Annotated in this window: 49 protein-coding genes (2 of these 49 running past the window's edge); 10 read left to right on the top strand and 39 right to left on the bottom strand. The window is 37.7% G+C overall.

Annotation, left to right across the window (positions count from 1 at the left end):
• From JOC34_RS07705 to JOC34_RS07605, 21 genes are all read right to left on the bottom strand, one after another.
• On the bottom strand, positions 1–987 hold the 5' portion of the coding sequence (locus JOC34_RS07705; RefSeq protein WP_205136175.1) for an NAD(P)/FAD-dependent oxidoreductase. It extends 69 nt beyond the left edge of the window; the window shows 987 of its 1056 coding nt (coding positions 1–987); its start codon is at positions 985–987; the stop codon falls past the left edge of the window.
• 71 nt (positions 988–1058) lie between these two features.
• Positions 1059–2066 (bottom strand): TRAP transporter substrate-binding protein DctP, encoded by a 1008-nt coding sequence (gene dctP, locus JOC34_RS07700; RefSeq protein ID WP_205136174.1) that lies wholly within the window; start codon positions 2064–2066, stop codon positions 1059–1061.
• 191 nt (positions 2067–2257) lie between these two features.
• The gene (locus JOC34_RS07695; RefSeq protein ID WP_205136173.1) at positions 2258–3571 is read right to left on the bottom strand and encodes a TRAP transporter large permease; all 1314 of its coding nucleotides are present in this window, start codon (positions 3569–3571) and stop codon (positions 2258–2260) included.
• Between the two features lie 53 nt (positions 3572–3624).
• Entirely contained in the window at positions 3625–4122 is a 498-nt protein-coding gene (locus JOC34_RS07690; RefSeq protein WP_205136172.1) for a TRAP transporter small permease subunit, read from the bottom strand.
• A gap of 52 nt (positions 4123–4174) precedes the next feature.
• A complete protein-coding gene (locus JOC34_RS07685) occupies positions 4175–5575 on the bottom strand; it encodes an amidase (RefSeq protein ID WP_205136171.1) in 1401 nt (466 codons plus the stop codon).
• A 304-nt stretch (positions 5576–5879) separates the two neighbouring features.
• On the bottom strand, positions 5880–6242 hold the full coding sequence (locus JOC34_RS07680) for a hypothetical protein (RefSeq protein ID WP_205136170.1): 363 nt from the start codon (positions 6240–6242) through the stop codon (positions 5880–5882).
• A gap of 23 nt (positions 6243–6265) precedes the next feature.
• Complete coding sequence (locus JOC34_RS07675; RefSeq protein ID WP_205136169.1) at positions 6266–7006, bottom strand: SDR family NAD(P)-dependent oxidoreductase; 741 nt, start codon at positions 7004–7006, stop codon at positions 6266–6268.
• A 20-nt stretch (positions 7007–7026) separates the two neighbouring features.
• A complete protein-coding gene (locus JOC34_RS07670; RefSeq protein ID WP_205136168.1) occupies positions 7027–8217 on the bottom strand; it encodes a dipeptidase in 1191 nt (396 codons plus the stop codon).
• Positions 8214–9494: a Rieske 2Fe-2S domain-containing protein gene (locus tag JOC34_RS07665; protein WP_205136167.1), complete on the bottom strand. Its 1281-nt coding sequence runs from the start codon at positions 9492–9494 to the stop codon at positions 8214–8216. Before JOC34_RS07665 ends, JOC34_RS07670 begins: the two co-directional genes overlap by 4 nt.
• Before the next feature lie 68 nt (positions 9495–9562).
• Positions 9563–10054 (bottom strand): flavin reductase family protein, encoded by a 492-nt coding sequence (locus JOC34_RS07660; RefSeq protein WP_205136166.1) that lies wholly within the window; start codon positions 10052–10054, stop codon positions 9563–9565.
• Between the two features lie 57 nt (positions 10055–10111).
• Complete coding sequence (locus tag JOC34_RS07655) at positions 10112–11977, bottom strand: XylR N-terminal domain-containing protein (RefSeq protein WP_205136165.1); 1866 nt, start codon at positions 11975–11977, stop codon at positions 10112–10114.
• Positions 11978–12012: 35 nt separating this feature from the next.
• Complete coding sequence (locus tag JOC34_RS07650; RefSeq protein ID WP_205136164.1) at positions 12013–12312, bottom strand: hypothetical protein; 300 nt, start codon at positions 12310–12312, stop codon at positions 12013–12015.
• Between the two features lie 184 nt (positions 12313–12496).
• Positions 12497–13576: an LLM class flavin-dependent oxidoreductase gene (locus JOC34_RS07645; RefSeq protein ID WP_205136163.1), complete on the bottom strand. Its 1080-nt coding sequence runs from the start codon at positions 13574–13576 to the stop codon at positions 12497–12499.
• 471 nt (positions 13577–14047) lie between these two features.
• Positions 14048–15031 carry a catechol 2,3-dioxygenase gene (locus tag JOC34_RS07640; protein ID WP_205136162.1) on the bottom strand — a complete coding sequence of 328 codons (984 nt, stop codon included), beginning with the start codon at positions 15029–15031 and terminating at the stop codon, positions 14048–14050.
• Positions 15032–15303: 272 nt separating this feature from the next.
• On the bottom strand, positions 15304–16647 hold the full coding sequence (locus tag JOC34_RS07635; RefSeq protein ID WP_205136161.1) for an MFS transporter: 1344 nt from the start codon (positions 16645–16647) through the stop codon (positions 15304–15306).
• A gap of 313 nt (positions 16648–16960) precedes the next feature.
• Positions 16961–17152, bottom strand: coding sequence for a 4-oxalocrotonate tautomerase (locus JOC34_RS07630; protein ID WP_205136160.1), 192 nt, complete (start codon positions 17150–17152; stop codon positions 16961–16963).
• Positions 17153–17178: 26 nt separating this feature from the next.
• Positions 17179–17967 carry a 2-keto-4-pentenoate hydratase gene (locus JOC34_RS07625; RefSeq protein WP_205136159.1) on the bottom strand — a complete coding sequence of 263 codons (789 nt, stop codon included), beginning with the start codon at positions 17965–17967 and terminating at the stop codon, positions 17179–17181.
• Between the two features lie 37 nt (positions 17968–18004).
• Positions 18005–19027: a 4-hydroxy-2-oxovalerate aldolase gene (gene dmpG / locus JOC34_RS07620; RefSeq protein WP_205136158.1), complete on the bottom strand. Its 1023-nt coding sequence runs from the start codon at positions 19025–19027 to the stop codon at positions 18005–18007.
• 21 nt (positions 19028–19048) lie between these two features.
• Positions 19049–19933, bottom strand: coding sequence for an acetaldehyde dehydrogenase (acetylating) (locus JOC34_RS07615; RefSeq protein ID WP_205136157.1), 885 nt, complete (start codon positions 19931–19933; stop codon positions 19049–19051).
• 23 nt (positions 19934–19956) lie between these two features.
• Entirely contained in the window at positions 19957–20751 is a 795-nt protein-coding gene (locus tag JOC34_RS07610; RefSeq protein WP_205136156.1) for a 2-keto-4-pentenoate hydratase, read from the bottom strand.
• 10 nt (positions 20752–20761) lie between these two features.
• On the bottom strand, positions 20762–22228 hold the full coding sequence (locus JOC34_RS07605) for an aldehyde dehydrogenase (protein ID WP_205136155.1): 1467 nt from the start codon (positions 22226–22228) through the stop codon (positions 20762–20764).
• A gap of 289 nt (positions 22229–22517) precedes the next feature.
• Between JOC34_RS07605 and JOC34_RS07600 the strand changes: the two genes are divergently transcribed.
• On the top strand, positions 22518–23315 hold the full coding sequence (locus tag JOC34_RS07600) for an IclR family transcriptional regulator (protein ID WP_205136154.1): 798 nt from the start codon (positions 22518–22520) through the stop codon (positions 23313–23315).
• Positions 23316–23561: 246 nt separating this feature from the next.
• Here JOC34_RS07600 and JOC34_RS07595 read toward each other — a convergent pair whose 3' ends face one another.
• From JOC34_RS07595 to JOC34_RS07565, 7 genes are all read right to left on the bottom strand, one after another.
• Positions 23562–24524, bottom strand: coding sequence for a 3-hydroxyacyl-CoA dehydrogenase family protein (locus JOC34_RS07595; RefSeq protein WP_205136153.1), 963 nt, complete (start codon positions 24522–24524; stop codon positions 23562–23564).
• 109 nt (positions 24525–24633) lie between these two features.
• Positions 24634–24867 carry an indolepyruvate ferredoxin oxidoreductase subunit alpha gene (locus JOC34_RS07590; protein WP_205136152.1) on the bottom strand — a complete coding sequence of 78 codons (234 nt, stop codon included), beginning with the start codon at positions 24865–24867 and terminating at the stop codon, positions 24634–24636.
• 80 nt (positions 24868–24947) lie between these two features.
• Positions 24948–25988, bottom strand: coding sequence for an amidohydrolase family protein (locus JOC34_RS07585; protein ID WP_205136151.1), 1041 nt, complete (start codon positions 25986–25988; stop codon positions 24948–24950).
• A gap of 47 nt (positions 25989–26035) precedes the next feature.
• Positions 26036–27043, bottom strand: coding sequence for a VOC family protein (locus tag JOC34_RS07580; protein WP_205136150.1), 1008 nt, complete (start codon positions 27041–27043; stop codon positions 26036–26038).
• A gap of 44 nt (positions 27044–27087) precedes the next feature.
• The gene (locus JOC34_RS07575) at positions 27088–28116 is read right to left on the bottom strand and encodes an NAD(P)/FAD-dependent oxidoreductase (protein WP_205136149.1); all 1029 of its coding nucleotides are present in this window, start codon (positions 28114–28116) and stop codon (positions 27088–27090) included.
• Positions 28117–28143: 27 nt separating this feature from the next.
• Entirely contained in the window at positions 28144–28623 is a 480-nt protein-coding gene (locus JOC34_RS07570; protein WP_205136148.1) for an aromatic-ring-hydroxylating dioxygenase subunit beta, read from the bottom strand.
• Positions 28620–29891, bottom strand: coding sequence for an aromatic ring-hydroxylating oxygenase subunit alpha (locus tag JOC34_RS07565; RefSeq protein ID WP_205136147.1), 1272 nt, complete (start codon positions 29889–29891; stop codon positions 28620–28622). Before JOC34_RS07565 ends, JOC34_RS07570 begins: the two co-directional genes overlap by 4 nt.
• Before the next feature lie 718 nt (positions 29892–30609).
• Between JOC34_RS07565 and JOC34_RS07560 the strand changes: the two genes are divergently transcribed.
• The 4 genes from JOC34_RS07560 to JOC34_RS07545 all read left to right on the top strand — a co-directional run bounded on the left by JOC34_RS07560 (position 30610) and on the right by JOC34_RS07545 (position 34975).
• Positions 30610–31497, top strand: a complete 888-nt coding sequence (locus JOC34_RS07560; RefSeq protein ID WP_205136146.1) for a LysR family transcriptional regulator — start codon at positions 30610–30612, stop codon at positions 31495–31497.
• A 299-nt stretch (positions 31498–31796) separates the two neighbouring features.
• Positions 31797–32378: a biotin transporter BioY gene (locus tag JOC34_RS07555; RefSeq protein WP_205136145.1), complete on the top strand. Its 582-nt coding sequence runs from the start codon at positions 31797–31799 to the stop codon at positions 32376–32378.
• Entirely contained in the window at positions 32379–33830 is a 1452-nt protein-coding gene (locus JOC34_RS07550; protein ID WP_205136144.1) for an AMP-binding protein, read from the top strand.
• Positions 33827–34975, top strand: coding sequence for a thiolase family protein (locus JOC34_RS07545; protein ID WP_205136143.1), 1149 nt, complete (start codon positions 33827–33829; stop codon positions 34973–34975). The genes JOC34_RS07550 and JOC34_RS07545 overlap by 4 nt, the downstream gene beginning before the upstream one ends.
• Positions 34976–35167: 192 nt before the next feature.
• Here JOC34_RS07545 and JOC34_RS07540 read toward each other — a convergent pair whose 3' ends face one another.
• Together JOC34_RS07540 and proP are read right to left on the bottom strand one after the other, a co-directional pair.
• The gene (locus JOC34_RS07540) at positions 35168–36217 is read right to left on the bottom strand and encodes a 2,3-butanediol dehydrogenase (protein ID WP_205136142.1); all 1050 of its coding nucleotides are present in this window, start codon (positions 36215–36217) and stop codon (positions 35168–35170) included.
• Positions 36218–36439: 222 nt separating this feature from the next.
• Positions 36440–37909, bottom strand: coding sequence for a glycine betaine/L-proline transporter ProP (gene proP / locus JOC34_RS07535; protein ID WP_338062649.1), 1470 nt, complete (start codon positions 37907–37909; stop codon positions 36440–36442).
• Between the two features lie 645 nt (positions 37910–38554).
• Between proP and JOC34_RS07530 the strand changes: the two genes are divergently transcribed.
• Both JOC34_RS07530 and JOC34_RS07525 read left to right on the top strand, forming a co-directional pair.
• A complete protein-coding gene (locus JOC34_RS07530) occupies positions 38555–39937 on the top strand; it encodes a GntT/GntP/DsdX family permease (protein ID WP_205136140.1) in 1383 nt (460 codons plus the stop codon).
• Positions 39938–40238: 301 nt separating this feature from the next.
• Positions 40239–40982, top strand: a complete 744-nt coding sequence (locus tag JOC34_RS07525) for an N-acetylmuramoyl-L-alanine amidase (RefSeq protein WP_205136139.1) — start codon at positions 40239–40241, stop codon at positions 40980–40982.
• 102 nt (positions 40983–41084) lie between these two features.
• Here JOC34_RS07525 and JOC34_RS07520 read toward each other — a convergent pair whose 3' ends face one another.
• From JOC34_RS07520 to JOC34_RS07500, 5 genes are all read right to left on the bottom strand, one after another.
• Positions 41085–41861 (bottom strand): response regulator transcription factor, encoded by a 777-nt coding sequence (locus JOC34_RS07520; RefSeq protein WP_205136138.1) that lies wholly within the window; start codon positions 41859–41861, stop codon positions 41085–41087.
• Position 41862: 1 nt separating this feature from the next.
• Entirely contained in the window at positions 41863–43548 is a 1686-nt protein-coding gene (locus JOC34_RS07515) for a sensor histidine kinase (protein WP_205136137.1), read from the bottom strand.
• A gap of 144 nt (positions 43549–43692) precedes the next feature.
• Complete coding sequence (locus tag JOC34_RS07510) at positions 43693–45357, bottom strand: ABC transporter permease (RefSeq protein ID WP_205136136.1); 1665 nt, start codon at positions 45355–45357, stop codon at positions 43693–43695.
• Positions 45344–46453, bottom strand: coding sequence for an ABC transporter ATP-binding protein (locus tag JOC34_RS07505; protein ID WP_205136135.1), 1110 nt, complete (start codon positions 46451–46453; stop codon positions 45344–45346). Before JOC34_RS07505 ends, JOC34_RS07510 begins: the two co-directional genes overlap by 14 nt.
• An 85-nt stretch (positions 46454–46538) precedes the next feature.
• Positions 46539–47567, bottom strand: coding sequence for an extracellular solute-binding protein (locus tag JOC34_RS07500; protein WP_205136134.1), 1029 nt, complete (start codon positions 47565–47567; stop codon positions 46539–46541).
• 490 nt (positions 47568–48057) lie between these two features.
• Here JOC34_RS07500 and JOC34_RS22215 point away from each other — a divergent pair, with 490 nt between their 5' ends.
• Positions 48058–49773 carry a YHYH domain-containing protein gene (locus JOC34_RS22215; RefSeq protein ID WP_205136133.1) on the top strand — a complete coding sequence of 572 codons (1716 nt, stop codon included), beginning with the start codon at positions 48058–48060 and terminating at the stop codon, positions 49771–49773.
• Complete coding sequence (locus tag JOC34_RS07490; protein WP_205136132.1) at positions 49763–50395, top strand: hypothetical protein; 633 nt, start codon at positions 49763–49765, stop codon at positions 50393–50395. Before JOC34_RS22215 ends, JOC34_RS07490 begins: the two co-directional genes overlap by 11 nt.
• Before the next feature lie 377 nt (positions 50396–50772).
• On the opposite strand, the gene JOC34_RS07485 is transcribed toward JOC34_RS07490, so the two are convergent.
• From JOC34_RS07485 to JOC34_RS07470, 4 genes are all read right to left on the bottom strand, one after another.
• Positions 50773–52353 carry a hydantoinase/oxoprolinase N-terminal domain-containing protein gene (locus JOC34_RS07485; RefSeq protein ID WP_205136131.1) on the bottom strand — a complete coding sequence of 527 codons (1581 nt, stop codon included), beginning with the start codon at positions 52351–52353 and terminating at the stop codon, positions 50773–50775.
• Entirely contained in the window at positions 52353–53447 is a 1095-nt protein-coding gene (locus tag JOC34_RS07480) for a DUF917 domain-containing protein (RefSeq protein WP_205136130.1), read from the bottom strand. The genes JOC34_RS07485 and JOC34_RS07480 overlap by 1 nt, the downstream gene beginning before the upstream one ends.
• A gap of 33 nt (positions 53448–53480) precedes the next feature.
• On the bottom strand, positions 53481–54788 hold the full coding sequence (locus JOC34_RS07475; RefSeq protein WP_205136129.1) for a purine-cytosine permease family protein: 1308 nt from the start codon (positions 54786–54788) through the stop codon (positions 53481–53483).
• A gap of 132 nt (positions 54789–54920) precedes the next feature.
• Positions 54921–55514 carry a TetR/AcrR family transcriptional regulator gene (locus tag JOC34_RS07470; RefSeq protein ID WP_205136128.1) on the bottom strand — a complete coding sequence of 198 codons (594 nt, stop codon included), beginning with the start codon at positions 55512–55514 and terminating at the stop codon, positions 54921–54923.
• A 706-nt stretch (positions 55515–56220) separates the two neighbouring features.
• On the opposite strand from JOC34_RS07470, the gene JOC34_RS07465 reads away from it, so the two are divergent.
• Positions 56221–57671, top strand: partial view of a glycoside hydrolase family 84 protein gene (locus tag JOC34_RS07465; protein ID WP_205136127.1) — the 5' portion only. 739 nt of this gene lie beyond the right edge of the window; only the first 1451 of its 2190 coding nucleotides appear in the window; the start codon lies at positions 56221–56223; its stop codon lies beyond the right edge, outside the window.

Genomic DNA, 57671 nt, shown 5'->3' with positions numbered 1-57671 from the left:
TCTTGCTTTTGGATCAATATACACTTTTGCATTATTAACTGCTGTTGGCCCTTCACCGAATCCTGTAACAATTAATTTCACTTTTCCAGGATAGGTGGTTATATCCCCTGCGGCATATATCCCTGGTATATTGGTTTCCATTTTCGTATTGACAACGATGCTATTTTTCTCTATCTCTAACCCCCAATTTTTGATTGGTCCCAATGAAGAAACAAATCCATAATTACAAAGTATCGCATCAATTTCCAAGTCAATTTCCTTATCACCCTGCACCTCTTGTAATTTCACCTTATCTATTTTATTATCACCAGTGATTTCTATTGGAGAAAAGGGTGTTAAAATATCTACATTAGATTTCTGTAACATCTCGACACTGTGTTCTAACGCCCTAAAATTATTCCGTCGGTGGACTAATGTAACTTTCTTTGCAATCGGCTCCAGCATCAGTGACCAATCAACTGCAGAGTCTCCACCACCTAAGATCATCACATGTTTATCCTTAAATTGTTTCATATCTTTTACATGATAATGCAGGTTAATATTTTCAAATTGATCACATTCCCCAACATTTAAGCGACGTGGTTGAAATGCTCCATTACCAGCTGTTATAATAATGGTCTTTGTATAATGAATTTCTTTATTGGTAGTCAATTTAAATGTATTGTCCTCTAGCCTTTCCACCTTTTCTATTGATTGATCTAAAATAATCGATGGATCAAACATCTTCGCTTGTTCTTCTAAATTATCTACTAACGCTTGAGCTCGAACTTTTGGGAACCCTGCAACATCATATATATATTTCTCTGGATATAAGGCGGTTAATTGCCCACCTGTATGCGGTAAACTTTCAATCACTTTAACACTTGCCTGTCGTATCCCGCAGTAAAAAGCAGTAAACAACCCGGTAGGACCTGCGCCAATTATTGTAATATCAACCGGATCAGTACTAGCTGGATTCTTTAATTCTTCATTTTCACTCGTTATCATAAAACACTCTCCTCTTCAGCTGATATTTTAGAAAAGCACAAAATATAAAACACCAAAACTTAATATATTCTTCACTCTTTTGTAGTTAAGGCTTTTAGTTCTTCTAATAGTTCAGGGACATCCTTTTGTAAACCCTTCCATTCAGTCTCATAAGCTACTTTTAAAAATTTTTCTTCCTCTCTATTGGAAAGTTTTATAAAGCTGACTCCTTCCTTTTCCAATTCTTTTCTTTCCTTTTTATATAGATTTTCATAATACGCAACCATATATTTTTCATAGTCTGCTGAAGCTCTTATTATCGCTCTCTGGTCTTCAACTGAAATTTCTTCCCATTTATCATTATTCATTAATATTACACAGTTTTGTGTCCAGAAAGGTTCATCTAATACATATTTAGATGAATCAGTCCAACCATCTCTTCTAGGTCCGCTAAGACCTCCATATACAAATCCTTCTACAACTCCAGTTTGTAATGAAGTGTAAACTTCTGAAGGATCAATCATAGCCGAAGATATACCTAACTTATCAAAAAAGCGGGAATAATTAGGTGCTGATCTAATGGACATATTTCTCAGATCATCCATATTCTTTATTGGTTTATTTAGCCACAACCTTGGCGAACCTGTTAACCATCGTCCTAAATACATCGCATTTATATTTTTATGTTGTTCGACCATCAATTCATAAAAACCATTTTCTCTTTCCTCCCATGGTTCTATTTGTGAGATTGGTATACTTCGGGATTCCGGGAGCATTGATTGATACTGCCCTACATAAGTAAAATTGATGTCCACGACTCCGGAATTCATAGCCTCATATTGCTCGCTAATTGGAATTACTTCGCCCCCACCCCTCCAGTTCACCTTCACCCTTCCCTCAGTTGCTTCATCAATCCTATCGATCCACTCTTGAAGCGTTGCTGTTAACTCATTGTTTTTCGGTAAAAAGCTAACCGCATTTAAAGTTATCTCATTGGAATTGTTGCTTCCATTTTCGGCTTTTCCCTCATAGTTACAGGCTGCTAAAAGAACGATTACTAATAAAAAAATGATAGGTTTTAATACATTGAAATATCTCATATTTCCCCTCCCTTAATTATATTTTTTTGCATTCATTCAATTAAATAAGCCCGCAACAGAGTAATAATCATCTATAACATAATTCAATTTTACAGTATTCGAAAGATATTTTTAACAACCTAATAGGTCTGAATATGAGTAATATTGGGACTTGTTAGGTTAAAGATATAAAGGTAATCATTTAAAACACATTATTTAGTCAAACTTGGTAGCCAAAGTGTTAACTCAGGGAAAACGATCATGATTACCATTAATATTACATTTATAAATAAAAATGGTATTACCGATTTGTATATCTCAACCATAGTGACAGTATCCTTAGTCACACCTTTCATAGCAAATAGATCCATTCCAAACGGCGGTGTAATTGTTGCCATTTGCATATTAAGGAGCATAATTGCACCAAACCACAATGGATCAAATCCTAAACTGTTTGAAATCGGCATTAACATTGGAAGTGTAATCATCATAATTGATAGAGGTTCCATAAAACAGCCGAGTATAAGTAATATGATCTGGATCAATATTAATATAAAAATAGGACGGACATTTATATCAGAAATCAGTCCGACAAAACCTTGTGTAACTCCTGTATAACTTAAAATTTGACCAAATGTGGTAGATCCAATCATTATCATAAAAATCATAACACTTGATTTCATTGTCCCAGTCAATGAATCCCAAATTGTTGTCCATGTTAATCCACCATAAAAGTAAGATAATATTATTGTTCCCAGAGCACCTAAAACAGCGCTTTGAGTTGGGGTTGCTAATCCCAATATAATGACACCCAATAATAGGAATATGATAATGCCCAAAGGTAAAATGTATTTAACAGTATCAATTAGCTTTTCAGTTAACGATATTTTCTCGACATGATAGACTGGGGCAAGATTTGGCTGTAAATAACTTCTGACAATGACGTATATAAGAAATAAAAAAGCTAATATAATACCTGGAATTGTTATCGCCAGTAAAAAATGTCCAACAGGTATTGAAGCGAGAGAAGCCAACAAAATGCCTAATGCCGTTGGCGGAATCATAGTGGCAAGTCCAGCACTTCCCAAAATTGGTCCTACTGACATTTCGTTCTTATAACCCTTTTTTTGCATATCCGGTACTAGTAACGACCCGAGTAATGCTGTACTAGCAACACTGGAGCCACTCAGCACTGAAAATAATGTTCCACTACCGACAGCTATAATACTTAAACGACCTGGTAGTTTACCTAACCATTTGCCAACCGCATCAAAAACTTTTCCTCCTAATCCGGTTCTGAACATAATTTCCCCCATTAGTATGAACATTGGTATAGGTAATAAAGAAAACTTAGATGTGGCGGAAAACATATTTAATATCAATTGATTTAATCCCGATTCACCATTCCATAATATAATTACACTGATAATATTAATAGTTATAAATGAAAATGCTACTGGTAATCCAATAATTAAAAGGAAAAATACTCCTCCGAAAACCAGGATTAAAATACCCCACCATTCCATGATAGACCCTCCCATTCAGTATATTTAAGTGTTTACTCACGTTTTCAACCAATTTAGGAGGTTCCACGAATTTTTTTAAATACGTGCAAAAGTTTTTTTGAAAATTGTATAGATAAGAACATAAAGCTTATTGGGATTATTACGATGAGTAAAAAACGAGGTACTTCTAATATAGACTCTGTCCGAACCCCTCTCTCATAAAGACCCCATGTTGTAAAAAATCCACTCACTGTTATTATTAAAGAAATGATTAATCCGATACATGAGTTAATGGTTTCTAAAAAAAACCTTTTTCTTTCCCTTAATTTATTCAAAAATAAATCAAGCTTAATGTGCCCATCCTGCTTTAATAAGTAAGCAGCACCAAGAAGCGGAAACGCCGCTAGTAGATACTCTGTAACTTCCAATATCCAGGGATATGAGTAATTAAAAAAGTTGATGGTAATGATATCAATAACGATCAATAATGCAATGAACGCGATTATCAATCTAGCAAAGAAAGCCATTATGTCTATTACATGATCAAAAAATCTACTAATTACCTTTAACACGCCCGTTTCACCCCCATAAAACTACCAATAGCTGTTACGATTTCTCTTTTCATTAAAGTTGATTCGTATAGATGTAGTTCTTATTTTTTTTCAACGCCATCGACCATTTCTCTGAACGCTCATAACAATCACCAATTTCGAGAATTCTTTGATCAGAAAATGGCTTTCCTATAAGCTGTAATCCTACAGGTAAAATCTCGGTTGTAAATCCGCATGCAATAGATAAAGAAGGAAATCCCAGTATATTTGCTAATGGTGTTTTCCCAAGTGTAAACATATTACTGATCGCTTGCTCTGGCACCATGGTTCCAATATCAAGTGGTGGCTGAACATTTGTTGGTCCGATTAATGCATCTATCCCTATCATCTGTTCCATTGTATATTCGATAAACTTTTTCCTTATCCGGTGTGCTCTAATATAATCAGTTGCTGAAATGTCCTTTCCAAACTGAAAGCGGTATTTTAAATCCTCTCCATATAAATCTCCATAGTCTCTCAAAAGGGGCTCATGAAATGAAAGGGCCTCTGATTGAGCAATTGTTTTCAATCCTTCTAATGCATCTTCTAATTTAGGTAAATCAATTGGAACAATCTCGGCACCCAATGCCTCGAATTGCTTAAATGCCTGCATAATTACTGATTTCATTTCCTTATCAATCTGCGTGAACATATATGTCTCGTGAAAACCAAGTTTTACTCCTTGTAAATTTTGAAGCGAATTTTCAATTAAGACCGAATGGTTCTTTTCATTATTTCCCTTCATAACTTCAAGCATGATTGAGGCATCCTTTACTGTTCTTGTCATTGGTCCAATATGATCAAGAGACCAGCTAAATGGCAAACTTCCCTCACGACTTACCAAATCATATGTAGGCTTCATTCCGACAGTCCCACACATTGCAGCTGGAAGGCGTATCGATCCAGCTGTATCTGTACCTACTGCCCCAAATGCCATCCCAGTCGCTACAGCAATTGCCGAACCTCCACTTGAACCACCCGGAGTTTTTTGCGAATTCCAAGGGTTTTTTGCATTCCCAAAATGTGGATTCTCTGTCGTTGCTCCCATTGCAAATTCATGTAAATTTGTCTTACCAATAATAATAGCACCTGCATTTTTAAGTTTTTTGATCACTGTTGCATCTTCATCGGGAACCCATTCTTGAAAAACTTTTGATCCAGCTGTTGTTCGAGTGCCTTTTGTTTGAATAATATCTTTCACGGCTATTGGAATACCGTGTAAAAACCCCCTATTTTTTCCTTTACGCAGATCATCTTCTAATTGATTTGCTTGTGCAATCGCTTCTTTTTCCATTACAGTTATAAACGCACAAAGTGAAGGGGAATTTTCTTTAATTCTTTCAAGTGTAAGCTCAGTTAACTCTACCGGAGACACTTCTCTATTATCTATTAATGTGGTCACTGCTTCAATATCCTTGAAAAATATGTCATTCATTCAATAGCCTCCTCAAATTTATCCAACTCCAGTTGAAAAGCTGGTTCCGATTCAATGAGCCAATTTTCCTCAATCCTTAAAAAATTAATTAAGTAATCAGTTAAGTCCACATCCATCCTCCCCAATCGTTCCTATCCTCCAGGTAGAAATTCCAAATGCAAATAGGCGTAGGCTTAAACATTTTATATTTTAACCCTATATAGAAAATTGGGATCGAATATTAGAAAAAAACCAAATGTATCTATAATCGATCCCACAATCTGACTGTATTAAACCATTGTTTTTTAGAGTCTTAATTAAGAAGTTAGTTTTCCAGTAGAAAAAATGGTCGACCAATGGAAGCCTCTATACGAAAATATCGATCAATACCTGCATCTCTAAAGGCATGCGTCATATTGGTAATCGTTTGTAAATCTGGAACATCATATAGAAAACAAGCATGCCAGTTAACTGGCCCCGATGATCCAGCTGTCATAATATCCCTATCAAAAGTTCCTAGTAATTTTGATCCATTTTCCTCCCATTCGTTTAATATCTTCTTTAAATTAGGTAATAATTCTTGTTCCTTTTGTTTCTGTGTTGTTTCAAACCAACCTGTCGACTCAAACGTCATAAAGACTCTAAGCGGAGTTGGTATTTCCGGTGCTCCGTGCTTAATATCTGACATATGCACACATCCCCTTTCAAATTTTAACGCATTAATAACCCGCCATTGATATCAAAAGTTGCTCCCGTAATATATCCAGTCGAATCGGATGCGAGATAAGAAACCATTTTCGCAACTTCCTCTGACTTACCAAACCGTTGAACTGGAATTGACCTTTTCATTACTTTTAATTTGCCAGAATCCATTTTTTCCATTTCTGGAGACTCAATTGCCGCTGGAGATACTGTATTCACAGTAATACCACTATCTGCTAAATAACGAGCAAATGTCTTTGTTAATGCAAATTGTCCAGCCTTCGATGCACAATAGTGGGCTCCTGACGTTAAAGGACCCGCTTGACCACCGTATGAAGATACATTAATTATCCGCCCCCACTTTTGACTTTTCATCTGTTCAATAACGGCTTGTGAAAAGAAGAATGTCCCACCTAAATTAATTGAAACGATATTGTTCCACTCTTCTTCATCGATCTCTTCAATACCTGTTTCCTTTCGAACTGCAGCATTATTGACTAATACATCAATTCGTCCCCACTTTTCTATAACAGTGTTCACGGTTTTTTTAACTGCAGAAACGTCCGACACGTCCATCTGGATAGTGTCAATCTCTCCATTTTCATGTGCGATCTCTTTTTTTGCTGCTGTCAAGCTATCCTCGTTTCTTCCTGTGATCACAACTTTAGCGCCATTTTCAACGAAATCTTTTGCCATGTATTTACCAAGACCTTTTGATCCCCCGGTAACAATAACAACTTTATCCCTCATTTTTAACCCTCGCTATCCTACTATTTAAGAATATTTTTTATTACACGCATCACATTTTGACCAGCTGCTTTTTCAATCTCTATTTCTTTATATTCATGCTTCACAAGCCATCTAACCATATTTTTCATTGCTTCTGAAGGATTTTCCGCTCCTTGCACATATTTCGCTTCCTTAACCATCTCGCCTTTATGTGATGCTGAAATACCTAATCGATCATCAAATGCATGTTGCAGAGCAACATGGTCACCAAAAAATGTATCAGGACCAAAGCCTACATGATCTATTCCAACAAGACTGGCTATATATTCAAAGTGCTCCATTACTGATTCGATTGAATGAACAGGGCGCTCATGCGTTACCGTCGTATTTGGAGCTGCGCAAATACCGATTACTCCTCCCTTTTCAGCACACGATTGAAGCACTTTATCTGATTTCATCCGTGCTGTATTCCATAAGGATTTAGCTCCTGCATGTGTGATTAAGACCGGCATTTCGCTATAATGAATGACATCAAGGCTTGTGCTTTCATTACAATGGGAAATATCGATAATCATTCCTAGGTGATTCATTCGTTCTATAACACGACGTCCAAAATTAGTTAATCCCCCGTTATTTTCAATTAAACCAGCACCTAATGTATTCGCTTCGTTATACGTGATCCCCATACATCGAATCCCAAGTCCGTAAAGTATATCAACCCTGTCCACTTCATTTTCTAATACATTTGCAGCCTCAAGAGAAGGAAGCAGCGCCGTTTGCTTGTTCTTTTTGGCGCTTGTTAAATCTTTATATGTTTTAGCAATGTACACACTTTCTTGGTGGGCAATATCTGCATATCGCATCCCTAATAAATAAATCACTTCATCCCATTTCAGACCATTTTTTGAAGTGGTAATAGCTATCCCGTCCATAAAGTTTTCAAATATAACATCGATACCCGATTTAGCTATTCCTTCATAATGAAAAGAAGTATGCAAGTCCTGGCAATAAGGAATGATATCCTCAAAATGTTTAGGGACAATAAATCCATGATCACGCATAGATACAATCATTTTTTCTGATAATATAGTTGATACTTCTTCTTCATCTTCTTCATTAAGTTTAGTTATATAAGAATGATTTAAATCATCTGATAATTCATACAACCTATAGTCAATACCTGCTTTCAAATAACCGAAGGAGCGATAATCATCATAATATTTTTCATTCAACTTTTTACTTCCTTCTTTTTCTCAAATCGTTCTTTTAATGGAAATGCTTCTTGCCATGTTTTTTGATTATCATCATACAAGCCTTCACTCAACAGTGTCCTTAAAGACGCATTTTCTAATTGCATAGGTTCTTGATCTTTTTGAAATGCTTTTACCTGTCTAAGTAGCAAACGGCGCATTTGAATAACTGGTAGATCACTTGTACCCAGTCTTTCTATAGATCGATCAACAATTGGACCCATTGTCTCAGTTGCTGCGTGATCTTGGTTTGCTATTCCACGAATACCCGTAAAGTTCCCTTCTTTCTGTAACAAACGGTCCTGGTCATATTCGTTCTCTAGATTTTTGTATTTTCGTAAATCTTCATCCAATGTTAGTCCACGACGATCATGCTGCGCTTGAACATCAATCTCCCTATCATGTGAAAATTGCACATCCCAGACCCATGTGCTATTATCATCGCGCGGAATAAACGCATGCCACATTCCATCTTCACCAGCAAATCTAGGTGGATAGGTATAAAAAGGGAAAATGTAATGGATTTCCATGAAGGCATTTTCCGTCTCATTCCCAATTCCTACGGCAACACAACGTTTCCCATAGTTTGTATCTTGCACAGCTTGTTTAACAGGTGGATTTTTTACTAGTGGGTGATCTGGATCGATCCCCAAATCACTACTTAATACACCTTCGGAAGTTAGTTCCTGTTCACCATGTGCCCTATGCAGAAATGCCGCGTGGACAAAGTCTAGATCGTTCTCCATAGCTTGTGCATAATTACATTCCTGCCAAACACGCTCAATCAACTTATTCTCTCTGGATAACCCTAACCAATGAAAATCAGGTAAAGGTGGTTCCGCTTCGGCTGGTCCCATATAAGTCCATATCACACCACCGGCTTCCTGAATTGGATAGTTTTTTAATTTAATAGACTTCCTGAATTTACCATCCTCTTCCTCGGAAGGGATTTCAACACAGTCACCATTTGTATCAAATTTCCACCCATGATACATACAACGAAGTCCACATCCATCATTAATACCGTAATAAAGGGATGTGCCCCTATGAGGACAGCGTTCATCTACGAGACCAACATCACCTTTTGTATCCCGAAAAGCCACCAAATCTTCACCTAAAAGTCGTATTCGTTGTGGTTTACCGTCCGCTATTAATTCTTCGGAATTTGCAACTGGAATCCAATATCTTCGAAATAAGTCTCCCATAGGTGTTCCTGAATCAGTTTGTGTCAGCAATTGATTATCTGCTTTTGATAACATTTTACTTCCTCCTATTACTATTTTAATAATTATTTTTCTAATTTAGATAACCCTTTAAGCCCAGATTATTATTTCGCTGCTATCGTAATATCCTCAAAAATCGATCCGAATTTCCCCCGAAAAAACAACAATGGCTTCTTCTCATTGTTATAAGAGACATTTTGGACATAACCAGTAATGATATAATGATCTCCGCCTTCTAAAATATCGTAAACTGTACATTCAATCGTCGCCATATTATTTTCTAAAACCGGCACACCAGTTTCAGATAAATAGTAAGATGCGCGTTCAAACTTATTTCCTCCTTTTTTAGCGAAACCACTACAAGCCTCTTCCTGTTCCTCTTGTAAAATGTTCACGGCAAAAGGATGATCACGAGAAAATGCTCTCATGCTTGTTGATTTTTTATCGATACACACTAGAATTAAGGGTGGGTCAACCGACAAGGAAGAAAACGAATTCGCGGTCATGCCAATAAGTTCTTCTCCTTTCGATGTTGTAATCACAGTTACACCTGTTGCAAAGTTACCCATCGTATTTCTAAATTCTTTTGGATTCATTTTTATCCTCCTATACAATTTTTGATTATAACTTCCTGACAATATAATCCGTAAATTTTATTTGGAGGTTATTCCACCAAATAAGAATAAAACTTGTAATGAAAGTTGTATCTCAAATCTACTATTGGAATTAGTTAATGTTAGGTCCAACAACTCTTCTATTTTCTGGATCCGGTACCTCATACCACTTATAGATACGTGCATTAACCTTGCAGTTTTATGGAGATTAAATTCATTTTGCGAATAACTAAATAAAGTCTGCAATAATGCTGAATTCTTCCTTTCATCATATTCTATTAGTGAAGCCAATTCCCTTTCAGCAAACGCTTTCAATTCATTTGGATCACGTGCATTCAATAACAATGTAAGATGACCTAATTCGCTTGACAGTATCACAGTGGATGTTTTGCCCTTCATTTTTGCAAGCTCTACCGCCTTTTTAGCTTCTTTTGCTTGCCTACTAAAATGATATACATTCTGTGTTTCTTCACTAATTCCTACATATATATGCTGTTTACCAATGTGCTTTAGAATTTGTTCTCCGTACTTCTTTACCGTTATCTGTTTATCTTCAATAAGACTTTTGGCGACAATAACCTGTATATAATTTGCACCCGAAGTAAAAAGAAGTGATCGGCTACCATAAACTTCCATATCACGTTTAAAAACTGCTGTGAATTTTTCACGGATTTTCAGATAATCTTTGTGATCCCGATTATCTATTTCTATATGAAAGATATAATAAGTATTTTTCAAATCGTAACCAAGTAAACTCAAACGGTTATTAACTTCGTATTCATCTATATCCCCTTCGTTCAATAATTGCTTAGCCAAATCTCCCCTTAACCTTTCCTCCGTTTCAATCGCAATTCGTTTGTTTTTCAAATATATTGCAGCTATTGTAGCTACTCTCTCTAATAAGTCGAAACTGAAGTCATCATTTCCATTCTTATCCACTATCGTTATAAACCCTAAAATATTTTGCCCAGCAATAATAGGTACAGATAGTAACCTAAATGTTTTTTCTTTTAATTCAGTAATAAGCCTTCTATTACTTCCAACCATCTCGTCTACCTGATTTACTGCATGTTTTGCAGTGACTTCATGAGCGATTCCAGGTATCTCACCACATCTCGCAAACGCTTCAAATTGCCTATTTTCAATTACAATCGGGCAATGAACACTTTGCCAGAGAATGTCGGCAAATGTTTTTAATCCTTTCCCTTCAAGCATAGCATCCGTCAACTGACGGCTTAATATGTTGGCAACTTTCAATTTCTCTCTTTGTTGTTCTACATATTGATACATTTGATCCCGTTCATCTGCCATATCAATATCCTTGTAATATATCAAATCATCGGAAATATCATTCCCCCATGATTCTAGAGTCTTTCCTTCATAAGAACAGTGATTGTCGCCCTTCCCCTTACATTGTGTTTCCTTGAAAATAATTGTCTTCCCCATGCACTCACTTGTATAACCACCTGCATAACCAACGAGATAAAAACAAATAGGTTCATGATAATGGGAAAAATGATGAAGATGTTGTTCTGCTTCATAAGAATCAATCCAGTAACCATCGACATCAAATTCCCCATTTTCCATATCTGCATGAAATGTTTCTGGGTAGGACAGGGTCCGTCCGTTGAGGTAATGCATTTTTGATCCTGCAATCAACCATTCATACTTATCTTTCCAGCGTATTGAGTCTTTTAACATTCTTGCTTCACGTTTGCCATTATTCCAACCACTACGAATTAAGAACCTTTTAGCACGCTCAATTCCAAGGGCATTAATTAAATCCTTTCTCGAATCGCCCCATGCATCCAAACTGGAAATGGACATATGGTGGCTTTTTAAAAGCATTTTAGATTGCTGTGATACTTCTAGCAAGTCATTTAAGGATAGTTCACTAGCTTTCATCACATAGATTCACCTCATTATTCAGTTTACCTAATTTAGCACTCGTTAACAAAATAATGAAGACTTTTTTTCACGCCGCCCTTTCCGAACTGAATATAAGTTTTTCCTTTACTGACATGTAAATTTGCATGTAAGAGAAAACTTATAATTGCTTTGCGCCGTACAATAATATTTTCCAAGCCGTAATCGAAAAACCACTGGTCAATTACATTGAAAATACCCTGATTAACTGAGTATTCTTCAATACACCAATCTATAAATTTCCTATCTGGCAAATGGATGAACCTTTCAAATGGAAATAACGATGAATGCATTGGTAAATCATCAATGACCATTTTTTACATCCTCTCTTTATTTGCTCCAACAGCCGCTAATTAAACTGCTTTTATATTTCATAATTTATATAAGAGATATATTTTAAAAGAAAGGAGATTTAAAGAAATAATCATTTCTTTAATCACCGGCTCCCTCTATATTTTTGTGTAATTTATCAAATACCAATCAATAGAATTTTAACGATTACACAGTGGTTGCCTTAACTTTATTTTCTTTTTGAAAATGGGGCATAATTTGTTGACTGAAAAGATCCTGTGTGCGAATGGTTTTCCAATGCTCCATTCCAGCATAGGTACAAAGCATTGATATTTCCGATATATCAGGACATGCTTCAATAACCTTCGCAACTCTCTCTTTGATTTCCTCTGGTGATCCAACCCATACATAGTCATCATCTAATAGTTTTTGATATGGAATTTCTGCAGTAGCTTCCAAAGCCCCACTAGCGTAAAATCCAAAGTCCTTTTCCAATAGTACCTCTTTTGGTGGAAGCTCTTTCGTAGGCGCCACATTTCCCTTCAAAAATTGTCTGATATACGGTTCGGCTTCTTTTCTTGCTTTATCCCCGTTTTCATCTAAATAGAGGGCTTGAACAAAAACAATATCTGGCGTATTTCCATTCTTTTCACAAGATTCTCTATAAATATCCAGCTGTGGTAAAACTTTTTCAAGGGGAAGCATTGGTGTAATCAGTACACCCCAACCTTTTTTTCCTGCCAATTCATAATTATGGTTGCTTGCCCCACCAGTAAGTATCCTTGGTTTTTTGGTTGGTCTCGGTACGACTTTTACATTTTCAACGTCATAATATTTACCATGGTACGAGAATGTATCTTCTGAAAATGCTTTCTCGAGGATTTCTAACGATTCTGTAAAACGCCCTCTTGATTCCTCTAATGGAATGGAAGCTTTTGGGAATACCCAAGCATGACCACGACCTACTGCAAATTCAAATCGTCCACCTGTTAAGATATCTGTTGCCCCTACCTGACCTGCAAATACCATTGGATTATGCAGTGGGAGAACATGGGAACAGGTTCTAAATCGAATATTCTTTGTTCGTTGTGCCGCAGCCGCAAAAAATGCCATTGGATTTGCGGAAATAGAAAATTCCTCGAACCAATGATGTTCTAAAGTGTTAAATGTTGTAAATCCTCGTTTATCTGCATGCTCTATTTGTTCCAATATTTCCCGGTATACTTGCTCATGTGACTTTTTATTTTGTTCCGGATTTTGAAATTCTACATAAATACCAAATCTCATTATCATTACCTCCAAATTTTTTTGAGCTATAAAGCAACGCAGATAGCGCTTTCATAACAATGTAACTGGCTGCTTCTAAGCTCTATGATTATAATTATATATATAGGTGAATCTTATAACAATCTACTTTTGAGTCTAAGTAAATGAAAAATTAGACCTATTCGTACAGTTTGTTTGAAGACGATTTGATTAAAACGCTAAAATATAACCTTCATCTCTCTTTCGCCTGCATTATAATATGAAATAAAATTACTTCATTTTATTAATTTTCTTTTGAATTGGCACATCTTACATAATAAGGTTAGAATTTAAATCTTTAATTGCTTAAAAAAATAGTCCCTTACTTCATTACGCCCTTATAAGTAACACAAAATAAAAGGAAGACAGTCCCCCCCTTCAAGTGGATAACTGCCTTCCTTTTATTTAAATTCCTGCATGTGTAACCTATGAAACATACACCCGCTACAATATCTATCCCACTACTGGGGCTTTTACATTTGGTGTGCCATATTTAAAGTACGAATCCGGTAGTGGTGCACCATAGAAAATAATCGCCTGTTCCACTTCCTCTTCTGTCCATCTTACTGGCTTCCAATCCGGGTCGAAGATAAGATATCCAGAATCACCGAATAATTCTACGCGGTTACCGCCCGGTTCAATGGCATATAGACATTTCGCTTGGGATACACCATGCTTTAAAGGACCTGCCTCAATTTCAATACCGTTTTCCGTAAACAGTTCAGACAAATCATCCAAGTGTTGCGGGTATCCGTACCAGAAGGCAACATGGTGCAGTCTTCCTAATCCCTTTTCAGAAGTTCCTTGGTCACCCATCAATGCCAGTTCATGGACTAACGGACTAACACTTAACCATGCGCCAATTTCAGATCCATCATTCTTGACCACATGTTCCCTTAAATTAAATCCAAGCTCATCCATCATATAGTTTCTATTCAACGTAACATCACTGGACAACAAATTAACATGATCAAGACGACGAACCGGAACGCCTTTATTCGGGCGTTTTTGCGGACGGTTTTTCAATAATGTTATTTCGCTTTCTGGTGCCTGATAATATTCCACATCCCACAGTATTTCCATGGCATGATTATCAGGCGTTGTAAATTGGTATGCTGCCCCATGTCCAAGATCGCCATCTATCCAGCCTTTCCCTGCACCTGATTTCTCCAGATCCTTTACTCGTCGTTCCAATGCATTCTTTGAACTTGCCCTCCAACTTACATGTCCTAGGCCTGGTTCATTTCTTTCCGTTACTTTCAATGAATGATGATAAAAGTCTTCATAGGAACGAAGATAAACCGATTGCCCTTCTCTCTCTACTTCTGTCATGCCTAATAATTCTTTAAAAAACCATAGTGTTTTATCTGGAACCGGTGTGAAGATTTCCACATGGGCTAACTGCGCAACATCAAATCTTTTTAATTCATTTTCCATTTGTAATTCCCCCCGTTTTTTAATCCCCCACCGTTAGCGCTTTCATACTTACGAAAGCTGAATGGTTTATAATCCTAATTATATATTGATTTATCTAAAAACAAAGATACTAATTCCGCTATACGCAACATTTAGCATTTATTTTTTACATGTTGACCTGTCACTATCCTAAAACCCCTTGCATTTAGTGCCGGGGGTGGAATGAAAAAGACGCTGAATTCGCAAAAGAACTTTTACGGAATCAGCGTCTCATTGAAGGTAGTCAAACTTTTTTAATTAGCAACCTTTTTCAGTTTCTGGTCGTCCTCTATTACTTTTCGACCTTGTTGATTGGCTAAGAATACAGCAAATGCCGCAATGACTCCTGGTATGGCAAATACTAAAAAGTTTAGCTGTAAAGTTAAATGTGAAGCAAGTAAAATACCGCCAATAACCGGCCCAAGGATTCCTCCAATCCGTCCAACTGCTAATGCCCATCCTAATGCTGTTGATCTTATTGTGATTGGATAGAATTGGGAAGTATAGGAGTGTGCAAGATTTTGCGTCCCTACGGTAGCTGCCCCTGCGATTGCTACCATTACATACAATAGAATCATATTTGTTGCATATCCCAAACTTGTAATCGAAATGGTGGCAATCAAAAAGAACAAGATAAGGGATCTACCAACGCCCCAACGGTCTGCTACCCATCCCATTAGAATGGCACCGATTGTTGCTCCCACATTTAGCGCTAAAAGGAAACTTAAACTTGATCCAAGTGGGAATCCAGCTTCGGTCATGAGTTTAGGCAGCCAAGTATTCAATCCATAGATCATCAATAGTGACATAAAGTATGTTAACCAGATCATCACCGTTAAAAGTCCTCTTTTTCCAGTAAATAAATTGCTAACTGGAGAAGAAGTTTCTTTGGGCTTATTTAACACAAATATTTCATTTTCAGAAGGTTTATAAGTTGGATTAACCTTCACAAGGATTTTTTGTATCCCTTTATAATCATTTATATCAACCAACGTTCCAACTGAGTCTGGTAATGCTTTCGCTAAGAAAGGCAAGAACAATAATGGAATGGCACCAAAGAAGAATACGGACTCCCAACCAAAATTAGAGATAAGAATCATACCTAGAAAGGCTGCGATAACACCTCCGATGGAATATCCAGCCATAATCGTAGCGATCATACGACTGCGCATTCCTTCTGGAGAATACTCGCTAATCAACCCAATGACATTTGGCATCATGCCACCTAATCCTAAACCAGTAAGGAAACGGAATAGCCCAAACACTTCTGGACTTGGGGATAATCCAGTTAGAAGCATAAATAAACTGAAGAAAAAAGCGCAGATTAAGATAATCTTTTTTCTGCCTAATTTATCTGCCAAAGTACCAAATATTAATGCTCCAAACATCATTCCAAATAGGGCATAACTTCCATATCTCCCTGCCTGAACAGCAGAAATTCCCCATTCGTCCATTATAGTAGGAACAACTGCGCCATAGATGGTTAAATCAAAACCATCGAACAGCATTAAAACTGCACCCCAAAAAAGTAACATGCCATGGAATTTACTTATTTTTGTTTTTTCAATGATCGTTTCTGCATTTGTTGTTATCTGCATTGCTTTCCCCTCCCTTAACTCCATCTCCTAAATTAGTAACTATTAAACATATATCTTTTAACGGGAGAGTGGAAATGTTAGACGAAATAATCGTTTTGCCGAAAACAGCACCTTCAACAAATTCATAAGTATCTTATTTTTGCTCTCTGACTTCAGGGATGGATTTACAATGAAATCTGCATCCCAACCATCACTAAGTATAGCTAAACCAAAATCCATACACCTCTGAAAGTGCTAACGCAGATAACGTGGACAGGAACGTCCGCATTATCTGCGTTCAAAGATTAGTGCATAATTCTACTTCAAATCGGGTTTATCTACCCAATTCTTTTGCACTCTTCCCGCCAATACCCCAATGCGTTTTTGGCACTTCCGTAATAATAACGCGTACATTTTCTTTCGGAGCATCCAATGACTCACTAACCGTATTCGTTACATTTTTTATTAATGCATTAATTTTCTCTGGTGTCCTGCCTTCCATCATTTGAATATTAACTAGTGGCAAGTAATCCACCCCCTCCAAATTATTTCCTATTCTTTAACGAAAAACGACACATCACCTAAACCACCATATTTTGCATTGACAAAGTCACCTGGTGCCAATCGTACCGCTGCGGTAATACCACCCGATAAAATGGGCTGACCAGCTTTCACCTTTTCGCCTTTTTTACTTAGCATATTTGCTAGCCTAGCAATTGAATTGGCAGGATGCTCCAATACAGCAGCACCAGCACCTAATGATTCTACCTTACCATTAATGGACAAAGTAACACCTACTACATCCAACTCTAATGATTCAGGCCTTTTTAAATTTGTTCCAAATACCGCACCCGCTGCAGATGTATTATCTGCGATGACATCTGGCAATGTAAAATTAAAGTTCTCATAGCGGCTATCAATGATTTCGATGGCTGGAAAGACATATTCCGTTGCCCGTAGGACATCAAGTGCTGTAACATTTGGGCCTTCTAAGTCTCTATCCAATATAAATCCAATTTCAGGCTCAACCTTTGGATGGATATAATCGGATATTGAAATCGTGTCCCCTTCGTTGACAACCATATTGTCAAAGACATAGCCATATATTGGATCATCCACATCCATTTGCTTCATTTTGGCCTCGCTGGTAATCCCCATCTTTGGGCCAATTATTTTATAGCCTGCATCCAGCTTTTGCTGAACCAGCTCTTCCTGAACCAAATAGGCCTCTTCAATGGAGAGTTCCGGATAGCGTTCAGTTGTAATTTTTATAATTTCCTGTTTTTCCTTTTCTGCGTTGTGCACATAATCGGCAAGCTCTTTAATCAGATCTTTATCCATGTTCATCCTCCAAATATACGATGATTTATTTTATTCATTAAACAGACGATTTTTCTGCTTTAGAAAGCTCTGCAGCAACGTCAACAATCATATCTTCTTGACCACCAACAATCTCTCTTTTTCCTAGTTCTACTAATATATCACGGGAATCGACCGAGAATTTCTGTGCAGCCCGATTAGCATGTAATAGAAAACTGGAATAAACGCCCGCATAACCTAATGTTAAGCTGTCACGATTAACTTCCTGCGGTTTTTGCAAAATGGGTGCCACAATGTCTTCCGATATATCCATCATTTTGAATAGATCGATGCCTGTTTGAATACCCATTTTTTCCAGTACGGCAACCAATACTTCTGTCTGCGTATTTCCTGCGCCAGCACCTAAGCAACGAATACTGCCATCAATTCTTGTAGCCCCGGCTTCAATAGCTGCTAATGTATTTCCCATCGCAAGAGACAAGTTATTATGACCATGAAAGCCGACATTAATGGTTAATTCCTGTCTTAGTGCTTTGATTCTTTCTGTGACTTGATGTGGCAGTAGCGCACCAGCTGAATCGACAACGTAAACCGTGTCAGCACCATAACTCTCCATTAATTTAGCCTGTTCTACTATCTTCTCAGCCGGTGCCATATGACTCATCATTAAAAATCCGACGGTCTCCATTCCCAATTCTTTAGCAGTTTGAATATGCTGCTTAGAAATATCTGCTTCTGTGACATGGGTGGCAATTCGAGCCATCTTTGCACCGATTTTAGCTGCTTCTTTTAAATCCTCGATCACCCCTACTCCTGGAAGTAATAAGACAGCAATTTTTGAAAAGTCAGCTTCTGAAACAGCCGCTTCAATTAATTTCAGTTCATCCGTTTTTGATAGACCATATTGTAATGAAGAACCTCCCAGTCCATCACCATGGGTAACTTCAATATATGGAACACGTGCCTCATTTAGTGCGCTTGCAATCGCTGTGACTTGCTCAACTGTATACTGATGATTGATTGCGTGACTACCATCACGTAATGCAACTTCTGTAATTTTAATTTCATTTTGTTTAGACATATTTTTCCTCCTCTCTTAAACTCAATTTGCTGTTACATTGACACGATTTTTCGCAAACTCCTCCGCCACTTTGACAGCAGCAGAAGTCATGATATCGAGATTACCGGCATATTTCGGTAAATAATGACCCGCACCTTCGATTTCAAGAAATACCGTTATCTTATTTCCATCAAATATTGGTTCCGTACGTAATTTATATCCAGGCACATAGGATTCAACCTTCTCTACCATTTCCGAGATTGAATCGATAATCGCTTGTTCATCGACTGCCCCCTCTTCCACAATCGCATGAACCGTATCACGCATCATAATTGGTGGTTCAGCCGGATTTAAAATGATAATTGCTTTTCCTTTTTTCGCACCGCCTACCTGTTCAATCGCTTTTGCAGTTGTTTCGGTAAATTCATCAATGTTTGCCCGTGTTCCCGGTCCAGCGCTTTTACTGGCGATAGTGGCAACGATTTCTCCATATTCTACTGGTGCAACTTGATTAATCGCATGCACAATAGGAATCGTCGCCTGCCCACCACAGGTGATTAAATTAACATTCTCTGCTTCCAAGTGTTCACCCAAATTTACAGTCGGTGCAATAAACGGACCGATCGCTGCCGGCGTTAAATCTAACATTTGTTTGCCTAGCTGTTTCACTACATCTGCATTATGCAGATGTGCTTTCGCGCTTGTTGCATCGAAAACGATATCTACCAAGTCTGGCTGATCCACTAACCCATCCACACCGTTTTCAAATACATGGAGTCCTAACTTTTTCGCGTGCTGCATACCCCTTGACGTTGGATCAACGCCCATGACTGCCGTTAGTTCCAATAAATCCGATCGCGTCAATTTAACCATTAAGTCAGAGCCGATGTTTCCGGTTCCAATTATTCCAACCTTTACTTTACTCACCATCATCCCTCCATCTTTATCTATTATTCTGTGAAAGTAACGTGTACTTCACCAAGTTCAGCAAACTTTGCATAAAAATGGTCCCCCGGTTGAGCTTCTATCGCAGCAGACAACGCACCAGATAAAATGACCTCACCAGCCTTCAATGTAATATCATAGGTTGCCAGTTTATTCGCCAACCATGCGACACATTTTGCAGGGTCACCTAAAGCGGCTGCACCGACACCTGTGTTTTGTAATTGATTGTTTTTATAAAGTACCATCCCGAGTTGCTTGATTTCGATGTCCGTTATCTTTTTAGGATTTTCACCAAGTACATACAGTCCAGAGGAAGCATTATCTGCAACCGTATCGGCTAACGTAATCTTCCAATCTTTAATCCGACTATCTACAACTTCAAGTGCGGGTACTACAGCATCGGTTGCCTGTAACACGTCCAGTGCCGTCACATCCGGTCCAACTAAATCTTCTTTTAAGATAAAGGCGATTTCTCCCTCCACTTTGGGCTGTAAAACACGATGAAATGGAATTTTTCCATCGTTTTCGTATGCCATTCCATCCAGTAAATGCCCGTAATCAGGTTCACCAACACCGAGCATGTCTTGCATTGCCTTTGATGTTAAACCAATTTTTTTACCTGTGATTCGCTGACCACTTTTAACCTGTTGGTCAATCGTGTGTAATTGTACTGCATAGGCTTCATCAATCGTGAGATCAGGATCCAGCACAGTTAGTGGCTGAACCCCTACTCCCGTTTCCCAGGCGTTATTTAAATGTTTGACATGATTCTCTATTTTTGATACAGATTTTGTATTCATATATACCCTCCTAAAGCTTGACAGTAATATTGGACAACTCAGAGTAGAAATCTAGACTATGTGCGCCACCTTCGCGGCCAATTCCACTGTGTTTCATGCCGCCAAAAGGTGTTCGTAAGTCACGTAAGAACCATGTATTGATCCAAACCATGCCTGCTTCAATTTTCCCTCCGAATCGATGTGCACGCTTAATATCACTGGTCCATACACTCGCACCTAATCCGTAATTCGTATCATTGACTTGCTCAAGGACTTCTTCCTCTGTATCAAATGGAATAACGGTTACAACAGGTCCAAAGATTTCCTCTCGTACACATCTGGAGTCAGGGCCTAAACCAGTAATTATCGTAGGATCCACGAAAAAGCCTTTCTCAAATCCTTTAGAAGCAGTTCCACCAATTAAGAAGTTTCCTCCTTCTTCCTTTGCAATATCCAAATAACTGAGTACTTTATTATAATGTTCCTCACTTACCAATGCACCAATGTTCGTATCATCTTTAAACGGATCGCCAACTTTTAATTTCTTCGTTTCCGCTACAAATCGCTCTAAAAATTCATCATAAATTGCGCGTTCTACATAAATTCTTGAACCGCAGAAGCAAACTTCTCCTTGATTCATAAAGCTGGAACGCATCGTCGTTTCAATCGTATCATCCAAATCTGCATCCGCGAAAATAATATTGGGATTTTTACCGCCAAGCTCAAAGGACACTTTCTTTAAAGTAGGTGCGGCTGATTCCATAATTGCACTTCCAGTTATGGTTTCACCAGTAAAGGCAATGGCATCAACATCAGCATGGGAAGAAAGTGCTGCACCCGTATCGCCAAATCCATGAACCATATTTACGACACCATCTGGTACGCCTGCATCTGAACAGATTTGTGCAAGCACGGTTGCTGTCATAGGTGTAACTTCAGAAGGTTTCATGACAACTGTATTACCTGCTGCAAGTGCTGGAGCCAACTTCCAAGTCATCAAAAGCAGTGGAAGATTCCACGGGTTAATTAATCCAACTACCCCAACTGGACGGCGAACCGCATAATGAATAGCGATATCATCTTGCTGATACGTTTCATTGCCAACAGTAGTCATATAGTCCGCAAAGAAATGAAAATTGTATGCAGCCCGGTCAATATCCACCTTTTTTGAAAGCGATAATGGTTTACCAGTATCAAGTGATTCAAGTATTGCCAACTCTTCTTTTCTTTCTAAAATTACATCACCGATTTTGCGAATGATAGCTGATCGTTTTGTTAAAGGCATGTCCCCCCATTCACCAGTCAACGCCTTCCTAGCAGTGCTTACCGCTTGATCAATTTCTTCCTTACTTCCTATTTGCACGTCCCCAAGTTTTTCCTCTGTAGCCGGATTAATATTTTCAAACGTTTTTCCACTCCCGGACGGTACATATTTACCGTTGATATAATGTGAACAATCAATAGGTTTTACTTTTGATTTTGTTTCAGTCGTTTGCATTTAAAGTCCTCCTTATAGTTTCGGAAACATATCTTTTCCGTAAAAAAGTATACATTCATATATGCTGAATATTTCCTTATCAGCATATATCTATTATAGAAGCAATCACGATAATAAAAAAGACGTTTGTTCTTCTATGTGGAACAAAATAAAAAAGTAAAAAATCAAATGTACAGTTAGTTTTTTCGTAAACGCTGACAATAGAGTATACATAACGTTTTAAATTTAGTATAATAACATATTAAGGTGTTCTCCTAGGTAGAACTAAACTTAATTGGAGGTGTCATTCATGGTCAAAAAGAAAAGCGAACCACAGACCTTGTCTTCTGTTACAAATGCATTGCGTATTCTAAAGAGTTTTTCAACATTTGAGCCAACAAAACGGGTTACGGAGCTTTCGGACCAATTAGGTTTAGCCAAAAGCACCATCAGTCGCCTGCTTGCTACACTTGCCAAAGAAGGATTTGTTATAAAAGATACAGAAACCAATGGATATCAGTTAGGTATATCGGTATTGACCCTCGGAGGTATTGTTACAAATAATTTAGAAATTCATAAAGAAGCCGCACCCGTTCTTAATAATTTAGTCAGTGATACTGGAGAAACAGCACATTTAGCTATCATCGACAGGTTGGACACTGTCTATATTCATAAAGAAGAATGTAACCACCCAGTACGGATCTTAACGCACCTCGGGAGAAGAAATCCTTCTTATTGTACAAGCTCAGGTAAAGTATTACTTGCATATAATGACAATAATATTGTGGAAGATGTCATTCGTAATGGACTCGTTTCCCATACCCCAAACAGCATTACAGATCCAGATGTACTTCGAAACGAATTGAAAACAATTCGAAAGAAAGGTTATTCCGTTAGTATTGAAGAATTAACAGAAGGTACAAAATCGGTTGCTGCACCAATAAGAGACTACACTGGAAAGGTCGTTAGTGCCATCACCGTCGTGGGGCCGATTCAACGCATGAAAAGCAGTAAAATCCCCGAGATTGCGAAAAAGGTCATGGCAGCTGGAATAGAAGCCTCTGAACGACTAGGATATGACGAACGGTATTTCAAGCGTTTTAATTAACTGTCACTAGATGCTGTACCCACTGCCGTTTTATTTCATTCCAAATAAGGACAAGACAGACTGAATGGCGCAGTTATCCCGTCAGTCTGTTAAAGGATATTTTCCTGCAATAGATACGTGTTTGGAAAAATAACTACCCAAAAATAGAAGATGTTAATGCATCTCTCTAATTCCCGGAGCATAAATGTATGCGTAAATTCATCCCCATTTAAGACGCTATCTCAACTTCTTTAATCTAAACACTAATTATTTTGCAGAAGCATTAATTTTCCCCTCGTTCTCTTTGCCTTTTTGTAACTTTAGAAGATCCAGGAAATGATCGTCCCGTGTATGGATCGCTTTTTCACCGTTATCGTCATATGTGTAAAAACCTTGATTCGTTCGAATACCAAGATGATCATTATCCACCATTTCAGCTAAAAAAGAAGGTATTTCTCTTGTGTTTGATAGGTCTTTCATAATGTTACCAACCATCGCTTGTGTTGTTTGCAAGCCGGCTAAATCCTGACTTTCCATTGGACCACAGAAAGCCCACTTAAAGCCCATACTTCCTTTCATCGCAATATCGATATCTTCTGCCGTAGCTACCCCTGTTTCTATTAGGTGGAGCGCTTCACGAAGCATAGCTACTTGCACACGGTTGACGATAAAGCCGGTGATTTCCTTTTTTAAGACTACTGGCGATTTGCCGATTTCCTTCATTAAATTATAAGTTGCGGTTACGATATTTTCATCTGTTTCCTCAAATTTAACGATCTCCACAATTGGAACAAGTTGCGGCGGATTAAAGAAGTGCGTAATGATAAATCTTTCCGGATGCTTTGCCCTTTGCGTTAACTCTTCCAATGGGAAAGTAGAAGTATTAGACGAAATAATCGCTTTATCTGAGACAACACTTTCAATAAATTCATAGGTTTCCAGTTTTTGCTCAAGAACTTCTGGAATGGATTCAAGAATGAAGTCAGCATCATGAATCGCTTCAAGCAAATCAGTCGTGTATGTAATACGGGTCAATGCCTGTTCCATTTCATGTTCGGTTAGCATCTCTTTTTCAACCATTATTTTAAAACTATTTGTAATCAGTTCTTGCGCTTTCTCCAGAGATGTCTTGCGTCGGGCTCGAATACATACATTCTTTCCAGCTTGGGCAAATAATTGAGCAACACCATGCCCCATAATTCCGGCTCCAAGCACTGTGATATTTTCCATATTAATACCCCATTTCATGAGAAATATATATTAAATCCCCATCTAAAAACAGGTGGGGATCAATTTTCGCTTGTGTTTATACGTTACAATACACTATAAAAGTGTGAAGTTATCCGAAAAATTCTTCGGCCTTCTCTAATTGTCCTTCCTGTTCTGGACTTAAGTCATGTTCATCTACGATTGCACTAACCGGACAAGTAGCAACACATGCACCACAATCAATACATATATTTGGATCGATGAAGAACTGTTCTGGACCTTCCTCAATACAATCGACTGGACAAATACTGACACATTCTGCTGCTTTTTCACTGCCGCACGGTTCCAATATTACATAAGCCAAAATCATCGTCTCCTTTTTATATTTTTTCAGTCGATACGCTCATTCGCATAACTTAAGAATCTATAGCCACTTTTTCTTATTCAAACGTATTGTTCTTTATCCAAATCCAAAAAACTCAAAGCATTAAGGCCATGAATTTTAGCCTTTTCCATTTCATCTAAGTTTGTTAATTTATCAACACCTTTTCCAGATGGAACTTCCCGTAATAAAAACGGATAGTCAGAGCCGGCGATGATTTGATCTACTCCGAATCTATCAATCATAAACTGTAAATTTCTTTCATCGTAAACAAGTGAGTCGTAATAGAGTAGTTTTGCGTAATGGCTAGGCGGTTTTTCCGTCTTTCTGATATGCGGCCACACCTCCCATCCCTGGTCCATTCTAGGTAATAAATAGGGAAGAGATCCTCCGCCATGTGCAAAACATATTTTCAAATTTGTATATTTATCCAGCATGCCACTCATAATGATACTTCCAGCTGCAAGAGCCGTTTCTGAAGGCATTCCGACCATGTACATTAAGTTTTGGCGTGGCATTCTTTCTTTGCCTAACGTTTCCCAAGGATGAACAAATAATGGAACGTTTAGTTCATTGGCAGCTTTAAAAAAGCGCTCTAATGATTCATCATCCAAGTTTTTCCCATTCACATTACTTCCAATCTGAATTCCTTTAAGACCTAGTTCATTGACTGCTCTATCCATTTCCTTGATTGCTAAATCTGTATCTTGTAAAGGAACCGTCCCCAAACCAATAAACCGCTTTGGGTGTTCATTTGCAATGGAAGCGATAAAATCATTTTGAAATTTTGCCAATTCTAATCCTTTGTCAGGATCTGACCAATAACTGAATGTAACAGGAATTGGCGATAAAACCTGAATATCAATTCCTTCTTCATCCATATCTTGCAATCGTTTTTCAGTGCTCCATGCTTGATCCGTTATTTCCCTGAAATTCTTGCCTTTTATCATAATGTTGGCACCACAGTCACAAGTTTTTTCTAACGTTGGCCAACGTTCGTCATGATACTTTTCTGCTAAATTTAAAAATTCTTCAGATATAATATGGGTATGAAAATCAACTTTTAAGTTTGACTGCACTGAATTAACTCTCCTAGCATTCATATTTTTTAATAAGAGATAGACTGAAATACAATCTATCTCTTATACATTTACTTTTTACCCAAGCTTGTTCCATAAGTAAAATAACTTTCCGGCGGTGTACTTCCCCACATTTCGAGACCTAGTGCACCTACATCTGAAGACCATTCAATGGCTTTCCATTCCGGATTAAAGATTAAGAATCCGCCTGTCCAAATTTCTACTCTATGGCCTGAAGGATCAAAAACATAGATGAATTGTGCACCACTAGTACCGTGCTTACCAGGGCCCCACTCCAGTTTAATATCATTTTCCGCCATGATATTTGCTGCTCGGATAAGTTCATCTGGAGAATCCAGGTAATAAGCTAAGTGATGGAACCTATTTTCATTTTGATTCGCATTTCTCATGAAGGCGATTTCATGTGCGATATTTGTTCTACTTAACCAAGAACCTAAACGGGTATCCTCTTTATTCTGAATATAATAACGATGATGGATACCAAGTAACTTTGTCCACCATTCTTGTTCCTTTTTCACATCATTTACCATGATATTGACATGATCAAAACGTCGAGGTGAAACGCCTTTCGCTGTATATTTACTTGGATGACTTGGCAGCTTGGACTTCAGTTTTGGATCATTGGTTACAAACAGTTCCTTTTCCCAATAGAGTTCAATTGGCACACCTGCAGGAGACCTAAAGTGAATCGCATCTCCTAATGCCCTATTTGTACCGCCTTCTACCCAGTTAAATTCAATATTCATCTCTGTGAGTAGTTTTTCAAATAAATTTAGTGACTCTTTCGTGCTCACATGCCAGCCCACGCGTTCTACTTCCGAAGTATTGGACGCTTTTAAAATCAACGTATGATCATCGAAATCTTGCCATGCTCTTAGATATGCACGCTCACCATCATTTCCTGTTAACGCTAAGCCCATTACTTCCGTATAAAACCATAATGTCTTTTCGAAGTTTGTTACACTGATTTCTACATGCCCTAGGTGTGCAACCGTCCGTAAATAACTATCTAATCTTTCTTGGGCAGATCCCAAAATTTCCTCTTTCACTTTAGTCATTTATATAACCCCCGTTTTAATTGTATACATGTTCCTATTTCCCACTATCCCGCGACTACTTTGTCTTTCTTCTTGTTTTCAGTCCTGCTCATTACGGATGTACTGTGAGCCGTGTGTAATGATTCATTTGGATCGATATAGACCTTCGCATTGCTCACTGCGATAGGTGCCTCCCCAAAACCTGTTGCCATTAATTTAACTTTTCCCGCATAGGAGGATATATCTCCTATCGCATATATACCTGGAATATTCGTTTCAGCTTTTGAGTTTACAAGAATAGAATTCTTTTCTATCGCTAGTCCCCAATCATTAATTGGGCCTAAATTCGATATAAAACCGTAATTGATCAGGAAGTCATCTGCTTCCAGTTCGATATGTTGATCGCCTTTAGCTTGTTTTAGCTTGATTGTTTCGATTTTTGAAATTCCCGTTATTTCAGTCGGAATAAAAGGTGTTAATATATTAACAGTAGACTCCTTCATTTGATTCACACTGTGTTCATGGGCTCTGAAACGATCTCTTCGGTGCACTATCGTAACGTTTGATGCTATGTTTTCTAACATTAAAGCCCAATCCACCGCTGAATCACCACCACCAAAAACAACGACATCCTTATCCTTGAAATCATTGATTTCTTTAATACGATAATGAAGGTTCTTCCCATCAAATTGTGCTTCATTTTCCAAATTCATTGTTCTTGGTTTAAAAGCCCCATTTCCAGCAGTAATAATAATTGTTTTAGAGTAATGGGATTGCTTGCCAGTTTTTATTTGAAATATATCATTTTCTTTCGTAACTTCTTTAACCTCTTCATTCAAACATACATCATTTTCAAACTGGTTCATTTGTTCTGTTAATCTTTCTACTAAATCACTTGCTTTCACCTTTGGAAATCCAGCTACATCATAGACGTATTTATCTGGATACAATGCTTCTAGTTGCCCACCCAACTGTGGTAAACTTTCAATAATTTTCACAGATGCCTGGCGCATACCAGCATAAAATGCAGTGAATAAACCTACTGGACCCCCACCTATAATCGTCATATCGTATACTTTTTTATCATTACACATTGAATGATTGCACCACCTTTCGAAGATCTATAGAATCAAACTGATCTTTCCGTGAGGTCTTAAACTATCTAAAGCTAAAATAACCTTTTTATTTTTGATCGATAGTTGATTATTTACATGTACTAACTCAAACACCTGTTTCCCAACAAATGTGTCAACGACTTCTCTTTTGGTTCGATGCGTTGTAAAGTTACATTTTACTGTAATGGATTCTGACTCCAAATTACTGACTCTTATATTATGATAATTTTGAACCGTAGTAGAATGCGGATATTCAACATGCGCTTCTTTCTTCAATAGTCTTTCCGCACGATCTTGCAGTCTTTTTCTATCATCATCGACATAGAATATGGATGTTAGCGGACTGGCATCCGGGTCGCCAATCGGAGGAATGATATACGTACCATCCTCTGTAAATAATGCAGCCCATTCATTTAATTTCCATTCATCTAATAACTCCGCTTCGGTATATAAAAAGTCAATGATATCTTGGCGTGTTAACGTCATTTCAACGCAACCTCCTTATTGTAAGATTCTTGCAATACTGCATTGTACTGTCTCCAGAAACTCCGCATCTGCAGTTCATCCGTTGCAAGTGCACCGCCTTCTCTTGACATTCCTTTTGAGATATCATTCCATTGAACTTCCGTATTATTGTTATAGGCTTCCTGACATAATTCCAATGCCTCATTATCATCAGGGGTTGCGAATCCGCCTGGCCCCAAAAACTCTAAGAAGTTCGTATTTCTAGCTTTTCGGTGTGCATCAGGTTCCCCTTTTGGAGCAAAGGAATAGCCTTGTACTTCCATATAACCAGGAGATGTCGGATAAAAGGTTCTGGCTGTGATAGCCATGATGTCATTAATGACCAGGTTTGGGAATATCAAAATATTACGGTTATAATTCGCTATACGATCTGCCCGCTCCTCTCCAAACCGTTCAACAAGTCCCTCTTTTATTTCCTCCATGTCTTTCTTTAAGTTGTCATCCCATATTGGCGTCCACTGTGCAATAGGTCTTCCCCATGGAGCCACATACTCCATGACACCATGACCATTATCTAGTTGAACACCTTTTCCTTCTAATTTGACACGTTTTAAATCAGCATCCTGGGACTGTTTTATATCAAAATACGTCTTATGAGTAGGCATTCCATGATATAAATCAACACTATTTTCAGCAATTAATTTCCAATTTGCTCTTACGCTATATTCCTGTATGCCACCCAACGTTTCCAGTCCAGATTCCGATTGATCAGCAACAAGATCAATATATTCTTTCGCATTTCCTAAATATTCATCCAAGGAAATAGCGTCTTCATCAAAGTTAACAAACATGAAACCGCGATAGCTCTCAAACCGATTAACCGCTTTCATATTCTTGGTGCCATCCGCATTAAAATCTTTCGGAAACCCGTCTTTTCCAGGCATACCTACTAATTCACCATCATTTTTAAAACTCCAGGCATGGTAAAAACAGCGGAATGCCCTTGCATTTCCTTCGTTTTCTCGACAAACTAACGCACCACGATGCGGACAAGTATTGTATAGGGCTCTAATTACGTCATCTTGGCCGTGTACGAGTAATAAGTTACGGCCCCCTACTTTCTTACGTCTATAGTCGCCTTTTTCAGGTACCTCAGTTTCATGACCAATAAACAACCAACATTTATTAAAGATTTCAGCTCTTTCTCTTGCTAGGATTTCCTTATCCGCAAATACACTTCTATGAACAAGAAATTCACTTTTTTCGATATTGTCCCGGATTATTTCCATTTAGCTTCCCTCCATCATTAGTCTAAACAGTACCTTTTTCATTTTGGTGTTTATCATATTTCGAAAATTTCCTCGCCGGCCCTGTAGTCAATAAATGTACGCCACCTTTCGTAGCATGATATGCTACATCATCGTACAGGACTTTCCTTTACAGAATCATCATTTATATTCGTTCATACCTGCCTCTACCATATAAGGTTATCGCAAGACCAAATCACTGCCCAAAAGTCTCTAACCATGTTTGTTTTCAGCGTTTTAGAGGATTGCTCAATAAGCGGTAAAAATAGCGCAACCGCTTGCATAATTGCCCAAAATATTAACGCCCCCAACGTTTAATGTCTGTGACGCCACCTTTTCCACATTTGCTTGTACGTAGAGATCTCCCACATCATAACTCATCTCAGATTCTGTTAGCGCTTGCATACTTTCCAGGAAAAAGTTATTTCGTTCACTTAACTCAGATAACGAAACGAATATGAATGTCTTGCTTAATTAAATTATAATGGACTGGTTAATCGAAAACCAATTGATTATTTTTTCAATTGACCTACAATTCCAATAAAAATTCTATGCTGTTACACTGAAAAGTTATATATAACATTTTATTTTGGTTAACTTTACTAGCATACCCGATAATTTTTCAGTAGAATATACGCATATGTATTTTTTTACAAATCAAATGTAACCGGATACACTGGAGGCCAAAGGAGAGATATTCATGAATGAAAATCAATTACAATCTTTTCTAACGATAGCCAAATATAGAAGTTATTCAAAAGCTGCGGTCGCTCTTAATGTTACCCAGCCAACCATTACGTTTCGAATAAAGGCTTTAGAAGATATTTTGGGATGTAAACTTTTCTCGAGAAGCGGCCATGAAATTTTTTTAACGAAGGAAGGTAATATGTTTATAGAGTATGCCAAGAATATCTCTTTCTATATGAATCAATCAAAAGAGATAACGAATATACTCAAAGATCCAATCATAAAAGTTGGATTTTCTCCTGGATACTCGTATTCCTTTATCGTAGAGCTTTTAAAATTGATTAAATCAATTGGCGGTATTGATATTAAAGTGATAGAGGGTTACGATTCCGTCGACTTAAATAAAAGGGCTTTAGCCGGTGAGGTTGATTTAATATTTACTAGGGAAGCTTTGCCGAATAGTCACGATATTATTTCAGAGTATCTGTTTGATAGTAACCCAGTAGTTATTATACCCAAAAGTCACCCTCTAAATAATAAACAAGATCTTTGTATAGAAGACTTAGATGGGGAGACAATTATCAGTTTCAAGCGGGACTCTCCATTCTGGGAATTAATCGATGAACAACTGATCGGTGTACAAAATGCGACTCGTATTGATGTTGATAATAATGAAATGCTCATTCAAGCTGTTGTAAATGAGATCGGAATTGGTATTGCCCCTGAACTAGGTATTGATGAAAAATATAGATCTGAAATTAAAATACATAAAATTAAAGAAATTCATGATATACCAAATAAGGTCATTGTGCAATACCGAAAAAGTTCTCAAATAAGTAGTCTTGCTAAGAAATTAATTTATTCCGTAATCAATTATAAATATACGGCATTTCCTCAATGAGCTTTTAGCGTTGTATCATTTTTTAGCCAAATTAAAAAAAATATAGCTATGTACTTTAACGAAGTATTTTAATTTATAAATCGAGGATATGTTATGGACTCAAGAAAGAAGTGTCCCGTTTCTAAATGATATGGGTCCTTTCCTAGATGTAAAACGGAGGACGCGTGTTAACAACCGCTATATCGTTAACCAACTTAATTATAGGTTGACAATTCTCCCTACTTCCATATATTCTAGTTATTAATGTTATTAATGTTATTAATGTTATTAATGAATTTGGAATAGTGGAGGTCATACGAATGAAATTACAAGATATGATGTACATTGCTTTATTTGCTGCAATTGTCGGTGTTCTGGGGTTTTTCCCACCAATCCCACTGCCATTCAGTCCTGTGCCAATAACCGCCCAAACACTTGGGGTCATGTTAGCAGGCGGCATGCTCGGTGCACGTCGGGGCGCACTGAGTCTGCTTCTTTTTATAGCACTTGTTGCGATAGGCACGCCGTTACTTACTGGCGGAAGAGGTGGGTTAGGTGCATTAATTGGTCCTGGTGGAGGCTACATTATGAGTTGGCCATTAGCTGCTGGGGCCATCGGATATCTTGCGGAAAAAAGTTGGCAGACATTAAAGTTATGGAAAATTTTCTTATTTAACTTCATTGGTGGTATTGTGCTTGTTTATGCTTGTGGGGTTACATACTTGTCTTTCATAGGAAACCTACCATGGGTACCTACTGCCCTTTCTGCTTTAGCCTTTCTGCCAGGAGATTTGGCAAAGACGTTCGTTGCAGGTTATATTACTTTAAAAATCAGCAAAGTATACCCATTGATAAAGATTCAAAAATCTCGAACAGGTAAACAGATAAGGCGGGTGAGTTAATTGGGAATTGGAGAAAACATCAAAGAAATAGCACAGGTAAATCCGGAAAAAACTGCAATTTTATATGAAGGTCAGGTGATTACCTATCGTGACTTTTATCAGAGCATATGCCAGATACAGCAGCACTTACTATCGCTTAGACAGGGAAATAACCCACAAAAAGTAGCCATTCTAATTGGAAATGAGCCAGCTTTTCTTGAATTATACTTTGCTGTTGTCACTCTTGGATGGACTGCCATTCCTTTTGATCCTAAATGGAGTATAAGGGAAGCCATAGAAATCATGAAATCCGCAAAGCCGGATCTGATCCTCACAAGTAAGCACTTCCCTGAAAATACGTCCAATGTTTTTGATAAAACTTATGCAATAGAAACTTTGAAAAAACCATCTAGCTATGCGACTGCTAACGAGTGGAAACAAGCTGACAATGCACCTTTCTATCTTGGTTTTACCTCTGGGTCAACTGGTACGCCAAAGGGTTTTATTAGAAGCCACGGATCCTGGTTAACAAGCTTTTCTGTTGCGGAACAAGTATTTCAATACCATGAGGAAGATATAATACTTGCACCAGGACCTTTGTGTCACTCCTTATCACTGTTTGGCGCTACACATGCGTTACATATTGGCGCCACCCTACAGCTAACAGCAACTTTTGTTCCGGAAATTTTAAATGACAGTGAAGCCACAGTCATCTATGCCGTCCCAACGATGATTCACGGATTCTTACAGCTAACCGTGAGGCCAATCCAGAAAAGGATTACCTTTCTCTTGTCTGGAGCAAAACTCCATTCTAAAATGAGAAAGAAACTACAGACTGTTTTTCCTAACAGTGTTATTTATGAATATTTTGGTGCGTCTGAATTAAGTTTTATTTCCTATGCATCCAGCGCAGTAACCGCGCAACATCCAAATAGTGTTGGCATACCATTTCCCGGTGTTCAGATAACGATACGGGATCAAGAAATGCAACCTGTGCCAAATGGTGAAATTGGTGAGATCTTTATTGAGAGTGACTTTTTATTCACTGGCTATGTAAATAACACAGAAGAAACAGCCAAAGTACTAACGGAATATGGCGCAACAGTTGGTGATTTAGGATTTATCAATGATACGGAGATCCTGACTATTGTTGGCCGAAAAAAGCATATGCTTATCAGTGGCGGATTGAATGTTTATCCCGAAGAAGTAGAAAAAGTGATGAAAGAGATAGCATCGATCCAAGAAGTAATGGTTGTCGGTGTAACCGATGATTATTGGGGACAAAAAACAATCGCACTCGTTAAATGGAAGCATCAAGCAGAATTAGAAAGGTTAAAGGCACATTGTAAAGCGCAATTAGCTACCTATAAATGCCCAAAGGAGTTTTACGAGGTGCACGATTTTCCATATACTTCTACTGGAAAAATTGCTCGAAAAGACGTCGCATTACAGATTGCGAGGTATACATCATGAACACGCCTGTCATTGTACAAGCTAAACGAACTGCAATTGGTAAAATAGGCGGGATATTTAAAAATATGCCACCTGAGAAATTAGGGGCAGCTGTGATCCGGGAAATCATAACGGAAAGCAGGATCAATCCTCGGTCTATTGATGAAGTAATTCTCGGAAACGCCGTTGGACCAGGAGGAAACATCGCGCGGCTTACCGCATTAACCGCTGGCATTCCAGTCGAAGTTCCCGCAGTTACCGTTGATCGCCAATGTGGCTCCGGGCTGGAAGCAATCCACATCGCATGTCGGAATATTCAATCCGAAGCTGGCGACATCTATATTGCGGGTGGCATAGAAAGTAGTAGCCTTGCACCATGGAAGCTAGAAAAGCCAGCTTCTCTCTACCGTGCGCCGACACTATTTACACGTGCACGCTTTTCGCCTGAATTCATTGGAGATCCTGATATGGGAATAGCTGCCGAAAACGTTGCAGAAGCATACCAAATCTCACGTGCGGATCAGGATTTATTCGCATACAATAGTCATCAGAAAGCAATTCATGCAAGAGATGCGGATCGTTTTTTAAATGAGATGGTTGTACTGCAGGGAAAGAGCCAGGATGAATGTCCACGCCCAGGGTTAACGTTGAAGAAACTCGCTAAGTTATCCTCTATTTTTAAAGAAAATGGAACGGTAACAGCTGGTAACACTTGTCCTGTGAATGATGGAGCTGCGGCTGTTTTAATTATGTCCAAGCAGAAATGCTTAGAACTCGGTCTGCAACCCCTATTGAAATTTGTTGATGCAACAAGTGCAGGTGTCGATCCAAATCTACTCGGAATTGGCCCGATTCCCGCCGTAAGAAAACTATTAAAGCGGACACAATTAACCATCGCAAACATCGATTTAGTAGAATTAAATGAAGCATTTGCATCCCAGGTGTTGGCTTCTGTACAGGAACTTGGGATTCCCGATGACAAATTAAATGTCGGTGGTGGGGCACTTGCCTTTGGTCATCCATATGGCGCATCAGGTGCAATGCTTATAACACGCCTATGCACTGAAATGCAACGTCTCGATAGCAAATACGGCATAACTACACTTGGCATTGGCGGCGGCTTAGGGCTTGCTACATTATTTGAAAAGTACGAAAGCGATGATTAAAGAAGGATGCTTGACCGATACAGTTGCCACAAGTAATACAACACTTATGCACATATTGGATTGACAGTAATGCACGAGGATGTGGAGATATCTTTTCCCAGAACAATAGTGATTCCAATAACAAATAGCGTAGATTAATAAATAAGCGAAATAGCCGCATATTGCTGATGCGGCTATTTTACTTATTCCTATTTATTTCTCTCCACTTAATTCTACCAATATCTTTACTTCCGTCTTGTCATGCTTTAATGCTTCAAATCCCTTTTCTACAATATCTTCCAATAGAATGTGATTTGTTATAATGTCTTTGGCATCGAATTCACCGGAAGCCATCATGTCAATCGTTTTTTGAAAAACTGCTGGCTCGTAAGCTGCGCTTGATGTAATCTTAACACCAGAATTTGTTAAATCAATTGGACTGAACGAGACTTTCTCCGGGAAGATGGAAACAATGACAACCATTCCTCTTGTTTTTGTTACTTTGATCGCCTGATTGAATGTGGCTTCCACGCCAGCCACTTCAAAAGATACATCAAAACCGTCTGGTTCTTCTTCTTTCATAAATTCCAGCGGGTTTTGCTCCCCTGAATGTATCGCATGGGTTGCGCCGACCTGTAATGCCTTTTTCAATCTGCTCTCTGACAAATCAAACACAACAATTTTACTTGCACCGGCAGCTTTTGCAGCAATAGCCGTCAACAAGCCAATAGGACCTGCCCCGAAAATAGCGACAGTCTGCCCCGATCTTAACTGTCCTTCTTTAATTGCTTGAACTGCAACCGCTGACGGCTCAGCCAATGCAGCTTCGTCCAAAGACATACCAGCTGGTAATGCATAAACATTCTTTTGCGGAACAATCGCATAATCTGCAAATCCACCATCTTGTCCTAAACCAATAAAGTTAAATCCATCATAAATATCATATTCCGGATCTTTATTTCCATGGGTGAGCAGTGGATTGATAATCACTTTATCACCTTTCTGATACGTGGTAACATCCGAGCCAATCTCTTCCACTACACCTGTAAATTCATGTCCCATCGTTAAAGGGGCTTGTTGTCCAGTCAGCGGGTCTGGCTTATCTACCGGAATGGTAATCGGGCCTTCCAGATATTCATGGAGGTCACTGCCACAGATACCGGTCCAGGCAACCCGTATCATTACTTCATTGGATCTTATTTCTTTACAATCTTTATCTTCTACGCGAACATCTCCGCTTTTATACCAAACAGCTGCTTTCATGTAATCGTCCCCTCAGTAAAAAAGTTACTCCTTTATTTTACTACCAGACTGCCGGGATATAAAGGTTTCTGCATCGTAGTAGGTTGTCTGGTTCCTTGTTCCACTTCGCATTATAGGCTCGATACTTAACCGCTCTAGCCAATCATGACTAAAGTTACGTATGAATGACTTCAGTTCGCTTTTGATATTACTTTAGAACATGTTGCTGTAAAAGAGGATCAACTAATCCTCTTTTCTCTCGTCTAAAGATGCTTTTTCGCCTTTCCACCATAGCGCATCTTCCGGTTCTTCTAAAATACCTTGAATCTCGTGCTTTTCTTCAACTGCTGGCGCCGATCCCCGTAGTGGCTTGCCGGAAGTTTCCTTGACAAAAAAGGATACAACGATAATTCCGATAATAGAAACTGCCATAATATAATAGGCTGGTACCATGTTGCTCATCGTTTTACTAATCAACCAGGCTATTACCAATGGTGTCGTACCTCCAAATAATGAGGCAGATACATTATACGTAAGAGAAAGTGATCCATAGCGTACATCTGTGAAAAATAGAGACGGCAGAACCGATGGCATCGTCCCTTGGAATGAAGCAAGAAAGACCGCTATGATCATTAAGCCTAGGAATACTAACCAATTATTCCCACTCCCAATCATCATAAAAGCAGGAATGGATAAAATAACCAACCCAATCAAACCAGTAAGAATAATCTTCTTTGTTCCAATTCGATCACTCACATATCCCATTGTCAGTACAATAGGGATCATAATAAGCATCACAATTAAAATTAATAGCAGGCCTTTTGTTTCACCATACCCCAGTACAGAACTCAAGTGGGACGGCATATAAGACAATAACATGTAATCTACAACATTATAGAAAAGCACAAGTAACATACCGATAAGCAATGGTTTCTTGTGATAAACAAGAATTTCTTTCAATGTCACACGTTGTTCCTCTTCTTTTGCATCTTCCATCGCTTGAAACGCAGGAGATTCTTCTAAATTGTTCCGTAAGTACAGTCCAATAATACCAATCGGGGCAGCAATGAAGAATGGTATGCGCCAACCCCATTCCAACATGGTTTCTTCTCCCAATAAGAAAGTGAGTAAAGTGACAACACCTGCACCACCTACATAGCCAACAAGCGTCCCCACTTCTAGTCCACTCGACATGAATCCCCGCTTCTTATCCGACGTGGATTCAGCAATGTACGTCATCGCCCCTGAATACTCTCCACCAGTTGAAAAGCCTTGTACAAGTCGAGCGACGAGTAATAATACAGAAGCCGTTACACCGATCGAAGCATAACTCGGAATCAGACCAATACTGAGTGTCGCCAAAGCCATAATAATTAGCGTAATCGCCAAAATTCGCTTACGCCCTAGACGATCTCCCAGCATCCCAAAAAATATGCCACCTATTGGGCGAACTAGAAATGCGACAGCAAACGTTGCAAATGTATACACTAATTGCATGGACCCCGTCACTTCCGGGAAGAAAACCTGACCGAGCGTTACTGCCAAATAAGAATAAATTCCAAAATCAAACCATTCCATGGCATTACCTATACCCGCTGCCACAACAGCCTTTTTTGCTGCTTTCGAGTCCACAATGGTAATATCATCTTTATGCAGTGTCTGTTTTGCTTTTTTACTTTTTAATCGTTTCTTGTCTTTTCTCCCATCATCCACGTAACTACTCCTCCTGAAGTTTTTCATCGCTATAACCACTTGAAAAACAACATGTTCCTCAATCAAATCATTTTCTTCATGGGACAAGTTATTTAAAAGTTGTTGTATAAAATCATTCCCATTTTAATGACTTTAAAACATTTAACACGTTTTCGAGTAATTTGCTGCAGGAGTAGGTCAAAACTTTTAAGTGGGACAAATTCGTCTGTTGGCCTGACAGCTATAGACGGATATACGACCAAATAAAAGCACGGTAAAAGTGAAAGAACGTATATATATGAAAATTAATATGGGATACAAAAATGCAATTGAGAGAAATATTACGGGACAAATCTATATACCCAGATTTTTGCGATATATTACATATACTTTACGTTTGAGTTTGTAAAAGACAGGGAATGTACCTAAATATGGAAATTTGCGTTACGACCTGACTAGACAAAAAGGATAACACCGTGACTTTAACTACCCAAAGTGCCTAACGATGACAGAGTATTAGTCTTAACACCCGGCTCTTTGTAGCTGTAGAAAAGGTAAAACACATGCGTGCCATTGGGCGTAGAATAGCGCTACTTTCGATTGAAAACATAGAAGTGAATCAAACAACCCAACACTTATTTGAAATCTTTCAAAGGGGATAATTTTATGACTGGACATGATATTCAATTACTTATTATTACAGTATGCGGCATACTGCTTCTTATCGCTCTTATTACCTCCAAACTACATATGCACCCATTGGTCGCACTATTAATTACCTCTGTGGGTGTTGGACTGACTTCGGGCCTAGGGATTGGTAAAATTGCGGAATCGATTGAGGATGGGGCAGGCTCTACACTAGGAGAAACAGGGCTCACAATCGCCCTCGGTGCTATGCTTGGTAAACTCTTAGCAGACTCCGGGGCCAGTGATCGAATTGCTTCTGTTATTCTACGTGGCTCTACACCCAAAAGTCTGCCTTGGCTCATGGCGCTCGCGGCGTTTATTATCGGGATTCCTATGTTTTTCGAGGTAGGACTCATCATGTTGCTCCCGCTCATTTTTACAGTAGCTAGCAAACTGGAACAACAGGGTGGTGTAAAAGGATCTGCTTATATTTCCATTGGGATTCCCGTTATTGCTGCTTTGGCTACAATGCACGGTATGGTGCCGCCTCATCCCGGTCCACTAATTGCCATCGGTGTATTCGATGCAAACTTGGGTATGACCATGATTTACGGTTTTATCTGTGCCATCCCCGCTATCATCCTTGCAGGGCCAATATACGGAAAATTTATCACGCCACACATGACTGTTAAGCCAAATAAAGATTTGCTAGATCAATACACGACAACAGCAGAAGCTAATCAATCCACAGCACCAATTCCAATAGCAACTGCTTTTGGGGCCATTTTAATTCCGGTTGCCATGATGCTGTTACATGCAATCGCAGGAACTTTTCTCTCAGAAGATAATGCGTTTTATAAAGTCGCTGAATTCCTTGGTAATCCCGTCATTGCCATGTTGGTTGGCGTGCTAGCAGCTATGATTATGCTTGGATATGCCCGTGGAACAGATACAAAACAAATTCGTGATTCGCTCGGGTCAAGTCTTAAACCAATTGCTGGCATTTTGTTGATTATCGCTGGCGGTGGGGCTTTTGGACAAGTATTAGAAGACTCCGGTGTCGGTGAAGCAATTGTGCATTTGGCTTCTGGTTTCTCGCTTTCCGCCATTGCATTGGGATGGGTAGTTGCAGCGCTATTGTCTATATCCACCGGATCCGCTACTGTTGGCATCGTTGGATCAACAAGCCTTTTGGCACCACTAGTAGCAGCTGATCCAAGCATTAATACGGCATTGTTAACGGTGGCGGTCGGCTCTGGATCATTATTCTTCAACTACGCTAATCATGGTGGCTTTTGGTTAGTGAAGGAGTCATTCGGTATGACGATGGGTGAAACATTTAAAACCATTACTGTCGTGCAATCCATTGTCGGGTTAGTTGGGTTAGCAATGACACTACTGTTGAATGCCATCATAGGATGACCTTTTTGGTAAAAAAAGTAGCTATTTTTTTAAAACCCCGCTTAACAGAGGGAAATGCTACTTTTAGTATGATTTAGGGTTCCTTTTTTTCCTAAGCCCAATCTAAATCACCTTCCAAAAATGCTCACAAGTTTCAACAAGCATCATCTATTTAGCTATTTATCTAGGAATGAATATTTGCTATAAATGTAGAACTGGCACATTAAACTTTCATTACAAATTGTTGAAAGCTGTTGAAATATAGATAGATTTCTTAGACAATTTAAGTTGATACCAATTTTTTCAAGGAGGTGAAATGATAGTGAATAGTAAAAATGCATTTTGGTTTACGCTATTAATCTTGTTTTTCTCATCCCTTTTCTTTAGTCCACTAACTGCAAGTGCAACACCTGAACGTGGTGAAGGACCGATAGAAAAGAGTGACGTTGAAGATGATGCTGGACTGATGAATCGGGAAAACATAACAAATTTCAATGCAACTACACAGGACGGAGCGTTTAAAATCTTTCTGGATCCAGGACATGGTGGCAGTGATCCGGGCGCACAAGCAAACGGACTAAATGAAAAGGATGTCGTGCTTGATATTGCTTTGAAAACGAAAGAAGTACTAGATAATGAGTACGCAGGAGTAGAAACAAAACTGTCCAGATCCACTGATACATTTGTCGAATTGGAAGATCGAGCGAAGATGGCAAACGATTGGGGCGCAGATTATTTTACTAGTTTTCATCTGAACTCCTTTGATGGCACTGCATCCGGATTTGAATCGTACATCTACAACGGAGCTGTTAGTGATGAAACAAAGACCAGACAGTTACACATTCACACTTATTTAGGTGATCGGCTTGAAGTGAATGACCGCGGTAGAAAACAAGCAAACTTTAGCGTACTACGTAACACCGCAATGCCCGCCCTTCTACTGGAGTATCTGTTCATCGATAACCCTGAGGAAAACGCATTGCTAAAAAAACAAAGCTATCGTGATTATCTTGGAACACTGACCGCAGATGCAATAGCAGACACGTATGATTTGGATAAAAAGTAGATTGAAAGATATTAAATGATACATAGCCGCACCCTTTTGAGGGGCGGCTATTTTTGCGAGATGGTCAGTTCAAGCTTTTTTATTACTCATCCTTCCACATTATCACCCTAAAGATCCTATAAATAACGTAGGAGAGGCGCCAACATATTTCTTGAACACTTGGCTGAAATACTTATAATTTTGAAATCCCACAAGTTCCGCAATTTCATAGATCAACATATCATCTCGCTTTAACATTTCAATTGCTTTAAGTATCCGGTATCTATTTAGAAAGTCATTAATTGTATAATTTGTTTCCTCTTTAAATTTGTTATTCAAATAAACAGTTGAAAGTGAGTATTGCTCACTTAAATCATTCAAAGTAATTTTCCTACTAAAATTACTTTGAATGTACGTAAGAATATCAAATACAAGTTTCGACCTATTAATGTCACGTTCATAGAAGTCAACATTGAGTAATTCGCTATATACACCTAATGATTCTTCATGCACGTTTGCTTTGTCCTTGACTTCAATTTTTAAAATCAATTTACAAATTACTTGATTCAATTTACTAAAATCGATAGGTTTAAGCAGATATTCATTAACTCCTAGCGAAATAGCTTGTCTTGCATAATCAAACTCACTGTACCCAGATATTATAATTGCCTCATAATCATATATGTGAAGACTTTCTTCAAGCATTTGAATACCGTCCTTAAATGGCATTCTAATATCAGTGATCACAATATCCGGTTTTAGTTCTTTAATTTTAATCAGGCCATCCTTACCATCGGCAGCATTTCCTACGACAAAGCAATTATTTTCCAACCAATTCACTTTATAAGAAAGCCCTTTTCTAATGATACTTTCATCCTCAACGATAAGCACTTTGTACATCCTATATCTCTCCTAAAGGAATCTTTAATATCACTACTGTTCCAATACCAGGTTCACTATTTATACTAAGTCCATAGTCTTCACCGTATAAAAGCTGAATAATTCTATGTGAGTTATATAAACCAATCTTTTCTTCTGGGTTATCTTTATCAGCTAAGCTTTTTTGCAAAGTAATTAGCTGATCCATTTCCATACCTTGACCATTATCTTCAACCGAAATAATTAGGTTATGATTGCCCGTTTTTATAGATATATTTATATCCAAGTGATTCGTGTGGTCAATGCAGTGTTTTATGCTATTTTCGATAATAGGTTGAATTAATAATTTCGGGACTTTGACTTTTAACGGCGCTTGATCAACATCAATAAAGTAATCCAGTCTTTCATCGTATCTCATCTTTTGCAACATCAAATAATCTTTTACATATTTCAAATCAGTCTCTAAATGTACATCCACATAACCGTAGTTGATATTGTATCTCATCAAGTTTGCAAAAGAGACGACAATTTCAGAAGCATTCTCGGGATCGAACAATATCTCGTATCTTAGCATTTCCAATACATTAAATACAAAATGAGGGTTAAACTGTGTTTCCAAATGTTTTATTTCCATTTTCCGTTTCTTTTCAGATATTTCCTCATTACGTTTAATCAATAGTTGAATCTCTGCAATTTTATTATTAAATTGCTCATGAATAATTTGGAATTCTTCAAATGTATCAGGGATATAGGTTTCATTGCTATTATTACTTCCTGTCTTGTTAATAGATGCTAACAATAAATCGAATGATTCCAAGTTTCTTTTCAAAAGCTTTGGTGAAACATAAAAAATAAGTAATATGATGATAATACTTATTCCCAACAATGAATAAACACCAATTAAAACAGACTGTTTATAGCTGTCTATCGGTGACATATTCGTTACCGTGATCGATGTGTTCGGTATTTGATTTGATGTGACAAAATATAAATTATTGTAAAAGGTCGCGGTACTGCTATTGATTTGTTCCGTTTTGAGTTTTCCCATACGATCTACTAGTTCCATGTTTGAATGATAAATAGCGTTATCGAACTTATCCGTTATAGCCATTAAATTCCCATCTTTATGACTAAGATGATCACCCACATCTTCCAGAAAGTAAATGACATATCCCACTATTTTCCCGCTTGATGTAATAGATTTAGCAAAATAATAGTTAGAGTTTTGACTTCCCATGAAAAGTGATTCGTTTAGCGTTCGTTCTATCATGGAATCATCATCCAACTTGGAAATTAAATACTGTATAAAGTAAGTTGAGATTAATTCATTTTGATTATCCTTATAAAGATTAGTGGTTACAATTTCACCATGCGCATCTAATAGGACAAAGTTTGCTTTTAATAAGCTATCGTTTCGTACCGAGTAAAGTAAGTTGTTCACATGCAATAAATGCCTTTTATCTTGGAAAACATTCTTAATCGAATCTTCATTTGATAATGCTTTTAAGCGTTGGTGATATCCGTTAATTTCTTGGTCTATCAATGATATTAATTCATTATTAACACGTTTGTTTTCATTTACAATTGTCAATTTAAAACTAAAGAATAAAGAAATGATATACAATGAAAAAATAATTAATACGGTAATGATGGTATACTTTATAAATGTTTTTTTTATATAATCTCTGTATCTGTTAGGTTTATTCATTCTACCATCACCATAGCAAGATCAGGCTCCTTAGACATTATCTTGAATTATAAATGTCCAAGCAGTATACTCACGCATACCGCTTGAACTGAAAAGCTTTATTAATTGTAATTGAGGTAAAGTTATACCAGTACTAATCCATCTTTATACACTGACCTCTTTCTTTCCAGTCAACTTAAAGAACACCAGAAGTGAAATAATAGAAGTAAGTGTCAATATTGTTGAATATGCTGACGCATTGCCATAATTACCTCGAATTACCTCTGTATATACAGATACCGTTAAAGTCTGTGTATTGTTTGTATATAATATAATGGAAGAACTCAATTCACTAATAACTGTAATCCAGCTCATAATCGCTCCGGCCATTACACCAGGCATCATCATAGGAACCATTACCTTTACAAAGGTTTTGGTTTCTGAAGCACCTAGGCTTATCGCTGCTTCTTCGATACTTGGGCTGATTTGTCCAATGATTGCAGTACTCGAACGTATGGTGTATGGCATTCGCCTAATCGCAAAAGACATAACCATAATGAACGCGGTTCCACTCCATGCCAATGGCTTGTCGCTGAAAGCAAACAAGAAAGCAATCCCTAATACCGAACCAGGAATGATAAAAGGAAACATCGAAATCGTATCTAGTATGGATGTAATAACATTTCTTTTTCTAACCGTAAGATAAGCAATCAATATGCCAAATACAATAATGATAATGATAGCCATGAGCCCCATTTTATACGTATTTAAAATAACAGAAAGATTTTTACCGAATAGAATATTCTTGTAATTATCGAAAGAGAAACCTCCCGTATAAACTTGTCCACCTTCTGTTTTTAAAAAGGAAGTAAATATAACTACTAGTTGTGGCAGTATAGCTAATAGAACCGTTAAATATACAAATCCATGGCTTAGTATGTTTTTCATGCCAGTACTTTTTTCTGTTATCATTGGTTTTAATGCAGACATAGAATAAGAATAATGTCTTGCAACCATACGCTGAATTAGGAATAGAACAAGTGTCACAACAATGAAAATCGCACACAATGCTGCAGCAAATCCATCGTCTCCACCTACTTCACTCATAAATTGTGTGTAAATCAGTACGGGTATTGTTCGATATCCTTCTCCGATCAACATAGGTGTTCCAAAATCTGCGATCACCCGCATAAATACCAATAAAGAACTTGCTAGAATAGTAGGTATGATTAGCGGGATAATAATTTTGAAAAAACGCTGGATATTGGAATAGCCTAGACTTTCCGCTGCCTCATTCAATGAATTATCCAAATTTTTTAATGCACCGGAAATATAAATATAAATTAACGGGAACGACTGTAAAGTTAATACCAATACAATCCCGGAGAATCCATATATCCCTTCAAACTCAAGTCCCAATGTATTATTAAAAAACGATGTAATAACACCACTTCTTCCAAGTAATTGGATCCATGCATATGCTCCAATAAATGGGGGGGAAATATAAGAGATAATAATTAGTATTTCAATTATTTTGCTACCTTTTACTTTAACCCTTCTCATTAAATATGCAATGGGTAATCCAATTGCCACTGATAAAAAGGTACTTACGACTGTTACTTTAAAACTATTCATTAAAGTAACCCAATAAAATTTCCGCTCAAAAAACTTCGAAATGTACGTGAATGTAAATTCACCTGTTTGTGTATCAATCATACTTTTCTTCAATACAAGAAATAGGGGGAAGATGATAAAGACCGCAAAAAAGACGAGAATAATGATGGTTAACCCATTCCATGTATTGAACTTATTCTTTTTACCCAACTTCATTAGCCACACCTTCCTCAATCAGGCTTTCTTCGTTCTCTACATCAAATACATTAACTCTGTTTGTTTTTACTTTAAGTGAAATGCTTTGTCCCTCTGGAATAATTTCAGCTACTTCCGCATCCTGGATTACCTCCACTTTGTTTCCATCTTCTAGCTCAACAAAGTAGTGGGTGTTCACTCCTAAAAACATGTTATTTTGCACGATCCCTTTTATTCCATCTTGATCTGTGGAAATAATGAATTCATGGGGTCTTACAGAAACTAAAACAGTTGCATTATTTGTCGCCCTATCTGATATATTCCTAATTTGCTCTGTATAACCATCACTAAACTGCAAGTAAACGTCATCACTTTTTCTTTCAACTTTTGCCTTAATTACATTGGATGTCCCGATAAATTTAGATACGAATAAATTTGATGGGCGTTCATAAAGTTCTTTTGGTTTACCAACTTGCTGAATGATCCCCTTATTCATAACCGCGATTCGATCAGATATCGCTAGAGCTTCTTCTTGGTCATGCGTAACATATACGGTTGTAATTCCCACCTGTTGCTGAATGTTTTTAATTGCATTTCTCATCTCAATTCTTAACTTTGCATCCAAGTTAGACAACGGTTCATCCATAAGTAATACTTTCGGATGAATCACAATTGCGCGTGCTAGCGCTACCCGCTGTTGCTGCCCTCCAGATAGTTTATCAGGCATCCTGTTTTTGAAATCCTCTATTTGCACAACTTTTAAGATGTCAGCAATCCTTGATTCAATCTCACTTTTATCTAGTTTCTTGTTCTTCAACCCGAAACCGATATTATCTTTCACATTCATGTGAGGAAAAATAGCATAATTCTGAAATACCATTCCCATATTTCGTTTACTGATCGGTATATTATTTACTACCTTATCATCAATTTTTATTGCACCGCCCTCAATTGAATTAAATCCTATTATCATCCTTAGTAAAGTCGTTTTCCCACATCCTGAAGGGCCTAACAATGTAAATAACTCGCCAGGTTTTATATCAATCGATAACCCATTGATTACAGTTTGATCCCCATATCGTTTCACTACATCCTCAATATTAATTGCTACACTCATGTTGTTTCTCCTCCCACTAAGATAAAAGATAGAGCAGCTTATATATTTATTTTTATAAGCCACTCTTTGATTTGCTATCTAAATGTTAATCCATTGATTTCTCAAGTAAGTCGGTAAATTTATTCGTAATATCATCCTTGTGTTCCGATACCCAGGCCTCATCGTAACTGTCTGTCAACTCGATGTCTTCCATAGGTTTCATATAATCCGCAAGTTCAGTGTTCTCTCTTAAAGGTCTGACAGTCAACTCTGTCCCAACTAAGTCTTGAATATCCTCTGAAAGTAAAAAATCTACAAATTTCTGTGCACCGTCAATATTTTCTGTATCCTTTATAATTTGAACCGACTCTCCTGGGAATATTGCTCCTTCTTCAGGAAACACAACATCTACCGGCGCACCGCTTTTGATATAATATACAACAGGATCTTCCCATGTCAGCCCAACAGGGTATTCTCCATCTGCTACGCTTTTATGAACTTGTCCAGAACTACCCGACATCTTGCCATCCAGATTAGCAATGAACTTCTCGACAAAATCCCATGCTTTATCAGATGTTGGATCGCCATCCCCCATCGCATATAACATCGCTGCTAAAGACTGAAATGCAGAACTTGATGCAGCTGGATCTCCAAAAGAAATATTTCCTTTAAGTTCAGGATTTAATAGATCCTCGAAACCTTCTACCTTAATATCACCTATTTTGTTTTTGTTAACGATAAAAACAGTTGGATCGGCAAAGGCCGGTGAAAAATAACCAGTTGTATTTTTGAACCCTTCCATCATATTTTCATCTTCAGGCGAAACATACTTTTCAAATAAATCTTTTTTGCTGTTCAGCATCGTTTCATCTGCTGCCCAAAGGATATCACCTACAGGGTTATTTTTCTCAGACTCCACGCGCTTCACCAATTCACCTGTCCCAGCAACGATAACCTCTACTTTTATTCCAGTTTCTTCTTCAAATTTAGGTATTACTGCATTATTAAGACTTTCACTTCGCGCAGTATAAACCGTTAATACATCTTCCTTCTGACCTTCATCTTCAGAACACCCTGCAATAATAATGCCTATTACTAATATAGAAAGGATGAGAGTAAGCGATTTCATTTTCATTCCATTTCCTCCTCATTACTTATTTATAAATGATTATAAAGTTTATTCAAAAGGAAAGAAATCCGAAAAAAGAAAAGAAGTATCCAAAATAACAAACTAATATTTATTTATTCATGTAACTTATTTTTCTACTAACAATATATACTAGCTATACAAAAAAAGCTTCTCGCTAATAGCGAAAACATGCAATGACCTTCTGCTTAATTCTATCGAGACATTATATTGACTTCACTCGAAACATTGGTATAATCTAGTTGACATATTTTTCCTAACCTACCAAATATATTCTTTCAAGTATCACTTACAACTAATAGAGATTTAATGAGATTACAGTAATTAGCTGTATATTTTTTTGCATATTATGTAGTCCGAAATAACCAGACCTAAAGATTCATTAAGGGAAAGGTGCAAGTTTAGTGTGAAGCCGTTGGTAGGTTAACAATGTTCATTCGCAATGGTCTACATTTTAATAATTTATGGAGGAATAATAATGAAGAAACAATTTCAATTAATTACAGGTATATTATGTTGCTTACTTCTATTAGTAACGTCGACAGCAAATGCCCATCCTGGAAGAACAGATAGTAATGGTGGTCACACCTGTTGGACCAACTGTGAAAAATGGGGATACGAGTACGGGGAATACCATTATCATAATGGTGGAAGTAGTGGTGGTAGTAAAAGTAACAGCAACAATAATGAGGGAAACAGTTCTAGTTCAAACTCAACGCCTAAGCCTAAGGAAAACACGCAAAAGTCTGCCCCTGCCAAAGAACCATCTCAACCTAAAACTAAATCTAAACCTAAACCACAAATAGATAAAAAACAAGTAGAGGCGGATCAACATTACCAAAATGCATTGGATTTATATAATAGCGCCAATTATAAAGACGCTATAAACGAACTGGAAAAAATATATGTATTGAAAAAGAGCAATAATAAAACGGATGAACTTGTTAAACAGTCTGTAGAAGCGATCTACAAATTAGCAGAAACTGCACAAAGCAAAGAGAACTATACATCTGCAAAAGATCATCTAACTTATATTCAAGATTATTCACGTGCCACTGATGGTATTAAAGAAAAGGCCAATAAACTACTGAAACAAACGAAATTAGATGAAAAAGTTAGTAAAGTAACTTCTAGTGCACTAAATTTAATGGAAAAGGAAGATTACGAAGAAGCGATCAACGAATTGGAAAAGGTTTATGAATGGAAAGAAACCGATGTAAAGACGGATGAACTTATTCAGGAGTCCGTAGAATCAATCTATAGCCTAGCGAAAACTGCACGAAACAAAGAAGATTATCAATCCACAAAAGAGCATTTAATTTATATTCAAGATTATGAACGCGCTAGTGATGATATAAAAGAAAAAGCAACAAAACTGCTAAAAAAAACGAAATTAGATGAAAAAGTTAGCAAGATAATTTCTGGTGCTGAAAAATTAATCAAAAAAGAGGATTACGAAGATGCTATCATCGAACTGGAAAAAGTTTATGAACTGAAAGAAACCGAAGCGAAAGCGGATGAACTTGTTCAGAAATCCGTAGAGGCGATTTATAGCCTAGCAAACACCGCACGAAACAAAGAAGATTATCAATTGGCAAGAGATCATTTAACTTATATTCTAGAATATGAACGCACTAGTGACGATGTAAAAGAAAAGGCAATAAAGCTTCAGAAACAAATTAAAATAAACGAAGAAGTTAGCAAGTTAATTTCAAACGCTAAGGATTCCCTCAATAAAGAGGATTTTGAATCAGCCATTAAACATATACAAAATGCACTAGAAATATCGGATGGCAAAGAAATAGAATCGATATATAAAGAAATAATAGAAACCTTAATAGATTATGCAAAGAAAACTTATGAAAATAAACAATATGCAAAAGCTATTCCTACTTTTGAGCTATTAATAGAAAATACCGCAAGTAAAAAGTTGAAAGAGCAATATCAATCCAAGCTTCAACGGTTACAAGAGGAACAATTGATACAAGAAAGCTTTGGACTTGATACAGATAGTTTTGAGAAAGATTCCTTTTTTCAACATTTAATGCAGGAAGAAAATGAAACACCCTACAACAAAAATGTAGAGAAGACACTTAAATCCGCAATAGCGGATAAGACAGATGAGAACTTCAAGTTCATATTTTCTATTCAACTAGATGAGCTATTCAAAGGAGATCAAAATGATGCTTCCTAAACAACAAAAAGAAAACGTAAAACAGAAAATAAAATTTTATCAAAAAGCTTGGTTCATGTGGATTTGGCTAATTTTATTTCCTCCTTTGGGAATATTTCTAATGTGGAAAACAGGGAAATTTTCCATCATTAAACGTATCATAGCAACGATTATTGCCACTGGATATTTTGCTTTACCAATTATCATAGCTATTTTCACAACGCCTTCACTCTATTATAGTCAAGAGGAATTATTAAAGTCCTTTAATAAGGAAGTAGACTCATTAGGTCTATCCTATTTTATATCAGATACAAAAGTAGAGGACGGTTTTATTACCTCCAAATTAGACGAAAATATAACTTTAATAGAAAATATTGATGATAATGATAAAATTCAGGAACTCATTATGGTAGGCCAAGGAGAAGGATTGGACATCATTCTTTTAATGGGGGTATTTATCGGTATGACAAACCCAACTCTATCCCAAGAAGAAGTTGGACAAGTTTTAAATGATTTACATTTATTTGATGAAGATTATGATTATCAAGAAAGTGAAGAAACTGTAAAGAAAGGCCTTATTCGATATCACCTAAAGTATGATCAAACAGCCGGAGTCATTTTTAGTGTTTCAAAAGCAAATTAAACATCAAAGAGCCCATGGATTTTTCTATGGGCTCTTTGATGTTTATGATAAACTTTGACGCTGACTCAATTGCCTCTGAGTCTCACTTAGTTTGTGTGCCGTACAAAACCTCTAATCAAAATACTAATTTTACCCAATCTAAAAAACCGTATAAGTAAGAACCATACGCATTCTTACTTACACAGTTTATATTCCTAACCTATTCAGTTAATACTAAAAAGCATTATTTTATCACGTATTAACGGGCTGTAATACCCCTACCTCTAAGCGTAAGTAAACCGAAACTCAGAAGGTGGGGATAAACAGCCCGTAAATTCCTGATTCTGTTCAACTAACATTTAGTAGGGAGAAAGGGAACCCCCCCATTAAATGAAGTTTCACTTTATAACTTTATCCTTTTCCCGTGCTAATGCCCCTGCGGCTTTTACGCGTATTCTTGTTGCATTGCCTGGCATATAGGCAAGTGGCACATCTTCCACATCAACAATAACGAGGTCTTCTGGGTCTGCCCCTGCATTAATTGCCTCTGTCATTGCTTGTGATTTGGCTAGTTCTAAAGCTTTTTCCCTACCTACCTCATCTAGCACAAAGATCTTTTCTATTTGGCCACTCACTTGCGAAATTGCGGATCCGATTGCATTTGCTACACCCGAATGTGCTGGACGGAGAACCTCTGATACACCGTTTAATTCCTCTGGCAATAAAACATTTCCACCACCAACAAGAACCACCGGTACAGGCGCTGAACTTGTTTTCATTTTATCAATCGCTTCTTCAACGAGTTCTACCATATTCACATAAACTTTTCTTAAAATAGCTTTATCTAAATGAGCAACTTTTGAAGCATCTCCAAGATCTACCTTTCCTAATGCAACAGCAACATCTGTTGCTGTTAACATCTCCCCGCCAAAAATCATGCTCTTTTCTTGTAATTGGTAACCAACACTATCCGGACCTATGGTAAATTCACCATTATCTTGTATCCGAATAATTGTACCACCACCAAGACCAATAGAGATAAGGTCCGGCATACGGAAATTCGTTCGCGCCCCGCCAATTTCCACTGCCAAAGAAGATTCTCTTGGAAATGATTGCACTAAAACGCCAACATCAGATGTTGTTCCGCCAACATCAACGACAATCGCATCAGATAAATTACTTAAATAAGATGCACCACGTAATGAATTTGTTGGGCCACAAGCAACAGTAAAAATAGGGTACTTAACAGCATACTCAACAGACATTAACGTACCATCATTTTGTCCAAAAAATACTCGGGCATGAATTCCTTCACTTTTTAAGGCATTAATAAACCCGTCTGCAGCGCTCTTTGCAACGTTAACTACTGATGCATTGAGAATTGTTGCATTTTCCCTTTCTAATAAACCAACAGAACCTACTTCTGAAGATAATGAAATAGCAATATCTTCTCCCAATATTTCCTTCATTATATCATTTGCTTTTTGTTCATGGGCTTGGGTTACAGGGGAAAAGACTGATGTGATCGCAATCGAATCAACTTTTCCTTTTATCTCGTTTGCTATACTGTACAAATGATCTTCATCTAAAGCTACAATTTCCCGGCCATCAAATTCATGACCACCACGTACCAAGTATACATATTTACCAAATGCTTCACGAAGGTCATCCGGTACACCAATTAAGGGCTTTACTGCCAATGTTGCTGGAGCACCAACACGAATTATGGCAATTTTATTCAGCCTTTTTCTTTCCACGATTGCATTGGTACAGTGTGTCGTTCCTAGCATTGCGTACTTAATTTGCTCACGAGGAACATTTGCATCGTCTATAATTTTTTTCATGGCTGTGTAAATTCCCGTTGCCACGTCGTCAGTTGTTGCCGATTTTGTTTCCGATAGTACCTTATTATTTTGATCTAATAGGACTGCATCAGTGTGCGTTCCTCCTACATCGATTCCAATACGAAAAGTATCCATTAATATGCAACCCCTTTTTTCACAAGTTCTTCTACTGGAGTATAATCAACATCATATCCAAAATATCTTGGACCAACTGTTTCAATCCCTTTTTCAGTTCTCCACTTAGGATGACAAGGTATTCCAATGACAACACAGCGGGCGCCATATCTGATTCCTTCCGTTGTAATTGGAAGACCTGTTTCCGCATCCAGTACAGCAATCAAATCTGGTGTTACACATAGTAGTCGCTGTTCGGTCTCGGCAAGTAAATGTTCATTTTGGAAACGTAATTGGAGGGTTTGTTCTTTATATTCATTAAGTCCCTCAATTGATGCTATCCCCCTTGCAAAGCCTGTTTCAGTTTTACGGTTAATGTCACTAACTTTCCCACGAAATAACTCAAACCCGTCAACTTTTTTCAGTACTTCATCAATTGAATTCACGTTATTTAACTTTGCAAGCCTGATAGACTTACCTATTTCTTCTTCAAGCTTTAAGATACCTTTTATTCCACTATCTTTTAGGTTCTTTCCAGTCATCGAATACATGGAAGTCATTGTGGAGCCACCCATTTCAATCGTTGCTGCCCTGGCAATTCGCTCTGTCCAAACATTATCTATTGTTGATAAAAGCATTGTGTTGCCCTTTTCATCTGCAAGTACCGCCGGTGTCGCCGATATTCCATCCAAGTAGAATGTGACCATTTGCAATTCCGGAAAAGCTCTCCCCATTCCATCAGCATCAACAACAGGCAACCCTAATCTTGCCCCTAGCGCAAGAGGTAGCATGGAGTTAACGCCACCCGCTTCGATTGGAAAAGTCGCATAGATCTTTTTCCCCAAGTGTGCTTCTAATTGCCGGAAAGCTGCAACAGTTTCTTCCCCGTTCGGTGCCTTTTCCAACATAACCGTCGGTGCACCCATCATTGATGAAGGAGCTACTAAAGCATCATCCGGAATTTCATCTACATCTAACAGTGTAATTTCTCCATATTCTTCTATTGCTTGTAAGGCCATTAGTTTTCCAATATATGGATCACCACCACCACCTGTTCCAAGTAAAGCCGCTCCGATTGCTATATCTTCTACTTCCTGTTTACCTATTATTCTCATATGCTATTATCCTCCCATTTTTCAAATAATTTACTATGCAGCTTTTTCTTTTATACGCTTTCTACTATTGATTGTCTTGATACCAACAAAATATATAATCGCACTAATCAATAATGAATTGATCGAAGGAATACCAATCGTTAGAAGATATCCACCTGCAAATCCTGCTCCCCAGGCAATTAATGTAACAGGGCTCATTTTTTCAGTATTTGATGGCAAGACTCCATCTAATCTACTTGTATCTAATACTTTTCGATGTGTCTTTAATACAAAATAATCAACAACCATAATTCCTGCAACTGGTGGGATTAGGACTCCTAATAATACTAGAAAATCAACAAATCTATCAAGTATTCCTAGCACCGAAAGTACAGTACCGATTATACCAATGATCAGTGTAACCATGCCTCGGTTTAGTTTAATTTTAAAGATAGAGTCAAATATATTCGTAAAACCAAGAGATGATGAGTAAAGATTCAGATTATTAATCTTGATTGTTGAGGAAACAACTACTAAAGCTCCTAACCAACCGGAAGTTTGCATCATGATACTAACAACGTCGTTAGTCCGTGCAGCTAGTGCCATTAATACTGCAATCATATTGATACCCAGTTCTCCTACAAATGTTCCGATAACTGTCATCCATAACACGTCTTTTCCACTTTTGGCAAAACGACTAAAATCAGGGGTGATAATCGCGCCAATGATAAATCCTCCAGCAACCATTGTCGCAGCTACACCCATGGATAGCGGCTCACCCGCGGGAGTACTTGCTATTAAATCTGTTATAGAATGTTCACTTAAAATTTGATACGTACCATATCCTACTGCCAATAAAAATGCAGGAACAGCAATGGTAGCTGTAATACTTAGTAATTTAAAGCCAAAAATAACTAAAACCGTAACGCCTAATCCAGTAATCATAGCCGCAACAGATAGAGGTAATTTTCCACCAGTAGCCTGAACAATTCCTTCGGCAAAAACAGAGTTCTGTACACCAAACCATCCGATACAGGATATAGCAATAATTGCACCTATAACACTTGATCCATATCGTCCAAAACCTGTCCATCGTGACAAAAGACTTGTTGAAAGGCCTTCTCTAGCTCCAGCATATCCTAAAAGGAAACTGATCACTTGTAAAATGATACTGCCTAGCATTGTTGCCCAAAAGGCTTGCCAAAAAGTCATACCATACCCTAGTGAAGCCCCTATGATAAATTGAGAAATCGTGGCCAAGGCTCCTATCCTAACAATCGTAATACTCCACAGCGATTGCCGTCCGGATTTTGGTACTCTTGTCAGAGAATAATCATCTCCAATATTTTGTTTTTCTCCCATTCCCACAACTCCTCTACATGATGTTTTCACTTTATACATAATTTTGCATTAATCAGCAATAAAAAATTCTATTTCTAGAACTTTTTATACTATTTTAAAATTCTTGTAGCTAGTGAACAATAAGGTTTATATTTAACTTTTACACCTATTATTTAATTCACTAAAAATATTGTGAATAAAATTCTCAGCAATCCTTACTTGATCATCAAAGGTCTCTCCTTCATACAAATTTATAGACCAAAAGACACCATTTGCTAAAAGAACATACTGCTTAATAACAGAATCAATTTCTACTTCCGTTATTGATGAATAATTGGATTGTAGTAAATCCTTGAATGACTGTTTCATCCAATTATTAAAATTCAGCATATGCTTTTGAAGATACTTTTTTATCTCTGGAATAGGTGTGTTAACAAGTGAAATGTACGCCATTGTTCCTCTTTCGTCGCCTTTATGATGAGCAACAAGGCCATGAATCATTGATATACAAATCTGTGAAACTTCCTTACCTTGGGATTCAGTGAAGATCCGTTCCATTTCTTTTTGATGATTATCAAGTAACTGCTGGAACGCGGCTATAAACAATTTTTCCTTGTTTTCAAAAAAAAAGTAAATAGAAGCAGGTTTTATTCCGACTTCACTTGCAATATTCTTCATTGTCGCCCCATGATAACCGTGTAAAGAGTATTCTTGTAACGCGGCGTCAATTAATTTCTCTTTAGACAAAACACCACCACCTAACGAATGTTAGTTAGATTATATAACAACTATTACTGAAAAGCAATTGTATTTTGAATATATTTATTACTAGATAATGCCTTTTATTTAATATCATCTGACTACTGAAATAGTTCTTTTTAATGAAAGTCAAAATATTTATGTCTGCTTTTCCTTAGTCAGTCCTTTAAGATACCGTTGATATGCCCCCCCAATTGCAAAATAAACACCTTCGCATAATAATAATATCAAGCAGCACCAGAGAATTTCCTTCCCCCGCGACTATCGTACTAGTAAATTGACCGCACCCAAGTATTAATACACAGGAATAAACTACTGTTTTTGAATACGTTTTCAAAAATCGATTGACTTACGAAAATTACGATGGTAGAGTTAAATTATTGAAATATTGGAACACATGTTACTGACGTGATCAGGCATGGTGGTAATTAAAGTGGATTAAAGAAACCCAATCCATTAATGCCGCCATGCCTTTTATTTTACCCAGATGTAACAAGCCACTCTGAGATACAGGTTAATGCTATCGAAAAAAGCGAATAACCCAATTTACAAGTAGCTTCCAATACTTCAAAAAAAGGGAACCGAACTACTATTTTACACATACGAGGAGGTGCAAATGATACTGGTTTCACGCAAGCATTCTATTTTTATTAACGATTATTTTTAATATAAACAGTAAAGGAAGGGATAATGAATGATGAAAAAGCAACTATTGTTCTATTTAATTTTTATATTGCTATTTAGCACCGTCTCGAGCATGTCCGCATCAGTTGCAAGTGCCGCGGATAAAAGTCCAGCAAAGGAATACGAGATTTATCCAGTTCCCCATAGCGTTGAATACGGTGAGGACACGCTTTCGCTTAAAGAGGAAGTTCAGGTTATTTATGACGATACAATTGACGAGGTTACAAAAGAAAAGGTAAACAAGCTATTTACGGATAACGATTTAGAAGCACCGACCGTTGCTACAGAACCAGCAGAGAATAAAGTAACTTTGTGGATTGGTACAAAAGGTTCAAATGGTCCAGTTGATCAATTTGCTGCTGAAAATGTGGACAGTCAAGGGATGGATTTTGATCAAATAGATGCCTACCAATTAGAAGTGAAGGACAACAACATGGTGATTTTAGGAAATGATACGGATGCCAGCTTTTACGGCGTGGTTACACTAGAGACAATGCTAGCACAAAGTCCACAAAAAGAAATACACGATATAAGTATTAAAGACTTTGCGAATACAAAAATCAGAGGATTTATTGAAGGCTATTATGGCATTCCTTGGAGTAATGAAGATAGAATATCCCTGATGGAATTTGGTGGAAAATATAAAATGAATTCATACATATTTGCACCGAAAGATGATCCTTACCACAGGGAAAAATGGGAAGAATTATATCCAGAAGACAAATTAGAGGAATTAAGAGAATTGGCTACCGTTGGGAATGAAACAAAAACCCGATTTGTATGGAGCATTTCCCCTTTAGGTGAAGTTGCTGAACTGGCAAGAGAGGAAGGCGATGACGCCGCAATGGCAGTCCTTGAGGAAAATACAGAAAAACTCCTTGCTAAGTTTGACCAATTATATGATGTAGGTGTGCGCCAATTTGGTGTATTGGGTGACGATGTTGGAAGCCTCCCGCTTGATTATGTCGTTCAAATGATGCATTCTGTTTCCGAATGGGCAGATGAAAAAGGGGATGTAAAAGATACGCTCTACACTCCTGCAAGTTATAACTCTGGTTGGGCTTGGAATCCAGAAGAGCTAAACGCATATGAAAAAGGCTTTGATGAAGACATTCAAATCCTTTGGACTGGGTCAACGACCTGTGCACCAATTGATCAAGACACAATAGATGTATTTAAAAATAAAAGTAATGATGGCGTAGAAAGAAGGGATCCATTATTCTGGTTAAACTGGCCAGTAAATGATGTCGATATGTCAAGAGTATTCCTTGGCAAAGGCGAAATGCTCGAGCCTGGAATCGAAAACCTTGCCGGTGCTGTAACCAATCCAATGCAAGAAGCGGAAGCATCAAAGATTTCCCTTTTTGCTATCGCAGATTACACATGGAATACCATTGATTTTGATGCACAAAAAAGCTGGGATGACAGCTTCAAGTATATTGAGCCAGACGCTGCGGAGGA

It is taken from the genome of Virgibacillus halotolerans (assembly GCF_016908515.1).
GTDB lineage: Bacteria > Bacillota > Bacilli > Bacillales > Amphibacillaceae > Virgibacillus_M > Virgibacillus_M halotolerans.
The sequence above is the reverse complement of the archived record's forward strand: the minus strand, read 5'-3'. Positions and strand labels throughout refer to the sequence as shown.

What these genes read in the sequence shown, in the direction of transcription:
- JOC34_RS07600 (WP_205136154.1), top strand. Translation starts at nt 22,518, where the DNA reads ATGGTCAAAAAGAAAAGCGAACCACAGACCTTGTCTTCTGTTACAAAT.
- JOC34_RS07545 (WP_205136143.1), top strand. Translation starts at nt 33,827, where the DNA reads ATGAACACGCCTGTCATTGTACAAGCTAAACGAACTGCAATTGGTAAA.
- JOC34_RS07510 (WP_205136136.1), bottom strand. Translation starts at nt 45,357, where the DNA reads ATGAAGTTGGGTAAAAAGAATAAGTTCAATACATGGAATGGGTTAACC.
- JOC34_RS07640 (WP_205136162.1), bottom strand. Translation starts at nt 15,031, where the DNA reads ATGGAAAATGAATTAAAAAGATTTGATGTTGCGCAGTTAGCCCATGTG.
- JOC34_RS07680 (WP_205136170.1), bottom strand. Translation starts at nt 6,242, where the DNA reads ATGTCAGATATTAAGCACGGAGCACCGGAAATACCAACTCCGCTTAGA.
- JOC34_RS07575 (WP_205136149.1), bottom strand. Translation starts at nt 28,116, where the DNA reads ATGTGTAATGATAAAAAAGTATACGATATGACGATTATAGGTGGGGGT.
- JOC34_RS07695 (WP_205136173.1), bottom strand. Translation starts at nt 3,571, where the DNA reads ATGGAATGGTGGGGTATTTTAATCCTGGTTTTCGGAGGAGTATTTTTC.
- JOC34_RS07505 (WP_205136135.1), bottom strand. Translation starts at nt 46,453, where the DNA reads ATGAGTGTAGCAATTAATATTGAGGATGTAGTGAAACGATATGGGGAT.
- JOC34_RS07515 (WP_205136137.1), bottom strand. Translation starts at nt 43,548, where the DNA reads ATGAATAAACCTAACAGATACAGAGATTATATAAAAAAAACATTTATA.
- JOC34_RS07490 (WP_205136132.1), top strand. Translation starts at nt 49,763, where the DNA reads ATGCTTCCTAAACAACAAAAAGAAAACGTAAAACAGAAAATAAAATTT.
- JOC34_RS07595 (WP_205136153.1), bottom strand. Translation starts at nt 24,524, where the DNA reads ATGGAAAATATCACAGTGCTTGGAGCCGGAATTATGGGGCATGGTGTT.
- JOC34_RS07570 (WP_205136148.1), bottom strand. Translation starts at nt 28,623, where the DNA reads ATGACGTTAACACGCCAAGATATCATTGACTTTTTATATACCGAAGCG.
- JOC34_RS07475 (WP_205136129.1), bottom strand. Translation starts at nt 54,788, where the DNA reads ATGGGAGAAAAACAAAATATTGGAGATGATTATTCTCTGACAAGAGTA.
- JOC34_RS07580 (WP_205136150.1), bottom strand. Translation starts at nt 27,043, where the DNA reads ATGACTAAAGTGAAAGAGGAAATTTTGGGATCTGCCCAAGAAAGATTA.
- JOC34_RS07585 (WP_205136151.1), bottom strand. Translation starts at nt 25,988, where the DNA reads ATGAATGCTAGGAGAGTTAATTCAGTGCAGTCAAACTTAAAAGTTGAT.
- JOC34_RS07655 (WP_205136165.1), bottom strand. Translation starts at nt 11,977, where the DNA reads ATGAAAGCTAGTGAACTATCCTTAAATGACTTGCTAGAAGTATCACAG.
- JOC34_RS07540 (WP_205136142.1), bottom strand. Translation starts at nt 36,217, where the DNA reads ATGAAAGCAGCTGTTTGGTATAAAAGCGGAGATGTTCGCGTAGAAGAT.
- JOC34_RS07665 (WP_205136167.1), bottom strand. Translation starts at nt 9,494, where the DNA reads ATGTTATCAAAAGCAGATAATCAATTGCTGACACAAACTGATTCAGGA.
- JOC34_RS07650 (WP_205136164.1), bottom strand. Translation starts at nt 12,312, where the DNA reads ATGGTCATTGATGATTTACCAATGCATTCATCGTTATTTCCATTTGAA.
- JOC34_RS07560 (WP_205136146.1), top strand. Translation starts at nt 30,610, where the DNA reads ATGAATGAAAATCAATTACAATCTTTTCTAACGATAGCCAAATATAGA.
- JOC34_RS07675 (WP_205136169.1), bottom strand. Translation starts at nt 7,006, where the DNA reads ATGAGGGATAAAGTTGTTATTGTTACCGGGGGATCAAAAGGTCTTGGT.
- JOC34_RS07625 (WP_205136159.1), bottom strand. Translation starts at nt 17,967, where the DNA reads ATGGATAAAGATCTGATTAAAGAGCTTGCCGATTATGTGCACAACGCA.
- JOC34_RS07645 (WP_205136163.1), bottom strand. Translation starts at nt 13,576, where the DNA reads ATGAGATTTGGTATTTATGTAGAATTTCAAAATCCGGAACAAAATAAA.
- JOC34_RS07635 (WP_205136161.1), bottom strand. Translation starts at nt 16,647, where the DNA reads ATGCAGATAACAACAAATGCAGAAACGATCATTGAAAAAACAAAAATA.
- JOC34_RS07610 (WP_205136156.1), bottom strand. Translation starts at nt 20,751, where the DNA reads ATGAATACAAAATCTGTATCAAAAATAGAGAATCATGTCAAACATTTA.
- JOC34_RS22215 (WP_205136133.1), top strand. Translation starts at nt 48,058, where the DNA reads ATGAAGAAACAATTTCAATTAATTACAGGTATATTATGTTGCTTACTT.
- JOC34_RS07520 (WP_205136138.1), bottom strand. Translation starts at nt 41,861, where the DNA reads ATGTACAAAGTGCTTATCGTTGAGGATGAAAGTATCATTAGAAAAGGG.
- JOC34_RS07555 (WP_205136145.1), top strand. Translation starts at nt 31,797, where the DNA reads ATGAAATTACAAGATATGATGTACATTGCTTTATTTGCTGCAATTGTC.
- JOC34_RS07685 (WP_205136171.1), bottom strand. Translation starts at nt 5,575, where the DNA reads ATGAATGACATATTTTTCAAGGATATTGAAGCAGTGACCACATTAATA.
- JOC34_RS07485 (WP_205136131.1), bottom strand. Translation starts at nt 52,353, where the DNA reads ATGGATACTTTTCGTATTGGAATCGATGTAGGAGGAACGCACACTGAT.
- JOC34_RS07605 (WP_205136155.1), bottom strand. Translation starts at nt 22,228, where the DNA reads ATGCAAACGACTGAAACAAAATCAAAAGTAAAACCTATTGATTGTTCA.
- JOC34_RS07530 (WP_205136140.1), top strand. Translation starts at nt 38,555, where the DNA reads ATGACTGGACATGATATTCAATTACTTATTATTACAGTATGCGGCATA.
- JOC34_RS07480 (WP_205136130.1), bottom strand. Translation starts at nt 53,447, where the DNA reads ATGAGAATAATAGGTAAACAGGAAGTAGAAGATATAGCAATCGGAGCG.
- JOC34_RS07500 (WP_205136134.1), bottom strand. Translation starts at nt 47,567, where the DNA reads ATGAAAATGAAATCGCTTACTCTCATCCTTTCTATATTAGTAATAGGC.
- JOC34_RS07565 (WP_205136147.1), bottom strand. Translation starts at nt 29,891, where the DNA reads ATGGAAATAATCCGGGACAATATCGAAAAAAGTGAATTTCTTGTTCAT.
- dctP (WP_205136174.1), bottom strand. Translation starts at nt 2,066, where the DNA reads ATGAGATATTTCAATGTATTAAAACCTATCATTTTTTTATTAGTAATC.
- JOC34_RS07660 (WP_205136166.1), bottom strand. Translation starts at nt 10,054, where the DNA reads ATGAATCCAAAAGAATTTAGAAATACGATGGGTAACTTTGCAACAGGT.
- dmpG (WP_205136158.1), bottom strand. Translation starts at nt 19,027, where the DNA reads ATGTCTAAACAAAATGAAATTAAAATTACAGAAGTTGCATTACGTGAT.